A 47,166-nucleotide genomic window follows, 5' to 3' on the forward strand; every position below is an offset into this window, starting at 1 on the left:
GGCACCGGCACCCGGGGCCGCCGCTCACATCGGCACCGTGGCCGCCGCTCAGCCGCGGCGGCGGCGCGGCAGTTTGGGCAGATGCGCGAAGATGTCCGCGGCCTTGGTCGTCGCCTTGTTGGCCGCCTGGCCGAGGGAGCGGCTGAGGTTGGCGGGAACCGGAACCTCGAGGCTCCGCCCCGTCACCGCATGCGCGGGTTCCTGCGGGGCGACGACGGCGGCTGCCACCGCGGGCGACACCGGCCCCGCCTCGGCGGCGGGCAGGACATCGACCCCGAACCCGATGATCCAGTCGGCCACATGCTGCAGCGGCCCGGTCTGCAGCGAGTAGTAGCGCTTCTGGCCCTGGGCGCGCATGGACACGAGTCCGGCTTCGCGCAGCACCTTCAGGTGCTTGGAGACGGTCGGCTGGCTCACCTCCAGCTCTTCGACCAGTTCGCCAACCGCCTTGTCGCCGTCACGGAGCGACCCGAGTATGTCCCGGCGGGTACCTTCGGCAATCACTGCAAAGACATCATCGATGGCCATTGCATTACCCTAACCGCATATATGCTCCGGGGCACACCCCCGGCGTTGGTCCCGGCGCCGGGCAGGGCAGAATCTCGATACCGGGTTCGGTGGACGACTGCGTCTGGCGCGGCCGCCCGGCCAGGGTCTGCCGCCCCATCCGCTGGGGGCTTGGCGAACCCAGTAACGGCCTAGTCGAACCAGGGATCGAGCCCGTGGTAGGGGAAAATTTCCTTGCGGGTGGCCATCACGGTGCGGTCCACGCCGTCGTTGGGGTCATAGCCGACCTCCCACGAGCGCCACCACAGGTCGGCGTCGTCGCCCATGTACAGCGGTGCCTGCTGGCCGTACCGCACCTCGACGTAGTCATGCCAGGACTGCGGCACCTCGCTGTGCAACGGAATGGCCCGGCCGGAAACAATGGCGAGCATGTGCGTCCAGGACCGCGGCACCACATTGAAGACGTCGTAGCCGCCGCCGCCCGTAGCGATCCAGCGGTCGCCGCAGACCTCGCGCGCCAGGTCGGCCGTGTCCAGCATCATTTGCCGCTGGGCGTCCACGCTCAGCCGGAGGCTGCTCAGCAGGTCGCGGGCATGGTTGTCGCAGCCGTGCTGGCTGACGATCACTTCGGGGGCGAAGGCCCTGACCAGCTGCGGCACCACCGCGTGGAAGGCCCGCAGGAAGGCCGCGTCGCCGGAGCGGGGCGGCATGGCGACGTTGACGGAACTGCCCGGTGCCTCCGGGCCCCCGCTCTCGTTCGCGAAGCCCGTCCCCGGGAACAGGTGGGTGCCGGTTTCATGCAGGGAGATGGTCAGCACCCGCGGGTCGTTGTAGAAGATCGACTGGACGCCGTCGCCGTGGTGCGCGTCGACGTCGACGTACGCGACCCTCTGCACGCCGTTATCCAGCAGGTGCTGGATGGCCAGGGCGCAGTCGTTGTAGATGCAGAACCCGCTGGCCTTGCCGCGCGCGGCGTGATGCATGCCGCCGGCGAAGTTCACCGCATGCAGCGCCGAGCCGTCCAGGATCGCGGCCGCGGACTGCAGCGAGGCCCCGGCGATTCGGGCGCTGGCGGTGTGCATGCCTGGAAACACCGGATCGTCTTCGGTGCCCAGGCCGCGCTCGTCGTCGATGGCGTCCGGGTCTTCGCTGACCGCCTTCACCGCGGCCACGTAGGCCGGGTCGTGCACGGTCTGCAGCGCCGCGTCACCGGCGATTTCGGCTGCGGCCAACGTGACGTTCGGGCGGTGGAAGATGGCGAATTCGTCAGCCAGCCTGGCCGTCAGGTCCAGCCGGATCGGGGACATGGGATGATGCGCGCCGAAATTGTAGGCCAAGACGGATTCACTCCACACCGCCAGAGTGGGAACCGCGGGAACTGGGGTCGCTGACATCACAGACAGGCTACGCGAAAGCACCGGTGCACGCGCATTCTTCCCGCGCCCCGTGCGATCAATTGATGATTTACTACTGCAAGGAGCAAGTCAGCGATTTCGGAGCCGGACAGAAGCGATCGGGATGACCAGACAGCAGCCGTCATGGCTAGCCGGGCGGGAACACGAACGATTCTCGCTTTTGCGCACGCTCCGCGACTTCGTGGACAGCGTTGCCAACAGTTCCCCGGCACGGCTGGCGCTGATCGTCTACGTGGCGGTGATCCTGGTCTTCACCGGGCTGCTGTCCTTGCCCGCCGCGGCCCGGGACGGGGTCATCACGCCGCTGCACGACGCCTTCTTCACGGCAGTCTCGGCGGTCTGCGTCACGGGCTTGACCGTGGTGTCCACCGCCGGCCACTGGACCTTCCTCGGCCAGGCCGTGATCCTGCTGGGCATCTTCATCGGCGGCCTGGGCACGCTGACGCTGGCCTCGCTGCTGGCGCTCATGGTGAGCAAGCGGCTGGGCGTGCGCGGCAAGCTGATCGCCCAGTCCGCCATGAGCAACGCGGGCCGCCTGGGCGAGGTCGGCGCGCTGCTGCGGATCGTGATCACCACCTCGGTGATCATCGAGGTGGTGCTCGCCCTGGTGCTGATCCCCCGTTTCCTGATGCTCGGCGAATCCTTTCCCCAGGCCGCCTGGCACGGCATCTTCTATGCCATCTCGGCGTTCAACAATGCGGGGTTCACCCCGCACTCCGATGGCCTGGTCCCCTACGAGACCGATGAGTGGATCCTGCTGCCGCTGATGGTCGGCGGTTTCCTGGGCAGCCTCGGGTTCCCGGTGGTCATGGTGCTTCTGGAGCGCGGTTGGCGCTTCAGCAAATGGAACCTGCACACCAAGCTCACGGTCGAGGTGTCCCTGATCCTGCTGGTGGTAGGCGCCCTGGTCTGGGGCGCCATGGAGTGGAGTAACCCGGAGACCCTGGGCGGCATGAGCACCTGGGACAAGGTCCTGCACGCAACGTTCGCGTCCGTGATGACCCGCTCGCTCGGCTTCAACCTGGTGGACATGAACGACATCGAGCCGTCCACCATGCTCTTTTCCGATGCCCTGATGTTCGCCGGCGGCGGTTCCGCCTCGACCGCGGGCGGCATCAAGGTCACGACCATCGCGATCGTGTTCCTGGCCATCGCAGCCGAGGCCCGCGGCGACCGGGACGTGAAGGTCCATGGCCGGACCATCCCCGAAGGCGCCATGCGGGTGGCCATCTCGGTGATCGTCATGGGTGCCACGTTGGTGGCCTTCGCCGCCGGCCTGCTGCTGGCCCTCACCGGCGAAAGCCTGGACCGAGTGCTGTTCGAGGTCATTTCCGCGTTCGCCACCGTCGGGCTGAGCACCAACCTGAGCGCCGAGCTGCCGCCCGAGGGCAAATATGTGCTCTGCGCCCTGATGTTCGCCGGCCGCGTCGGCACCATTACGTTGGCCGCCGCCCTGGCGCTGCGCGAGCGCCGCCAGCTGTTCCACTACCCTGAAGAGAGGCCCATCATTGGCTGACAAGTCCGCATCGAACAGACGTCCCGCCCACAACGCCCCCGTGCTGGTGGTCGGTCTGGGCCGCTTCGGTTCCTCGACCGCGGAACAACTGGTCAAGCAGGGCCGCGAGGTGCTGGCGATCGAACGTGATCCGGCCCTGGTGCAGAAGTGGTCGGGGCAGTTGACCCACGTGGTGGAGGCCGACGCCACGAACATCGACGCGCTGCGCCAACTGGGCGCCCAGGAGTTCAGCTCCGCCGTCGTCGGTGTCGGCACCTCGATCGAGTCCTCGGTGCTGATCACCGTGAACCTGGTGGACCTGGGCATCGAGCACCTCTGGGTCAAGGCCATCACACCGTCGCACGGCAAGATCCTCTCGCGCATCGGCGCCAACCATGTCATCTACCCGGAGGCCGACGCCGGCCGCCGCGCCGCGCACCTGGTGGGCGGCCGGATGCTGGACTTCATCGAGTTCGACGACGGTTTCGCCATCGTCAAGATGTACCCGCCGAAGGAGACCCAGGGCTTCACGCTGGGTGAGTCGCAGGTGCGCTCCAGGTACGGCGTCACGGTGGTGGGCGTGAAGTCGCCCGGCGAAGACTTCACCTATGCGCGGCCCGAAACCAAGGTCTCCAGCCGCGACATGCTGATCGTCTCCGGGCACGTGGACCTGCTGGAGCGTTTCGCGGCCCGCCCGTAGGGGGGCCGCCCGTAGCGGGGCAGCCCGCAAGTCCAGCGGACCCAGGCCGCCTTAGGGCTCAGGCCAGCTCGCGCGACAGTTCGGCCGCCCGTTCGGCAGCGGCCGCGGCACCGCGCGCGATCACCTGCGGCAGCCCGTCGTCGTCGAAGGAGGCGATGGCGCGCTCCGTGGTGCCGTTCGGGCTGGTGACGGCACGGCGCATGACCGCCGGGTCGGCATTCGGCGCAGCGAGCATGATGCCCGCGCCGGCCACGGTCTCGCGGGCCAGCGTCATCGAAAGCTCCGGGTCCAGACCCAGCTCCACGCCGGCGGCGGCCATCGCCTCGGCCAGGTAGAAGGCATAGGCCGGGCCGGAACCGCTGACCGCGGACACCGCGTCCAGCTGGTGTTCCGGAACCACGACGACGGTGCCGGCGCCGGCGAATACTTCGCGGGCGGCCTCCAGTTGGGCATCGCTCACGTGGCTGCCGGCGGAGACGCCGACCGCCCCGCGGCGCACCTTGAGCGGCGTGTTGGGCATGCTGCGCACCAGCGGCTGGCCTTCCGGCAGGGCAGCTTCCATGGCGGCGACGGTGACTGCCGCGGCCACGGAAACCACCACGGTCCGCTCATCCAGAGCCGGCGCGATAGTCCGGCACAGGTCCGCGATGCCCGCCGGCTTCACCCCCAGCACGGCTACGTCGGCGCCCTGCACCGCATGGGCGTTGGCCCCCGGGTCGTCTTGTTCCGCCAGCACCGTCAGGCCGGGATAACGTCCGCGCAGTTCCGCGGCGCGTTCGCTGCGGCGCACCGTCGCCGTCACGTTTTCTGCCGGTGTTCCGGAGGCCAGCAGCCCGGCCAGGATGGCCTCGTTCATGGACCCACAGCCTAGGAAAGCGATGCGGCGTGCGGTTGGTGTGTCCGTGGCGTCAGCAGTCATGTCTGCCATTGAATCATGGGGCCGTCATCCGGCGCGTGCCGCCGTTCGGGCGCCCGCGCACACCGGCGGGGAAGAACTCACAGGTGCCGTTCAGGTGTTTAACGGCGTTGTCTCAAGGTCCCCGTCTAGTGTCTTAAACACCTCATCAAGGTGCGAGTGATGATGGACCGGATCTGCTGGTTCCGGTCCAGGCGCCGGCGAACAGCGGTTGACTCCCCCAACCGACCGCAACGTTCGCCGGCGTCGCCATTTAAGCCCTCCACCGTAGCCCCGCCGCGTGACGTGTCCGCGGTTTTGCGCTGCGGCTGCTAACTGCCCACCTTCTCGACGGCGGGGGCCGGCTCCAGCGCCTGCCGCACCAGCATGGTGCCCACGGGACTGACCGGGGCGTCGCTGTCGTAGAGCAGGTGATCGAAGCGTTTGAGGATCAGCCCCTCCCGCAGCGCCCACGGGCAGATCTGCAGCGTCTCGGTCTCGAACATCTCCATCGCCGCCTCGGCGACCATCGCCCCGGCGAGCAGTTGCGGCGCCCGCACCATCGAGACACCCGGCAGATTGACACGGTCGCTGACCGGCATGGCGGCCAGCCGCCGCGTCCACAGGGACAGGTCTGTGCGGTGCAGTTCCCGCCGCACGTACGGGCCGGCGGCCGAGGGTGCGGCCCCGGCGATCCGTGCCAGCGAGCGGAAGGTCTTGGAGGTTCCGACCACCATGTCCGGCCGGCCGTGGGCAGAAATTTCTTCGACCGCGGGAGCCAGCGTCTCGCGGATATACCCGTGCAGGTCCTTGATGCTCTTCACGCTCGGGGGGTCCTCGGGCAGCCACTCCCGGGTCAGCCGGCCCGCTCCCAGCGGCACCGATACGGCGTGTTCGGGCAGTTCGTCGTGGCCGATGGCCATCTCGAAGGAGCCGCCGCCGATGTCCAGGTCCAGGATGGTGCCCGACCCCCAGCCGTACCAGCGGCGGACGGCCACCAGGGTCATGCCGGCCTCCTCGGGGCCGGTCAGCTCCTGCAGCGTGACATTGGCTTCCGCCTTGACCCGGTCCAATACTGCCCTGCCGTTGGTCGCTTCGCGGATGGCGGAGGTGCAGAAGGCCAGCATGTCTTCGGCTCCGTGCAGCCCGGCGAACCGCCAGGCCTCTCGGATAAAGCCGATGAGTTCCTGCTGGCCCTCTTCGCTGATACTGCCGTCGGCATCCAGGTACGCCACCAACGACAGCGGCCGCTTGTGCGAGGCGAAAGGCACCGGCCGGGCACCCGGGCGGGCATCCACCAACAACAAATGCACCGTGTTGGAACCGATGTCGAGAACACCCAGACGCATGTTCATATTATGCAGGCCTGCGGCACGGGCACCGCAAACGGGCACCGGGTCCGGCCCCCACCGCGGCGGGCGGCGGCCGGGGCGGCCGCTACTTCTTGGCGGCGGCCTTGCGCCGTACCGGCTTCTTCGCCGCCGGTTTCGCCGGTCCCTTCGCGCGCTTCTCCGCCAGCAGTTCGATGGCCTGCTCGCGTGTCAGCTCTTCGATGCTGGTGGCGCGCGGCACCGTGATGTTCGTGACGCCGTCGGTGATGTAGGGGCCGAACCGGCCGTCCTTGACCACGATGTTCTTCTCCGACACCGGGTCCACGCCAAACTCGGCCAGCGGTGCGGCAGCGGTGCGGCCGCCCCGGGTCTTCGGCTGCGCGTAGATCTTCAGCGCCTGTTCCAGCGTGATGGTGAAGATTTCCTCCTCGGAGCCGATCGACCGCGAATCGCTGCCCTTCTTCAGGTACGGGCCGAAGCGTCCGTTCTGCACGGTGATTTCGGTGCCCTCGGCATCGGTGCCAAGCACCCGCGGCAGGCTCAGCAGCTTCAGCGCGTCCTCGAGGGTGACGGTGTCCACGCTCATCGACTTGAACAGGGAACCGGTGCGAGGCCTGACCTTGGCGGGCTTCTTCGGCGGCTTGGGCTTGCCGTTCTTGTAATACTCCACCGGCTGCGCGGCCAGTTCCTCGGCCGTCGGCTCATGGATCACCTCGGTGACGTAGGCGCCGTAACGGCCTTCCTTGGCCACGATCGTCCGGCCGGTCTCCGGGTCCTTTCCAAGCTCGCGCTCGCCAGGCCCCTGGGTTTCCATCAGCTCGAGGGCTTTCTCCGGGGTCAGCTCGTCCGGAGCCAGGTCGTCGGGGACATTGGCCCGCTCCGGCTCCTCGCCGTCGCCCTCGCCGTTGCGTTCCAGATACGGGCCGAACTTGCCCACCCGCAGGGTGATTCCCTCGGCAATCTCGATCGAATTGATCCGGCGCGGGTCGATCTCGCCCAGGTCGTTCACCACGGTGTTCAGGCCGGTTTCCTTGCGGTCCCCGTAGTAGAAGCCGGAGAGCCACTCGGTCCGGCTGGCCTCGCCGCGGGCAATGCGGTCCAGGTCCTCTTCGAGTTCCGCCGTGAAGTCATAGTCGACGTAGTCGCTGAAGTACTCCTCCAGCAGCCGTACCACGGAGAACGCGATCCAGCTCGGAACCAGGGCGGGGCCGCGGGTGCGGACGTAGCCGCGGTCCATGATGGTGGAGATGGTGGCGGCGTAGGTGGACGGACGGCCGATGCCGCGGTCTTCCAGCGTCTTGATCAGCGATGCTTCGGTGTAGCGCGGCGGTGCCGATGTCTCGTGCCCCACGGCGTCGACCGCCTGCGCGTCCAGCGCGTCGCCCTTGGCGAGGTTCGGCAGGCGCCCGCCGGTGGCATCGTCCTCGTCCTCGCGTCCGGCGTCCTTGCCCTCCTCATAGGCGGCCAGGAAACCGGGGAACGTGATGACGGTGCCGGATGCGGTGAACTCCGCGTCCCGCCCGTCCCCGGCCGTGGCGCCGAGCCGCACGGTCGACGTCGATCCCTTGGCGTCGGCCATCTGCGAGGCCACCGTGCGTTTCCAGACCAGCTCGTACAGCCGGTACTCGTCGCCGGAAAGCTGGCTGCGCACCTGGCCGGGCGTGCGGAAAGAATCACCGGCGGGCCGGATGGCTTCGTGGGCTTCCTGGGCGTTCTTGTCCTTGCCCTTGTAAACGCGGCGGGCATCCGGGACATACTCGGGCCCGTACAGCTCGGAGGCCTGACGCCGCGCGGCGTTCACGGCCTGATCGCTTAGCGCCGGCGAGTCGGTACGCATATAGGTGATGTAGCCGTTTTCGTACAGCTTCTGCGCCACCTGCATGGTCGAGCGCGCGGAGAACCGAAGCTTGCGGGCCGCCTCCTGCTGCAGGGTGGAGGTGGTGAACGGCGCCGCCGGCCGGCGGGTGTAGGGCTTGTTCTCTACCGCGCGGACGGAGAAGCTGGCGCTGCGCAGGGAGTCTGCCAGCGCGGTGGCGGCCGCCTCGTCCAAATGGACGGCGGAGCGGGCCTTGAGTTGGCCCAGATCGTTGAAGTCCTTGCCGGCGGCGACCCGGCTGCCGTCGACCGAGACCAGCTTCGCCTTGAACACCCCGCCCTTGGCCGCGTCCTCCGGCGCCACGGTTGCCACCAGGTCCCAGTAGGAGGCCGCCCGGAACGCCATCCGCTCGCGCTCGCGCTCGACGACCAGCCGGGTAGCCACGGACTGCACGCGTCCGGCGGAGAGCCCCGCCTTGACCTTGCGCCAGAGCACCGGCGAGAGTTCGTAGCCGAAAAGCCGGTCCACGATCCGGCGGGTCTCCTGGGCGTCGACCAGGTCGGTGTCCACCTCGCGGACCTCGGTCAGGGCGCGCTGCAGGGCTTCGCGGGTAATCTCGCTGAATGTCATGCGGTGCACGGGCACCTTGGGCTGCAGCACCTGCAGCAGATGCCACGCGATGGCTTCGCCCTCGCGGTCACCGTCAGTTGCCAGATAGAGTTCGTCGGCGTCCTTGAGCATCGACTTGAGCTCGGACACCTTTTTCTTCTTGTCCGGAGACACCACGTAATACGGCTCGAAATCGTTCTCGATATCCACCGCGAACTTGCCGACCGACGTCTTTTTCAGCTCGGCCGGCAGGTCGGAGGGCTGGGGCAGGTCACGGATGTGCCCCATGGAAGCCGTGACCTCAAAGCCCTCGCCGAGGTACCCGGCGATGGTTTTGCCCTTGGCCGGGGACTCGACGATGACGAGTTTCTTACCGGTTTTTTCGCGGGCCTTGGCTGGCACTGTGCTCCTACGTAAAGAAAGGGTGTTGATGCGCTTGTAAATACGTCCCCCAACCCGGCGGGGTGGAGGACCGTCAGCACTAGGTTAGCCGCAACAGTACCGCGAAACAGAAAACGCCAGCGCGTGCAGCCGGCTGCCTCCGCGGCAACGGACCGCTGCCGATGCCCGCGGCAAGGCCCTAATCGTTGTCGATGTCGCCGGGCAGGAAGGAGAAGACGTAGTACAGCTTTTCCGCCCCTTCTCCCCGGTTTTCGGGATTGGTGGTCGGGCTGTATTCCAGCAGGATCTCGCCGATCCGCCGGCCGAGGTCCTTCCGCTGTTCCTCGGTCAGGTAGAACCGCCCCGTGCTGAGCGCAGCCAGGTGCCCCTCCTGCCGCCAGGTGTCCGGGTTCGGCAATTGCTTGTCCCGTTTGACGTACTTGGACAGGCGTTCGCGCAGGTCGTTCAGTTCCACATCCACCACGCCCATGGTGGCGGCACGGCTGTCCGCCACGCTGGTCACGTCCAGGCGTCCGGCGGCGGCCTGCCAGTGCCGTTCCCGGCCGTCGCCCTGGTTCACGCACCGTTTGACGAATCCCCACTTTTCCAGCGCCCGCAGGTGGTAGCTCATGGCGCTGGGCGTCAGCCCGTGCCGCTGCGCCAACTCCGTGGCGGTGGCCGGCTGCTGCGTATCAAAGAGCTCTTCGATGACCTTCAACCGCACGTTATGGGCCAGCGCACGGATGGCGCGGGCATCGGAGATATTGACCCTGTCTCCGGCCGCCGGCTCGGCCGGAGTGGCCGCCGCTGCCGTGGCCGCCCGGCCGGTCGTCGTGCTTGAAGCCTTAGTCATGATCAGTAAGTGTAATGCCGGTCACCGCTCCCGGGCGGGGCTGCCGGCCAATCCCGGACTGCAATCCGGCAACAATTTCCTATTCGCCGGCAGGCGCCAGGAAGCCGTCTGCCACCAGGTTCCGCACTTCGGCGGACAGTTGCCCGGCGAAGTCCGGCTCCTCGCGGCCCAGCAGCGCCGCCAGCGCACCGATGAGCTGGTCCACGCCCAGCTCGCCGTCGCACGCGGAAACGAACCCGGCCAACTCGGTGCTCATCAAGTTGGTCCGGCGCAGCCCCGCGCCCTGGCGCAGCAAGATGACGCCGGGATGTTCGGCGCCCGGCCGCTGGTGCCGCTCTTCGGTCACGTCCTCGGCCGCCCGCAGGTGCTGGCGGCCAAAGTCCGCGGCGTGCTCGGCCAGCCAATCGGCCCGCTCGACCGCCGCGGCCAGGTGCGGGCCGATGGGCTGTTCGATCGGATAGGTGATCTCCTCGAACCTCCGCAGCAATCCTGCGCCTGCAGCGGCGGCCGCGGCTTCGGGCAGGGAGCGGCGCAGCCACACGAGCCCGAAGCCGAGGGCCTCCACGTCCCGGGACGCGAAATCGTCCAGATAGGCGGCGTACGCGGATTCGAACAGCTCGGGGTCGCGGTTCACCGAGGCGTCCCGCAGCCACGTCTGCGCATACTGCGCCGGGCTGAGCTGCTCGCGCTGGATGACCCAGGCGTCGGTGTCCGGCGCCAGCCACTGCTCCAACCGGGCGTGCCAGCTGCCCGCGCCCGCCGGAATTTCCCAGTTGCCCAGCATCTGTGCGACGCCGCCGTCGGCCAGCACCGAGGGCAGGGAGCGGAAGAGGGTGGCCACGATGTCGTCGCCGGGCAGTCCGCCGTCGCGGTACGTGAACTGCTCGTCGGCGCGTTCGGCCGGGCGACGCGGCGTGATCACGAACGGCGGGTTGGATACCACGAGGTCGAACCGTTCCCCCGCCACCGGCTCCAACAGGCTGCCCAGCCGCAGGCTGACCCGCTCCTCCAGGTGGTCCGGGTCCAGCCCGAGGGCGCCGGCGTTGAGGGCGAGGTTGAACCGGGTGAAGGCCAGCGCCCGCTCCGAGATGTCCGTCGCGGTGGCGTGGCGGGCGTGGCCCAGCAGGTGGAAGAGCTGGATCCCGCACCCGGTGCCAAGGTCCAGGGCCCGTTCCACCTCGGTGCGGACGGTCAGCTGGGCCAGCGTCAGCGAGGCCTGGCCGATGCCCAGGACGTGATCGTGCCGGAGGACGCCGGGCCGCTGGTGCGCCCCGAGGTCGCTGGCCACCCACAGCTCGGTCTCGCCGAAGGCGTACGGGCGGAGGTCTACGGCGGCACGCCACTCACCGCCGTCGCGCTCGGTCAGCCGGAGGGCGGCGAGCCCGTCCACCCCGGTGCGCGGGAACGCCCGCGCCAGCAGCCCGGGCGGCACGCTCCGACCCAACAGCCACAGGCGCACGACGGCGGCCAGGCGGCCCTGTGCCGGATCCTCCAGCAGGCGGGCGGTGGCCAGCACGGCCGGAACCAGCTGGTCGCGGTCCAAGGCCTCCCACGCCTCGGTTCCGAGCAGCGCCGCGACGCCGTCCACGCTGTAATCCAGGGTGGTCAGGTCGGCGGCCAGGTCCGCCAGCAGCCGCCGGTCGCTGCTGGCGGGCGCATGGGGAACGTCGGAGAAATCTGCACTATCCACGGCCCAAGTCTAGTAACCCGGACAGACACGCCCCGGACCTGCCGGCCAAGGTGCCCGCGGGCCTTCAGCGCTCACAGGTCACTGCTGCCCGTGCCTCCGGGGCGGTTCCCTGATGGTTAAATGACCTCATGCTCGTCACCACCACCTACCTTGAACAGACCGATCCGGCCCAGCTGGTGCCGGGCTCGCGCCCGCTGCCGGATGATGCCGCCGTGGTGCGGGTGCGGCAGATCAGCCCCGAGTTCAGCAAGTTCCTCTACCGCAGTGTGGGCAGCAGCTGGAACTGGGCCGACCGGCTGGTGCTCACGCGCAGCGAATGGGAACAGGCAGTGCGTGCCCCCGGGGCGGAAACCTGGGTGCTGTACACCGGCAACGCTCCGGCCGGCTACGTGGAACTGTTGGGCCGGCCCGGCGAGACCGGCACCGACGTCGAAATCATGTACTTCGGCCTGTTCCCCGAGGCGATCGGCCGCGGCTTCGGCGGTGCCCTGCTAACCGAAGGCATCCGGCAGGCCTGGCAGTTGCATGGCCGCTGGGACGGGTTTCCGCCGGTGCGGCGCGTCTGGGTGCATACCTGTTCGCTGGACGGGCCGGCGGCCGTGGCCAACTACCAGGCGCGGGGCATGAGCGTGTTCAAGACCGAGGTCGAGGACACCGAACCGCAGGATGCCACGGCGGGCCTGTGGCCCGAGACCGCGAACGCCTGACCCGCCGCGGAACCTGATGCCGTTGGGTAGCCCGCGACGTCCACAAAACAGCTCCGGGACGCTCCCCTGCCCGGGGACGGACGGCCCGGATGCCGCCGGGCCACACAACGGGAGCCGGCCGGCGGCAGTCAGCAGCGGCAGTCAGGCGGCGGCAGGCTCCGGGCAGCCGTCCGGGCAGCGCAGGGTCTGCGGCTCCGCTGCGCACGCGGAACAGTACAACGTCAGCTGGCGGCAGTCCGGATTGGAACAGTTCTCGAACTTGTTGGTCGGCGCCTGGCAGCGGACACATTCCCCGATGGTCTTGGCGTCCGGCGTGAACTCCAGGTGCATGCGCTGATCGAAGACGTAGAGCGAACCTTCCCACAGCCCGGCGTCGCCGAAGGTTTCGCCGTAACGGACGATTCCGCCGTCGAGCTGGTAGACCTCCTGAAAGCCACGGTTGACCATCAGGGACGACAGCACCTCGCAGCGGATGCCGCCGGTGCAGTACGTCACCACGGGCTTGTCCTTAAGATCGTCGTACTTGCCGGAGTCCAGTTCCTTGATGAAGTCGTGGGTGGTGGCCACGTCCGGCACGATGGCGTCTTTGAACTTGCCGATCTGCGCTTCGAAGGCGTTGCGGCCGTCGAAGAAAACCACGTCTTCGCCCGCCGCCTTTTTTGCGTCGATGAGCTGGTGTAGCTCCTCGGGGCGCAGGTGCGTCCCGCCGCCGACCACTCCGCCCTGGTCCACCGTGAGCTCTCCCGGGGCACCGAAGGATACGATCTCGTCCCGAACCTTGACGCTCAGCCGCGGGAAGTCTTCCGCCCCGCCCTCGGACCACTTCACGTCGAGGCCGCGGAAGGCGGGGTATTCGCGCGTGGTTTTCACGTACTGCTTCACCGCGTTCAGCTCTCCGCCGACGGTGCCGTTGATGCCGTCCTTGGAAATCAGGATCCGGCCGCGCAGGCCGAGTTTCTCGCACAGCGCGCGTTGCCAGAGCCGGACGGCGTCCGGGTCCGGCAACGGGGTGAAAGCGTAATAAAGCACAATCCGGTTCAAAGCCACGCATCAAGGTTACGCGGTGGCCGGTAATCTGGGATTGTGACAGGGTTGTCATCGATTAGGCATGCCGCCCGCGCCCGCTGTTCGGTACAGTCCTGCTATGGGTCACGAATATACGACTGACGTCCCCGACGACGTCCTTGCCGCCTGGGTCGCCGGCTGGTCGGCCTGCCGCGGCTACTCCGCCGAAGAGGTCGACGGACACCCGGCCGTGTTGCTGGCGGACAAGACCGGGGACTGGGAGTACTTCGCGTTCGAACCCGGCGACGAGGAATTCGCCGCCGTGGCCCGCGACACCACCAAGTCACCGGGACGGATCTTCACCGTGCTGACGCGCGACGCGCAGCGGATCCATCAGCTGGCGCCGCAGCATGGGCTGCGGGTGCACCACAACGCCCAGTCGCTGATGGTCACCGACATGTCCGGCCAGGACGCCGAGGACCCGTGGTACCGCGACCCCGATTACAAGACCGAGGTCGAGAAGCACGGGAACGTCCACAAGGTCCGGGTGGTGCATGAAGGAAACGAGGCCGCCCACGGCGTCGCCGCCGCCGTCGACAATTTCGCGGTCTTCGACCACATCGAAACGGACCTTAACTACCGTAGGCGCGGGCTGGCCACGCACGTGATGCGCGCGCTGATCGCCTCCGTGCTGGAGCACATGGTGGACACCGGGCTGCTGATCGCCTCGCACGACGGCCAGATGCTGTACCGGCACCTGGGCTGGGACACGGTCTGCGATGTGATGATCCTCAAGCCCGTGGCGGAGGGCTGATCGCCTGCTGCCTGGCACACCGGTGCCGCGTGCCCACCCATGCAGGCCGGCCCACCCGTGCTGCGGGTGCTGCCCGCCGCGCCCCGGTGTGGTGACACAATGTTCGGGTGGCCCTGCACGATTCCCTGATTCCGCTGCTCGGCTCCGGTCCGGAGCCTGAGCAACTGGTGCATGTCCGCGAGCTTCCGGCCCGGGAGGCCGTGGTCGAGCCGTGGCCGGAGTGGGTCCACGGTGACATCCGTGCCGCCTATGCCTCGCTCGGTGTGCACGAGCCGTGGCGCCATCAGGTGCGCGCCGCCGAGGGTGCCCATCAGGGCCGCCATACGATCATTGCCACGGGAACTGCCTCCGGAAAGTCGCTGGCCTACCAGGTGCCGGCCCTGGACGCCATCCACCGGACGGCCTTGGCAGACACCGTCAGCCTCGAGCCGAGCGGCGCCGTCGCCCTGTACCTGGCCCCGACCAAGGCGTTGGCGGCCGACCAGCTGGCGGCGATCAAGGCGCTGAAGCTGCCCACCGTGCGGGCGGAAACCTACGACGGCGACACCGATCCGGGTGCCCGCCGCTGGATCCGGGACCATGCCAACTTCGTGCTGGCCAACCCGGACATGCTGCACTTCGGGATCCTGCCCAACCATGCCTGGTGGGCACGGTTCTTCCGCCGGCTGCGGTTCGTGATCATTGACGAGGCGCACAGTTACCGCGGTGTCTTCGGCTCGAATGTTGCCAATCTCGTGCGGCGGTTGCGCCGCGTCTGCGCCAGTTACGGGGCGGACCCCGTATTCATCGGCGCTTCCGCCACCTCCGCGGACCCCGCAACCTCCTTCGGTCGGCTGATCGGCGCGGAAGCAGAGGCGGTGACCGAAGACTGCTCGCCGCACGGCTCCACGACCGTAGCGTTCTGGGAACCCCAGCTCACCGAGCTCAAAGGCGAGAACGGCGCCAAGGAACGGCGCACGGTGGTTGCCGAGACCTCCGATCTGCTGGCCAATCTCGTCGCGGCGCAGGTGCGTACCATCGCCTTCATCAAGTCCCGCCGGGGTGCCGAGACGATTTCGTCCATCACCAAACGGCTGTTGGACGACGTCCACCCCTCGCTGCCCGGGCGGGTGGCTGCCTACCGCTCCGGCTACCTGCCGGAGGAACGCCGCGAGCTGGAAGCCAAGCTCAGGTCGGGGCAGCTGCTGGGCGTCTCGAGCACCTCGGCGCTTGAGCTGGGCATCGACATCTCCGGACTGGACGCCGTCCTGGTCGCGGGGTGGCCGGGCACCCGCGCCTCCTTGTTCCAGCAGATCGGCCGCGCCGGCCGGTCCGGGCAAGACGCGCTGGCTGCCTTCGTGGCCAGCGACGATCCGCTGGACACGTACCTGGTCCACCACCCCGAGGCCGTCTTCGACGTCTCCGTGGAGGCGACCGTTTTCGACCCGTCGAACCCCTACGTCCTGGGACCACACCTGTGCGCCGCGGCCCAGGAGCTTCCGTTGACGCCCGCGGACATCGGGCTGTTCGGCGCCGCGGCTCCCGGCCTGCTCGACCAGTTGACGGCCGACGGCTATCTCCGGCGCCGGCCGGCCGGCTGGTACTGGACCCATCCGGAAAGCGCGGCGGCCATGGTGAACCTGCGGGCCGACGGCGGCGGGCCCATCAGCATTGTCGAAACGGAATCCGGGACACTGCTCGGGACCATGGACTCCCCGCAGTCGCACTATCAGGCACACAACGGCGCCGTGTACGTGCACCAGGGCACGACATACGTCGTGGATGAACTGAACGAGCAGGACCACTGCGCGATGGTGACCCGGGGAAATCCGGACTACTACACCCAGGCCCGCGACGTCACGCAGATCGAAGTGCTCGGCGCGCAGCGAACCGAGCAGTGGGGCGAAGTCCAGGCCTGTTTCGGCGACGTCAAGGTCACCACCAAAGTCGTCTCCTTCCAGCGCAAGGCCTTCATCTCCAACGAGATCCTGGGCGAAGAGCCGCTGGATCTTGGTGCCAGGGAACTGTTCACCAAGGCCGTCTGGTTCACCATCGGCGAGCAGCAACTAACGTCGGCGGGGTTGGTCGCGGCCCGTGTGCCCGGTGCCCTGCATGCGGCCGAACATGCCGGCATCGGGCTGCTCCCGCTGGTGGCCTCCAGCGACCGGTGGGACATCGGCGGTGTATCGACGGCACTGCATGCCGATACCGGCAAGCCGACCATCTTCGTCTACGACGGGCATCCCGGCGGCGCAGGCTTCGCCGAGCGGGGCTTTGAGGCAGCCAGGATCTGGCTGGCGGCCACCCGGGACGCCATCCGGTCCTGCGAGTGCGAAACGGGCTGCCCCTCCTGTGTGCAGTCCCCCAAATGCGGCAACAAGAACAATCCCTTGGACAAGTCGGGGGCGGTCACGCTGATCGAGGCTCTGCTTTCCCAAGCTGGCCCTGCCCCTGCCGACAGGCACCAGGCGGCCGTCGCCTAACCGAGGGGCACCGCCGCCCGCCTGACTCGGCATACACTGCACGCGCCAGGTGGGAAACAGTGCTTCGTCCGCGCTGCCGATGGTTATCGCCTTGGGGCTGCCCACCCCACGCTGTTGATGGCTTACCCGCCCGGTGGTGGCCCCGCACGTGCCCGGCCCTCGGCATGTGTCCACTGTCCGTCAAGCCACCCCAGCACGTCGGGCAGTCGGGTCCGGGTCCGGACGTCGACCACCACACCGCCGGGTCCGGAACGGCGGCACGCCAGCAGCTCGGCGTCCTGCTTGCGTGCCACGTCTGCGGCCAGGGTACATGGTTCGCCGGCCAGCAGGCCGCGGGCAGCATCGGCGCCGGCCAAGGCAGCCAGGTCGGCCGCCTTCCCCGCCCGCGCCGATGCCAAGCCCGCCTGCATCACCGTAACGAGCACCGCGAGCATCAGGCACAGCATGAGCACCAGCCCCACCGACAGCACCGTTCCGGCGCCGCGGTCCGTGCCGTGCGGTCCGGTGACGCCAGCGCCGGCGCCGTCGCCGTGGTCAGTGCTGTCCGGTCCGGCTGTTCCGAAACCGGCACCCGCACCGGGTGGTGCGGCACGGGGCGCCGGCCGTCGCTTAGCCGGCTCCATTTCCTGCGCCTGACGGAATCACCGGCCCGCCGGTCGGCTCGGCAGGCGCGGTTGCCCGGGCCTCCAGCGTCCAGCCGCCAACCCCGGGCCATGGACCGGATACGTGAGCAGAGACATGGACCGTAACCCAGCCGCCGCCGCTGCCGGACGCCAACGTAGCGCCGTCCCCGGCGATGGAGCGGACCGTGTGGGCGGCTGCTGTCTCCGGCTCGCCGCGGCCGAGCTGCCGGACCGCCGCCTGTGCGGCCTTCTCCACATTCAGCTGTGCTGCTCCGGCGGCCGCACCGGCCAGCAGGAAAGCCAGCACGACGACGACGGAGGGCAGGACAACGGCGAACTCCGCCGTGACACTGCCGCGCTCGCCGGCGCGCTGGGCGGCCGGGGCACGCCGGCCGGTGCTGGAGCGGGCGGGGCGGCACACAGACATCGGTCAGACCGCCCTCAGCGCCAGCTCCACCAAATCCGTGAGCATGCCGCGGACTTCGCCGCTTCGCAGGATCAGGACCAAGAGACCGGCGAACGCCACCGCGGCAAGCGTCGCGATGGCATACTCGGCGGTGGCCATTCCGGCTTCGGAGCCGATCAGGTGCCGCCAGTTTCTCCGGGCGAGCCTGTTCCGACCGCCTGCCGGGAAGTCAATGACATCCGCCTGACTGCCGGGGCCGTCTGGCGCCGCGGGCAGTAGTGCCGCCGCAGGCCGTTGTGCCGCGGCGTTCCCGGTCGGTTCCGCTGATGGGGATGGTTGCGTCACCGCGGTCGGCTGAGCCGGCGCGGGTGGTTGCGCCGCCGCGGACGGTTGCCTCGCCGTGGCCCCGGGTGGTTGCGCCGCCGCGATCTGTCGCGCCGTCTTGTCCCCGGGTAGTTGCACTGCAGGGTTCGGCGGCAGCGAACGTGGTGTGCGGTCCCGGATTTCGGCCAGTGACAACATGTTTTCCTCCTAAATGAGACCGCGGGATTGCGGTTATTCGAGCTTCCCCGACCGCGCCAGGAGCCCGGCACCGCCGGCTCGGTCCCGGTGCACACTCCGGGATAAAGCCTGCGCTGTGGAGGAGTGCTTACAGCTTGGGCACGAGGGCGACGAGCACCGGCACGACGCCCAGCGCAATGAAGGCCGGAAGGGCGCACAGCCCCAGCGGAAGTACAAGCCGGGTGCCGAGCGCGGCCGCACGCTGCTGGTCTTCCTGATGCCCGCGCCGCCGCAGCTGGTCGGCTTGGGCAAAGAGCACCGCCGCCGAGGGCGCACCCGTTGCGGCACCGAAGCGCAGGGAGTCACGCAACACGTGCAGTCCGGAACCGCTCTCTGCGAGCGCCCAGGCCTCCTGCCAGTCCACGCCCAGCAACAACGCCGAGGCGACCTGGTCCAAAGCCGTCTTCGTCGTTCCCTGGCTGGTGGCAGCGAGGGCAGCAACGGCGTGAGGCAAGGGAAGTCCCGCTGCCAGCATCGCGCCCAACAAGTCCAGGTGCAGGGCCGGATCGTCGGGCGCTTCGTCCCTGCCGCCACCTTTCCGGGTTCCGCCTGAAACCAGCGGCCGCTGCGCGGGGATGCGGCGGGCGCCGACCAGTCCCGGATACAGCAGCCAGGCAGCAGCAAAGAGCAGTACACCGGTCAGCACCGGAATCACAGGCCCTCCCTTCCGGCAGCATGGCGCACGAGCTGCCGGGACCAGAAACGTGCGCCGACCATGAGCGCCGTCCCGGTGACCAGGACCGGCCACCCCGTCGGTGACAGCAGCAGCGTGGCGACGGGGTCGGCACCCATCGCGGCGCCGAGCCCAAGTCCCAGCAGCGGCAGCCACCCGAGCAGGGCCGCGGTGGCCTTGGGTCCCGCCAGCGCGATTCTGCGCGCAGCCCTGGCATCAAGCCGATGCTGCAGGTGCCGCGCATAATTCTCCAGCAGCAGGGACAGTGGTGCCCCGGTCCTCTCGGAAACCTCCCAGCAGGAAGCCAAATCATGCCACATCCGTTGCGCGGCGGCGGCCTCGGGTCGTACCCGCCGGCCGTCGCCCGGCCCCTGCCTCCGCAGAACCGGTCCGATTCCCAGCCCCAAATCCGCGGCCTGTGCTGCCGCCTCAAGGGTCGGGAGCAACAGCCCCACTTCCCGCGCTGCCGCACCCGACGCCGGCCCTGTTCCGTCCCGCCGTCTTGAGCCGGGCGCGGACCGGTCTGGCAGTCCCGTTGCGGCGTAGAACGAGAGCATATCCGGCCAGAGCTGGGCCGGCGTGCGCCCGGAACTCAACAGCGCGGCCAGCTGCCGCACGAAGAGGGGCAGCAGGTCCAATTCGGCGCCGGCGGACCGGCGCCGCGTCCCGCTGCCGGCCAGGGTACGCCTTGGGCCGCGGCGCGCCTCCGCCGACCGGGATCCGCGACCCGGCCTCAGCAACAGGCAGGCGGCCGCACTCAACAGGAATACCGCGAGGCCGGTCACGGGAACAGCCGTTCGCTGAGTTCGTCTGATCCGGGCGAGTGCCTGATGCCGGCTCCGTCAGCGGCCAGCGCCGGAATGGTCTGCAAGCCACCCGAAGGATCGCGCCGCAGCAGGCAAATCTCCCGCACGCAGCGCCCTTCCCCGGTCCGGTGCATCGAGATCACCAGGTCCAGTGCGCTCGCCGCCTGAAGTACGACCGCTTCGGCGCTCATCCCGGCGAGCGCGCCCATGGCCGCCAGCCTGGCCGGGACGGCCGCGGCGGAGTTTGCGTGGATGGTGCCGCCGGCTCCGGCGTGGCCGGTGTTCATCGCCGCAAGGAACTCGCGGACCTCGGCTCCCCGGCACTCTCCGACCACCAGCCGGTCCGGCCGCATCCGCAGGGCCTGCCGAACCAGTTCCGCCATGCCGATCGACCCGGTGCCCTCGACGTTGCTGGTCCGGCTCTGCAGGCCCACCACATGCGGATGGTCCGGGGCCAGTTCGGCGGCATCCTCGACCAAGACCATCCGTTCCTGCGGGCCGGCGACCCCCAACATCGCCGAAAGCAAGGTCGTCTTGCCTGACCCGGTGGCTCCGCAGATCAGGAAGTTCAGGCGCTGCCCGACGACGGCTTCGAGATAGGGCTGCCACTGCGGCGCGGCGGTGAGCAGTTCCGCGAGCGTGAAGCGGCGCGGACGATGGAGCCGGATCGAGAGCAGCGTCCCGCCGGTCGAAACCGGTGGCAGCACGGCATGGACCCGGTAACCCGCAAGGCGCACATCCGCGCACGGGTTCCCATCGTCGAGCCTGCGCCCGCCGGCTGCGACCAGGCGTACGGCCAGCGCCCGGACCTCGGCGTCGCCGGCGAAAGCGACGGGGGCACGGAGCAGACCGCCGTCGCCGTCGGTCCAGACGTCCTGCGGACCATTCACCAGGATGTCCGTGGCTCCCGCATCCGCCAGCGGTTGCAGCGGCCCCAGTCCGCGCAAGTCTGCGGCCAGTGAGTCCACCGCCTGCAGCGTCCCGGCCGTTCCCAGCAAACGGCCGCTCGACTGAACGGCTGCTGCCAGTCGGGCTCCCGTCACCGGCGATGGATCGGAGAGCACCGCGCGGCGGAAGGGCTCCAAACCGATGGCGGAGACCGCTGCCGGGGCAGCCCGCCTGCGTCCCGCCCCGTTCATGACCCGCTGCCCTGCCCCGGTGCGGGGTTCAGGCGCGCCAGCAGGCCGGCGCACAACGCGCGGATCCGCCTGTTCGAGGCCAGATCCAGCAGGCGCCCTCCCCGCTGTGCCGCCGGGACCGCGCGCAGGTGCGGCACATAGCCGGCCAACGGCACCCCCAGCTCGTCGGCGATCAGCTGTTCGTCGGCTCCGGCCGGCAACGGTCCCCGCACAACCAAGTGCAGGTTTGTTCCGGCTTCGGCCGCTGCCGCCGCGGCCGCCGCGGCCCGCAGGGAGCGGCTGTCCGTCCGGGCCAGCAGCACAGTATCGTTGGCCGGAGGCCCGGTCTGGGGCGGTCTCCTCAGCCGTCCGGTGTCGACAACCACCAAGCCGAAAGCGCCTGACGCGGCCGCCATGATCTCCGCCGCCGCCCCGTCCTGCGGGGTGCCGTGCAGGACGGGGTCCCCTGTCCCCGGCCAAGACAGCAGGGAGAATCCGCCGGTCGCCGGCAAGGACGCCGCCAGTTGGACCGGGTTCACCGTTCCCTGCACCGCCGCCAGATCCGGCCAGGTCAGGCCCGGGACGTCGGCGGCACCCAGGGCCGCCGAGAGCCCTCCGCCGAGCGGGTCGTCGTCCACCAAGACCGTGGCCGTTCCCGAGCGGGCAGCCTCCGCGGCCAGCCAGGCGGCCAGGGCAGAGGCCCCTACTCCACCGCTGGCCCCGTGCACGGCAACCACCTTCCCGGCCGTTTCACGCCGCCAGGTCCGGCTCAGGTATTCCGCCAGCCACACCGCACCCTCGGGCAGCACCGCCACCCGCCCGGCCCCCGTGGAGGCCGCCAGATCCCAGAGGGCCGGTGCCTCGTCGATGAATCCGACCACGATGATGTCCCCGTTGGTCCGCTGCACCCGGTGATGCCCGGCGGTGCCCAGCAGCATCGGGGCGGCCCCACGAGCGGCATCATCCGGGGCCCCCTGCAATCCGTCGGGGCGTCCGTCGGGGCGAAGTGCCAGCCCGGCCGCCGCGGCGATCCTGGCCACTTCATCCCGCAGCCGGTCGGTGCCGCCGACGAGGACGACGTCCGTCGCTTCCGCGGGTTTCCAGCGGGACCGCTCCGCGGCGGTGTGGTGTCCTGGCATGCCCCGATCTTCGCTGAACTCCCGGCCCGCGCCCGCCACGACAACTCCGGATGTGGGCCGCAAGGGACGGCTTGGGGCGTGTGGAGGACCGGTCGGTGCAGAATTGAGGTGTGTACATGGTCCTGGCCTCCGCCGCGCGGAACATTTCCGTGCCGGAGGGCACAGAACCCGTCGCTTACCTGCAGCGCACCGACGCGCACGGCACCCCCTCCGGGCCGCCCGTCGTCGTGCCTCAGGGACGACTCGCCTCGACGGTTCGAAGCCTGGACGGCGAGGGACCCCGCTGGGTCTTCGAAGCCACGCGCGCCGCGTATCAGCCGCTGCTGGCCGCCGGCACGGGCGTGGACCGCAGCCACGATCTCACGCTCGCCCGCAACATCCTGGCCCTGTCGGTCCACGCCCCGGACACCGGGTATGTCCGCACGCTGCGGGAGGCGCCGGCCGCGCATCAGGACGAAGAGCTGCCGCGTCAGCTACCGCCGCCGCAGCAGTCCCCGGACCAGTTCACCCTCTTTGACGAACCACAGCCCGGCGGCACCGACCTGGAGGACCTCGTGGCCGAGCTGCAGGACCAGTTGGCGGCCGTGGCCGCGTCGGTCCACCGCGGCCGGCTGCAGCTGCTGCTGGCGGCCGAATCGGCAGGCGCCCTGATCGCCACCGAGATGGAGCACGCCGGCGTGCCGTGGCGCGAGGACGTGCACCTGGCCATCCTTACGGACCAACTGGGGGCACGCCCGCGGGAAGGCCAGCGGCCGGACAAGCTGGAGGAGCTCGCCGTCAGGCTCGGACAGGAGCTGGCCAATCCCACGTTCAACCCCGACTCCCAGCAGCAGCTCATCCGCGCCCTGCACCGGGCCGGCATCGAGGTCAAAACCACCAGCTCCTGGGAATTGAAGCAGCACACCCATCCGGCAATCGAGCCGCTGCTGCAATACCGCAAGCTCGCCCGCCTGTTCACTGCCAATGGCTGGGCCTGGTTGGACGCCTGGGTCCGGGACGGCCGCTTCCGGCCCGAGTACGTAGTGGGCGGCGTGGTCACCGGGCGATGGGCATCACGCGGCGGCGGGGCCCTGCAGATACCCGGGCAGATCCGGGACGCCGTCCGCCCTGACCCCGGCCACAAGCTCATCGTCGCGGACGCAGCGCAGCTGGAACCCCGGGTGCTGGCGGTGCTGGCGCAGGACGAGGCCCTGGCAGCGGCCGGCCGTGGCAAGGATCTCTACCAGGGCATTGCCGACGCCGGATTCGGCGGCGACCGTGCCAAGGCGAAGATCGCGATGCTCGGGGCCATGTACGGTGCGACCACCGGCGAGTCCGGCCGGCTGATGCCCCAGCTCACCCGGACGTATCCGCAGGCCATCGCGGTGGTCGAGCGCGCGGCCCGGGCCGGCGAGGCGGGGCAGGTGGTCAGCAGCTACCTGGGCCGCAGCTGCCCTCCGCCGTCGGAACGCTGGCTGGCCTCCCAACGCACCTCCACGGCCGAAGAGCAGCGACGGGCCGATACCTTGGCCCGCAGCCGCGGCCGCTTCACCCGCAACTTCGTGGTGCAGTCCACGGCCGCTGAATGGGCGCTGTGCTGGCTGGCGGAATTACGACGGCGGCTGCGCGCCTGCGCGGCGGAAGGAACCTTCGTGGGGGACATGGTGTTCTTCCTTCACGACGAGGTCATGCTGCACGTCCGCGAGGACCGTGCCCAACTGGCCTGCCGGCTGGTGGAGGAATCCGCAGCTGCCGCCACCCGCCTGGTCTTCGGCGCCATCCCTGTGGCCTTCCCGGTCAGTGTGGCGGTGGTCGATTCCTACGCCGACGCCAAGTAAGGCAGCGTGCCTCCCCCAGCAGGCCACCGGACCATGACCGTCAGCCGGCCGCAGGCCACAGGGCGCGGACCATGACCGTCAGCCCGGCCGGAGGGGCGCGGGCAGCCGTCAGCCGGTTACAGGGCGCGCGGGGCAGCCGTCAGCCGGCCGCAGGGCGCGGGGCGATCGGTGCCGGGATTTCGCGCGACCTGTCCCAGTCCAACGACCATCCCAGGTCGTCAAACAGGTGACTGAGCAGTATGGCGGTGAAGCCCCAGACCACCACTCCGTGGACCAGGAACGCGGGGCTGCGGAAAACCTGGCCGCCGCGGCGGAGCACCGACATCCGCCGGTTGGCAGGATCCAGCAGGTCGGCGACCGGCACACGGAAGACCTGCGCCGACTCGGCAAAGTCGACCACGTCGACCGGCGAGGGAGCGGCCCACCAGGCCAAGACCGGCGTCACCAAAAAGTTGCTGACCGACAGCGGGATGTCCGGCAGGACACCCAATACTTCGACGCCGGCCGCGTCCAGGCCTGTTTCCTCGACCGCTTCGCGGACCGCCGCGGCGGCGGGTCCGTCGTCGTCGGGGTCGATGCGGCCGCCCGGAAACGCCACCTGCCCGGGATGCGAGGAGAGGCCCGCGGCGCGTTCCACGAAGAGCAGGTCAAGATCATCCGGGACGGCCGAATCGTGGAAGTGGGCCGGTGCGTCGTCCAGGGCGCCGAAGAGCAGGAGCACCGCGGCCGGGCGCGCCGTCCCCTGGTCAAGCGCGACGTCGTACCAGCGCTCCCGTTCGCGGACGGAGAGCCGCTGGTCCATCGGCAGCTCCACCAGCCGCTGCAGGTCCTGCTTGGCGCTCATCGTCAGGCTCCCAGCGGAAAGCCCGCTGCGCGAAGCTCCCGCCTCGTCTCCCCGGCCATCATCCGGGCCAGCAGTTCTTCGCGTCCCGGCGCGAGTTCATACTTCAGCAGTTTCCGCGCCTTCTCCGGGTCCACCTCTCCCTCGCCGTAGGACGGGCACCATTGGGCGACGGGACAGGCGCCGCACGCCGGCTTCCGGGCGTGGCACACCCGGCGGCCGTGAAAAACAACACGGTGCGAGAGCATGGTCCAGTCCCTGGGCTCGAACAGCTCCGCAACATCAAATTCCACCTTGACCGCGTCGGTGGACCCGGTCCACCCAAAGCGGCGGGACAACCTGAGGAAATGCGTATCCACGGTGATCCCCGGGATCCCAAACGCATTGCCCAGCACCACATTCGCCGTCTTTCGGCCGACGCCGGCGAGCTTGACCAGGTCGTCCAGGTTTCCCGGCACCTCGCCGTCGAACTCGTCGACGATCTGGTTGGCCATCTTCAGCAGGCTCTGGGACTTGGCCCGGAAAAAGCCCGTGGGCTTGATCAGCTCCTGCAGTTCGGCCTCATCGGCTGCTGCGAGGGCGCGGGCATCCGGGTAGCGCTGGAAGAGCACCGGAGTGGTCATGTTGACCCGGACGTCGGTGGTCTGCGCGGAGAGGATGGTCGCCACGAGCAGCTCGAAGGGGTTGGAGAAATCCAGTTCCGCCACCGCATACGGGTAGTGTTCGGCGAGCTCCTTGTTGATCCGCCGGGCGCGGCGTTTGCGCGCCAGCAGGGACTCTTCGGTCTTGCGCCGGCGGGTGGCCGGCGCCCGATCAGGCACGCTCAATGTTCGTCAGGTCCCTCAACACGCCCACCCGGCCGTCCGTGTGCTGCACCAGGAATTCGTCGCCGCGGTCCTGCAGCGCCAGGATCCACGACCCGGGCTCCACCGTGAACATGACCTGGCCGGTGTTCTCGTCCAGCACCGGGCGGGTGCGCCCGACGGCGAACCAAAAGGCCTCGTATTCCCCTTCGGCTTCCTCGTCCTCGTAGTGTTCCCTGGTGGCGCTGATGGGAGCAGACGCCGAGGCAGCGTCGGCGCCGGCGCGGGCGGTTACCTTCTCCCCGACCGACGGCATGGCCGTGGTGGCTGCTGTCGTCGTCTGGTTGGCGGCAGCGGGTGTGGCGGCACTGGCTCCGGCCCCGGTGGGCTTGGCGGCTGCACCGCCGACGGCCGCACCGGCGGCCGGCTCGGCGGCTGCACCACCGACGGGCCCGCCGGCGGGAACGGCCGACTGGTCCTGCCGTTCGGCTGCGCCATGCTCGCCTGTGCCGCCGGCAAGATCCGCGGCCCCGGTGCGGCCCGTTGTGGCAGGCTCCCGGGATTGCCGGCCGCCGGCGGACGCGGCAGATCCGCCCACCACAGTTCCGGCGGAGTAGCCGACGTCCGTGGCCACGCCGCTCGCCGAGGACGCGGCGGCGCGCGCAGTTGCGGATCCGCTCGCATCGGCGGTCACGGGGATGCCGACGGCCTCACCGTCTGCCGCCCCCGGCGACAGGGAATCGTCCGGTTCAAGGTCCTCGGCCCGCTGCGTGCTGATCGGGCTGGCGTCGGTGTCCCGTCCCGACGCGATCGTCGCGGTGCCGGTGCCGGTGCCGTGTTCCGGCGAGTTCATGGCGTGGGCGGCCGCGGCGGCGCCTGCCACTCCGGCCGCTCCCTTACCCGAGGGTGCAGCGAACTGCCCGGTGGAAGGTTGTTGCGCTCCGGCGTAGTGTGCGCCGGACGGAGCAGGTGCTGCGGAACCGGCGGGGACCCCTGCGCCCCGCGCTTCCGCCGCATCGTCAATCCGGACGGCACCTGCCCTGGCCGTTCCCTGGCGGGCGGCTCCGCTGTGGCCGGCCGGTTGTCCGACCCCCGTCTGGTTCGCGCCGGGCTGGTTCGCGCCGGGCTGCCCGGTGGCGGGCTTGGGTTGCTTCGGCCGGGGTGCAGCCGGAACAGCGTCGCGCGCCACGGGGTGGGCGACGGCCTCGGGACGGCCGGCGAAATCGACGGCAAGCTGCGGAATCCAGCGCGCGCAAACGGTTCCCGCAAAGAGCACCACCGCGCCGATGAATCCGATGACTCCGCTAACGCTGAAGACGGTAACGATCGTCAGGAAGTAGAACGCCAGCGCCAGCGAAGCGACCACCGAGGCAAATTGGTCGACCGACAAAGAGCCCACCCGCAGCGGCGTCTGCGGGGCCAGCCGCCGCACGACAAACAGGACCAAGACCACCGCCGGAAGCAGGATGCCCAGCCCCAGTTGGAACAGGCCGCCTGAATTCCATAGGTTCACGCCGATGCCCTGGAGAACTTGCAGGGGCATCACCGACGAGAGGAAAAGCAGGACGATGCCGGCGCCCACCACCATGTCTCGCACGGTGAACGGGCCGGCCACCGCAGTTCCTGCCGTGCCGTGGGTCTGGGAGCTCTGGGACATCTTCGATCCTCCGGTCGTTTACGGTTGCAGCGCGGGCCGGGCCCGCCGTGGGTCTTTGCGGGTTGCACCGCGGGCTTGGGCCGCCGCGCAACCTTCTGGCGCTGGTCTCAGCGTAGTCAAGGAACCCACCCTTCACTAGCCGGATTCCCGCGGGCGACGGCGCCACCGGGTGCCGTTCACCGCAGATTCACCTCCATTTACATCGTGCAGTGTGACGCTCAACACCGCCGACGGCGCACAAAGGATTAGGCTGGCAAGCAGCAGGTGCGCCCGGCTGACAAGCCGGGGGCACGCCAATGACCCAGCACGACGAAGGGGCCCCCACATGTCTGAAGCCAACGGAACGCAGTCGACCGCCGCCACCGGCGACGCCCTGGAAAACCTGCTCCACGAGAAGCGTAGATTTGCGCCCAGCGCTGAATTCGCCGCCGCAGCCGTAGCCAAACAGGACGTTTACGCGGACGCAGAGGCGGACCGCCCGGCTTTTTGGGCCAAGCAGGCCCGCGAGGTCCTCTCGTGGGACACGGACTTCAGCCAGGCGCTGGACTGGTCGGACGCCCCGTTTGCCAAGTGGTTCGTCGGCGGCGAGCTGAACGCGGCCTACAACGCTTTGGACCGGCATGTGGAGAACGGGCTGGGCGACCGGGTGGCGATCCACTTCGAAGGCGAGCCCGGCGACACCCGCACGTACACCTACGCCCAGTTGACCGAGGAAGTGAAGAAGGCCGCCAACGCGTTCGAGTCCCTCGGCGTGGCGAAGGGCGACCGGGTCGCCGTCTACCTGCCGATGATCCCGGAGGCCGTGATCAGCATGCTGGCCTGCGCCCGGATCGGGGCGGTGCACTCGGTGGTGTTCGGCGGTTTCTCCGCCGACGCGCTGCGCTCCCGCGTCGATGACGCCGAGGCCAAGCTGGTGGTCACCGCCGACGGCACCTGGCGCCGCGGCAAGCCGTCCCCGCTGAAGCCCGCCGTGGACGAGGCGCTCTCCGCCCCCGGCCACACGGTAACCAACGTGGTGGTGGTCAAGCGCAACGGCGAACCCGTGGACTGGCACGAGGGTCGCGATGTGTGGTGGGCGGACACAGTGGAGACCGCCTCGGCCGAGCACACGCCCGTGCCGCACGACGCCGAGCACCCGCTGTTCATCCTCTACACCTCCGGCACGACCGGGAAGCCCAAGGGCATCCTGCACACCACCGGCGGCTACCTGACCCAGTGCGCCTACACGCACAAGGTGGTGTTCGACCTGAAGCCGGAGACGGACGTGTTCTGGTGCACCGCGGACATCGGCTGGGTCACCGGCCACTCCTACGTCACCTACGCCCCGCTGATCAACGGCGCCACCCAGGTGATGTACGAGGGCACCCCCGATTCCCCGCACCAGGGCCGCTGGTGGGAGATCGTGGAAAAGTACAAGGTCTCCATCCTCTACACCGCCCCGACGGCGATCCGCACCATGATGAAGTGGGGCGAGGAGATCCCGGCCAAGTACGACCTGTCCTCCATCCGGGTGCTCGGTTCGGTCGGCGAACCCATCAACCCGGAGGCCTGGATGTGGTACCGCCGGGTCATCGGCGGCGACAAGGCACCGATTGTGGACACTTGGTGGCAGACCGAAACCGGTGCGCACATGATCGCCCCGCTGCCCGGAATCACCGCCGCCAAGCCCGGTTCCGCGCAGGTCGCGATCCCCGGCATCGCCGTCGACGTCGTGGACGAACTTGGCGACTCCGTCCCGGACGGCCACGGCGGCTACCTGGTGATCCGCGAGCCCTGGCCGGCCATGCTGCGCGGCATCTGGGGCGACCCGGAACGGTTCAAGGAAACCTACTGGTCCCGCTTCGAGAACATGTACTTCGCCGGCGACGGCGCCAAGAAGGACGAGGACGGCGACATCTGGCTGCTCGGCCGGGTCGACGACGTCATGAACGTCTCCGGCCACCGCCTCTCCACCACCGAAATCGAGTCGGCGCTGGTCTCCCATCCCGCCGTCGCCGAGGCCGCCGTCGTCGGCGCCAAGGACGAAACAACCGGCGAGGCTGTCGTGGCGTTCGTCATCCTGAGAGGAGGCGCGGCGGAAGACCCGGACATCGTCGCCACCCTCCGCGCCCACGTCGGCAAGGAAATCGGACCCATCGCCAAGCCGCGCACCATCCTGGTGGTGCCGGAACTTCCCAAGACCCGCTCCGGTAAGATCATGCGCCGCCTGCTCAAGGACGTGGCCGAAGGACGCGAGGTCGGCGACGCCACCACCCTGGCGGACAACACCGTCATGCAGCAGATCGCGACCTCGCTGAAGGCCTGACGCCCGGACAGTCGGCTGAATGCCGTGGCCCTCCCGCCCCTGGCGGCGGGCGGGCCACGGCATCACACCGCGAGGCCAGGACGCCCCGCTGGAACAGGTCAGCTCCCCCGAGACGCGATTGAGGCATAGTAAAAGGCATGACTGCAGATATCCCCGGCACCCGCCGCGTCCTGATCCTCAACGGCCCCAACCTGAACCTGCTGGGCACGCGGGAACCGGACGTCTACGGCACCGCCACGCTGGCCGACGTCGAGCGGCTCGCCACCGACGCCGCGGCCGCCCGCGGCTGGACCGCCGAGTGCGTGCAGTCCAATCATGAAGGGGAGCTGATCGACGCGGTCCACGCCGCCCGAGGCACGGCCGATGCGATCGTCATCAATCCCGGCGGCTACAGCCACACGTCCGTGGCACTGCGCGACGCCCTCTCCGGCGTGGCCCTCCCGGTGGTCGAAGTTCACATCAGCAACATCCACCGGCGAGAAGAGTTCCGCCACCACTCCTACATCTCCGGCATCGCGGACGCCGTCATCGCTGGCGCGGGCATCACCGGCTACCGGCTGGCGGTCGAATACCTCGCCGAGGCCCTGTAGCGGAGCGGCCGCGGCGACGATGGGTGGACAGCGAGGGGACACCGCCGGCTGGTACCGGAACTTCGGCGTGCACGAGGCCGCAGGCCAGTCCCCGGTGTACGTCGAATGGGCCCTGGGCATCAGCGACGATCCCGAGGTCCTGGCGCTGATCGACGCCCTGCCCGCGTCGAAGCGCCAGCCCAACCTGATCCTGGCGGCCTCCCGCTCCCTTGGCGCCGGCGCGACGGAGTACGCGGGCTTCCGCGACTTCCTGCTGTCGCGGTGGGACGCGGTCCGGGAGGTGGCACTGGCGCGCACCACGCAGACGAATGAACCCGGCCGCTGCGCCGTTTTCCTGCCGTCCCTGGCGGCCATCGCCGCCTCCGAAGCCAAGCCGCTGGCGCTGATCGAGGTGGGCGCCTCGGCGGGGCTGTTGCTCTATCCCGACCTGTACCGCTACCAGTACGACGGCGGTGCGGTCCTCGCGCCGCGGTCCTCGCCTGCCGCCCGGGCCGGGGCGGAAACGGCGCCCTCCGGGGCTGCGGCGGAATCGGCGTCCGCGGGGGCCGGGGCGGAAGCCGCGCCCGCCGGCGGTGAAGCTCAGCCGCCGCTGCTGGAATGCTCCACCTCCGGCCGGCCGCCGCTGCCCGAGTCGCTGCCCGAAGTCCGCTGGCGCGCCGGAATCGACCTGAATCCGCTGGACCTTAACGATGCCGACGACGTCGCCTGGCTCGAGGCCCTGATCTGGCCGGGGCAGGAGTTCCGCATCCGTCGGCTGCACCAGGCCATCGAGGTTGCCCGCCGCACACCGGCCCGGCTGGTGGCCGGCGACCTGACCCAGCAGCTGCCGGCACTGGTGGCCCGGGCGCCCGGGGATGCCGCCGTCGTCGTCTTCCATTCGGCAGTGCTGGCCTACCTGCCCGAGCCGGACCGTCGGCGGTTCCGCACCCTGGTGGAGGGGCTCATCCGTGAGCGGGGCGTGCACTGGCTCGCGCACGAAGGTCCCGGCGTGATGCCGCTGCCGGATGGTGACTCCGGCATTCCCGGCCTGGACGACCGGACCCGCCGGGGCCGCTTCCTGCTCTCGCACAACGGGCGCCCGGTGGCGGTCAGCGGCCCGCACGGCCAGTTTCTGGACTGGCTACCGCAGGAGAGCCGCTAGCGGGTCACGCATTGGCCGGCGGAGATCGTCTCCTGATAGCCGAGGGCTGCGTCGACGACCGGCTGGACCTCCGCCAGGGTCAGGGCGTAGCCCACCGGCACGTCCTCCGTGGACTTGGCGAAGACCACGCCGGCCACGTTTCCGTCCGCATCAAGCAAAGGTCCGCCGGAATTGCCCTGCTGCACGTTCGCCGCCAGTGTGTAGACCTCGAGCGACGACGGGTCCGCACCGTAAATGTTCTGGACCAGCACCTGCGAACGGCCCTGCACGGTGGCCGGCTTGCTCTGGAAGGGACCGCCGGCCGGGTAGCCCTGGAACGCCGCCAGGTCGCCTTCGGACAGTTCGCCCGCCAGCGGCAGCGGCCGCACGTCCAACCCGTCCACGGTCAGGACGGCCAGGTCGCGCACCGGGTCGAAGAACACGACCCGTCCGGGCAGCACCCGGCCGTCGGGGATCTCCACCACCGGTTCGTTGACGCCGGCCACCACGTGGGCGTTGGTCAGCACGCGGTCCGGGGCCACCGCAAAGCCGGACCCGGTCTGGTTCTGCCCGCATTGGAAGGCCGTCCCCGCGATCCGCAGCACGGAGGCCGCCGCCTCGTTCAGGGCCGCGGTATCGGTGCTGGCATCGGGAACCGGCGCCGACTCCTGCGGCACCTGCGGGTCGAGGACCAGCGGGATGCCGTCCGCAACAACGATCGAGCGCACCTGCGCCGCCCACGCCTTCACCGGATCCGGGGTGAGGTTTTCGATCGACGCGATCACCTTGGACGCGGCTATCTGCTGCGAGATGAACGGCACGCCCATGGTGCCCAGGCTGAACGCCAGCATGGAGATCACCAGCGCGGTCACGGCGAGATTCATCAAGCCGCCCAGCAGCCGGTCCAGCGGCCGCAGCGGCGGGAAGTCCATCCGGCGCCGGATGGCCGCGCCGATACCCGTTCCCAGGGCGTGCCCGAGCACCACGAGCAACATGGCCACGGCAATGGCTGCGGTCAGCCGCCAGGCGCTGTCGGGGACCCATTCACTGACCAGGGGGATGGCGAAGAAAGCTGCCACCGCTCCCAGGGCGATGCCGGCGATGCCGCCGAGGGTGAGCAGGAACCCCTTGCGCAGACCTGAGACCAGGTACGCCAAGAGGATCAGCAGCAGGACAACGTCCAGGATGGTCAGGCCGAAAATCACTCATTCTCCGTTGCGGTGGGATGTGCATCAGTCTAGGCGGTCCGCCCGCGGGAATTATTAACCGCCGTTACGGGTTGTCACCTCCGGCAGCCCGTGCCGGTGCTCGATGCCGCGCTTTCCTCCTCTGGGAGCGAAAAGCCTTGTGGAAGATGTCACACGGGCTTTACATACGGCAAAATGGAGAACAGTGCCCCCACGGGAGAGCAGCTTGAACCCCAGCCGAACAGTACTAACTTGGAGAATTCATGGACGTAGAGATCCTTCGCCGCGCACCTCTTTTTGCCACTCTTGACGACGACGTTTTCGCCGCGCTGACCGACGAGCTGACCGAGGTCGACTTGTCCCGCGGCGCATCGGTGTTCCGCGAAGGTGACCAGGGCGACCAGCTCTACTTCATCGTCTCCGGCAAGATCAAGCTGGGCCGCACCGCTGCCGACGGCCGCGAGAACCTGGTGGCCATCCTCGGCCCGGGCGAGCTCTTCGGTGAGATGGCCCTCTTCGACCCGAGCCCGCGCAGCACCTCGGCGACCGCCGTCTCCGAGACCCGCCTCGCCGGGCTGAAGAACGAGAATCTGCGCGGTTTGCTGGAGACCCGCCCCGAGGTGTCGGCGCAGCTGCTGCAGGCTTTGGCCCGCCGCCTCCGCCGCACCAATGACTCGCTGGCCGACCTGGTCTTCTCCGACGTTCCGGGCCGCGTAGCCAAGGCCCTGCTGGACCTGGCCGACCGCTTCGGCCGCCCCGCCACGGACGGCATCCTGGTGGCACACGAACTGACGCAGGAAGAGCTGGCCCAGCTGGTCGGCGCCTCCCGCGAAACCGTCAACAAGGCGCTGGCCGAGTTCGTCCAGCGCGGCTGGCTGCGCCTGGAAGCGCGCGCGGTAGTCATCCTGGACATCCAGCGGCTGCGCCAGCGTTCGCGCTGATTTTCGACACAAAAGTACGACGGCGGGGGCTCACCGATGGTGGGCCCCCGCCGTCGTCGTGGCTTGAAATGGTGGGTGCCGTTGGCCGTCCGGCACGGGCCCATCGGGGCTGGGTCCGTGTTGGCGGAGCGGCTCAGCGTCCCCGCGGGGCGGCACCGCCTTCGGTGGCCGCGTTGGCCGCGACCTCCAGCATGGGCACACCGTCAACCTGGATCAGTTCCGGGTGGTAGAGCCGCTGCGGGCGCTTGTGCGAGAGGTAGGCGATGCAGCCGCGGGCGCCGGCGATCTTTTCCACGATGATTTCCACCGCGGGCGAGGTCACCTCGCTGAACGTCAACCCGCGGGTGTCGGGCTGGTCCACCAGATCGCCCAGCGTCGTGGTCGTCCGCCCCGCCACCAGCTCCTGCGCCGGCAGCCAGGAGGCCCACACGCCCTTGCTTTCCAGCAGGGACGGCCGCTGGTTGGCTGGCTGGGCCGCAGCGAAGTAGCGCGTGTCGAAGCGGCGATGGGCAAAATCGGGGCTGAGCCAGTGGGCCACGGGTTTGAGCAAGTCGGTGCGGACGCCGAGTCCGCGCTTGCCGAGCGCTTCGCCGAAGGACACCTCCTGGGCGGCGACGGCCTCGCGGGTCCGCATCCAGTCGGCGCCGGAGGTGGACTCCGGCAGGGTGGATTCATCCGGACCGGCCAGCAACACGCCGGTTTCCTCGAACAGCTCGCGGATGGCACCCACGACGTGGGCGTGGGCCAGGCGGTGGTCGTCCAGCCCGAGCATCTCGGCCCATTTGCTCGGCGAGGGGCCGTACCAGGTCACCGGGTCGCCGTCGCTCTCCTCCACGCTGCCGCCGGGAAAGGCCACCGTGCCCAGCGGAGAGGAGCCCGACCGGTAGCCGAGGTACGTTTCCGTGCCGGCCGCGCCGTCCCGAACGAGGACGACCGAGGAGGCCATCCGGGGCTTGCGCGGCGTACGTTCCCCGTGGTGGAACCAGCTGTGGGCCGCGCCCAGCTGGTCCGGTACCACGGGGAAGAGCCGCTGCTCCTCGCGCAGCGGACTAGCTGAATTCGGCAATCAGTTCTACCTCGACCGGCGAATCCAGCGGCAGCACGGCCACGCCGACGGCGGACCGGGCATGCGCGCCAGCCTCGCCGAGGACCTGCCCCAGCAGCTCGGAGGCGCCGTTGATCACACCCGGCTGGCCGGTGAATGCCGGATCGGAGGCCACGAAACCGACGACCTTGACCACCCGGGTGATCCGGTCCAGGTCACCGATGACGCTCTTGACCGCTGCCAGGGCATTCACGGCGGCCGTCGCGGCGAGGTTTTTCGCCTCGTCGGCACTGACCAGGCCGGCACCGTCGCCCACCTTGCCGGCGGCCGGAAGTTCGCCGTTGACGAACGGCAGTTGCCCGGAGGTGTACACATAATTACCGGAGACGACCGCCGGGACGTAGGCGGCCACCGGAGCTGCCACGTCCGGCAGGGACAGTCCCAAGCCGGCCAGCCGCTCTTCGACGGTGGACTTCCGGGCTTCAGTGGTTTCCGTCATGGCTACTGCTTCTCCCGCTTCAAATAGGCAACCGGATTGGTTCCGTTCGGGCCGGGGAACACCTGGACGAGCTCCCAGCCGTCCTCCCCCCACTGGTCAAGAATCTGCTTGGTCGCGTGGATAATGAGCGGAATTGTCGCGTATTCCCATTTGGTCATAACTCAAAGGGTAGCGCTTGCTTGTAAACTGAACCCCATGGCCGCTCGCAAATCCCCCTTCTTCGACACTGCGACCACCCTAGGCAAAGTTGTTGGCTTCCTGGGTATCAGTGCGCTCTGCGGCGTGCTCGCAGCCGGTCTGCTGGTTCCGGCCGCAGCCGTGGCCGGTGTCGGGGCAACCTCATCGATCGAATACTTCGACCAATTGCCGGACGAACTGCAGACGCAGCCGCTGTCCCAGCCGTCGCGGATCCTCTCCGCCGACGGCAAGCTGATTGCCACGTTCTACGCCGAAAACCGCGTCCCGGTGACTTTGGACAAGGTCTCCCAGCACATGCAGGACGCCATCATCTCCATCGAGGACGTTCGTTTCTACGAACATAACGGTGTGGACCCCCAAGGCATCATGCGCGCCGCGGTGACGAACATGGCCGGCGGGGACCTGCAGGGCGCGTCGACGCTGACCATGCAGTATGTGAACAACGTGCTGATCGACGCCGGCGCTTCCGCGGGCAAGGGGGCCGAAGAGCTGACCATCAGCGGCACCAAGGACATCGGCGACAAGCTGCGCGAGGCGAAGCTGGCCATCGCCGTCGAAAAGGAATTCAGCAAGGAAGAGATCCTGCAGGGCTACCTGAACATCGTGTTGTTCAGCGGCCAGGTGTACGGCATTGAAGCCGCTGCGAAGACCTTTTTCGGCATTCCGGCCGCCAAGCTGAACATCCAGCAGTCGGCCATGCTGGCCGGCATGGTGCAGTCGCCCAACTACTTCAATCCGGTGAACAACCCGGAAGCCACGGTGGAACGCCGCAATACGGTGCTGGCGGCCATGCGTAACGCGGGAAAGATTACCCAGGCGGAGTACGACGAAGCCGTTGCCAGCGATCTGGGCTTGAATCTCAAGCCGGTACGTTCCGGCTGTGTCGCGGCAAACTTCGCCGACTACTTCTGCAGCTACGTGCAGCACGCCATCATGCAGTCCGACGCGTTCGGTGCGGACTCCACCGAACGGGCGAAGCTTTTGGCCCGTGGCGGCCTCACCATCAAGACGACGCTCGACTCCCGCCTCCAGAAGGAAGGCCAGAAGCAGATCGAGCAGGAAGTCCCGGTGGGCGACGAGTCCGGCGTCGGCTCGTCCATGGTCTCGATTGAACCGGGCACCGGCAACATCCTGATGATGGCCCAGAACACCAACTACAGCCCCGAAGACGGCGCGGCCAATACGGAGCTGAACTACAACGTCGACGCCGATATGGGCGGCGGCAACGGCTGGCAGCCTGGCTCCACGATGAAGCCCTACACCATGGTCGCCTGGCTCGAAGCGGGCAAGGCGCTCAACGCGTCGGTCGACGCGCGCCGGACGGAGTACCCGGCGCAGTACAACTGGAACGCGAGCTGCCTGCCCCCGGACGCGTGGTTCAGTGAGTGGGACTTCCAGAATGCGCTGCCAGGTTTCGAGCGGACCATGACCGCCAGCCAGGGCCTGACGTGGTCGATCAACTCCGCTACCGCAGCCATGGCCGCGCAGCTGGACCTCTGCGACATCCGGGATGCGGCAACGCGCCTCGGCGTCCGGACGGCGACGGACAAGGAACCGATCAGCATTGAGCACCCGTCCTTCATCATCGGCACGACCAACGTGTCCCCGATGACGATGGCGGCTTCGTTCGCGGCGTTCGCCAGCGGCGGCGTGTACTGCAAGCCGATCGCGCTGACCTCCGTGACGGATGCCCAGGGCAACAAGTACGAGGTGCCGAAGAAGTCCTGCGAACGGGCGATCTCGGAGGAAGTAGCTGCTGCCGTCAGCGTCCCGCTGGAGAACCTGGTCAACCTGCAGCTGGGAGGAATCCATCCGATTGGTGTTCCCGCCGCTGTCAAGACCGGCACGACCGACAAGTCTGAGTACACCTGGACGGTGGGTTACACCAAGGGCATTTCCACTGCTTCCTGGGTGGGCAACCCTCATGCCTACAAATCGATCAACAACATCCCCATCAACGGCGTGACGCGTGACTACGTGGACGGTGCGACCATTGCCGGCGGGCAGTGGACCGATTACATGGAGAAGGTCGCCGGCCTGTACAAGACGGGCGAGTTCGGCTCCGCGCCGAGCAGCATGATGTATCCGCCCCGACCGGTCCAGACCCCGGCACCCGCCGAATCGAACAACAACTCGAATTCCAGCAACAGCAGCGACGACGGGGATTCGGGCGGCGGCTCCGGTGACTCCGGCGGTTCCGGTGACTCCGGCGATTCCGGCGATTCCGGCGATTCCGGCAACGGAAACGGCGGAGGCAACGGCAACGGCGGGGGTAACGGAAACGGCGGAGGCAACGGCGGAGGAGGCAACGGCGGAGGAGGCAACGACTAACCGTGGACACTGACTTGTTGCGGGCACGGCTCCGGACCGCAGGCACGCTGGCCCTGGGGGCCACGGCCGCGGGCGGGGCCGCGCTCGTCTACGGCTCCGTTATCGAGCGGAACCTCTTCAAGGTCCGCGAAGAAACGCTGCCCATCCTGCCCGCCGGACGAGGCCCCCTGAGGATCCTGCACCTGTCCGACATCCACATGACTCCCGGGCAGACGCTGAAGCAGAGGTGGCTGCGGCAGCTGGCGTCGCTGGAACCGGACCTGGTGGTCAACACCGGCGATAACCTCAGCCATCACCAGGCCGTGCAGCCCCTGCTGGACTCGCTGGCACCGCTCATGGATATTCCGGGCGTGTTCGTCCCGGGCTCCAACGATTACTACTCCCCGGTGATGAAGAACCCGTTCTCCTACCTCACCGGCCCCTCCTCTCAGCCCAAGGACTACGCGGAGCGTGAACTGCCTTGGCGGGAGATGCATGCGGCTTTCGGCACCGCAGGCTGGATCGACTTGACCAACCGGCACCAGTCCGTGGTGGTGGACCGGGTTCGGCTGGACTTCACGGGGGTTGACGATCCGCACCTGCAGCGCGACCGTTATTCGGGTTTCCCCAACGGTTCGACATCCGCCGATGAGGCCGCATTCCTGCGGATCGCGGTGGCTCACGCTCCATACCAGCGGGTGCTGGACCGGTTCACAGCCGACGACGCCGACCTGATGCTGGCCGGACATACCCATGGTGGCCAGGTCCGCCTCCCCGGCTACGGGGCCTTGACCAGCAACTGCGATCTGCCTACGTGGCGCGCCCGGGGGCTGACGTACTGGGAGCACGAGGGGCGTAGTGTCCCGTTAAACGTGTCGGCCGGGTTGGGAACGTCGCGTCTGGCGCCGGTGCGCTTCGCCTGCCGCCCGGAGGCTGTGTTGCTGACACTGACGCCGGCTGCTCCGGCCGGCGAAGTCCCTGCCGAAGGCCGCCGCACCGGGCCCGGCCCCGGGCTCAGCTGAGCACCGAGGCACGCTCTGCGGCTGGTCTTACACCAGCTCTGACCTTCTTCTGTGCAGCCCGCTGATGCACCTGCAGGGTGCGCCCCGCGTGCCCGCCCGCTGAAACAATCTCAGCTGTGCCCTGTGCTCATGCCTGTGGAGACTGCCTTGGCTGTGCCCTGCGCGTCCGCCTGCTGAGACTTCCCCACCTGCACCCTGCGCTCATGCCTGTGGAGACTGCCTTGGCTGTGCCCTGCGCGCCCGCCCGCTAAGACTTCCTCAGCTGTGCCCTGCGCGCCCGCCCGCTGAGACTTCCCCACCGGTGCCCTGCGCACCCGCCCGCTAAGACTTCCTCAGCTGCGCCCTGCGCGCCCGCCCGCGCCGAATCGCTAGGTCAGGCTAGGAGTGGTTGGGGTGGGATGTGGGTTTGCCAGTAGGAGTTGCGCAGCGGTTTGCGGCGCGGGTCGATGTAGTCCGGCGGGGTGAACCAGGGGATGCCGTCGACGACGTTGATCTCCCAGTTCCCTTGCTCGATCAGGTCGTGGTGGAGCAGGCAGAGGCACACCCCGTTGTTCACGTCGGTGCGGCCGCCGGCCCACCAGGGGATGATGTGGTGCGCCTCCGTCCAGAACGCGGGCATGCTGCACCCGGGGAAGGCGCAGCCCTTGTCCCGGGCGACCAGGGCCCGGCGGATCGCGCGGTTGAAGAACCGTTGGGACCGGCCCAGGTCCAGGATCTCGCCTTCGGAGCCCAGGACGGCCGGGATGATTTCGGCGTCGCAGGCCATCCGGCGGACCGTGGTGGCCGAGACCGGGCCGGTGAAGACCGCGCTGCCGCCGCCGGAGAGCAGCCCGGCCAGCTGCTCGTATCCGGTGGTGACGATCATCTGGGTGCGGTGCCCGCCCGAGTCCGGAAGCCTGCCGGTGTTCAGCGCGATCCGGCAGGCCCCGACCAGGCCCGCGAGCAGCTTCTGCGCCCGGGTGGCGTCATCCATCGCCTCCACCACGGCCGGATCCACGCCGGCGGGGCCTTCACCCGGCAGACCGGGTTCAGAACCCGACGACGTGTCGTCCCGCGGGTCGGAGATTCCGCCGTCGGCAGCCTCAGCAGCGCCGTCAGCCTCAGCGGTGCCTGCCGCACTCTCCACACGGGGCCCGGCTGCATCAGCGTTATCGGTGCCCGCCTTTGTGGTTGCTGCATCAGTGTTGGCGCTGCCCGTTGCGTCTGCTCCGCCTGTGCCTGCGGTGGTGCCGCCGTTGGCGGCAGGGGCGTTGGCGGCGGTTTCGATGGCGTCGGGGCGGATCCTTGGGTTCGCGGCGCTGTTCATCACGGTGGCGAGAGCCTCGTACTGGGCGTCGGTGGTGTTGATGACGAACTGGTGCAGCCCGCGCCGCCGGCCCCGGTAGAACATGCCCTGCCGGGCCCGCAGTTCCTCCTCGGACGGTTCGGCACCGTCCTGGTCGACCGCGGTTTCCCACGTCCTGGCCACCATCACCAGGGTGTCCGCATCCGCGTCCAGGGCCTGCCGGACCAGCGACGCTTCCATCGCCTGCAACGCCTCCAGGCTACCGGCGTGGCGGGCGCGGTGCAGGGAATCAACTACCAAGGCCGCGGACTGGCCGCTGACCTCCCCGCCGGCCATGGCCTTGGCCAAGACCGGCAGCGCCGGCGCACCAGGTTCCCCGTCCAACCGCACCGGCGCGGTGATCGCCTTGCCCACCCGCAGCCGGCGCCGCGCCTCGACTATCCCGATCCCCAACCGCGAGCGCAGATACTCCGCCGTGTTCGCGAACTCCGTCTTGCGGCGGCGCCGCACCTGAGCTGCCCCGGACCTGTCCGGGGTAGCGGTGGCCGCGCTCCCGGTGTTGATCGCTGCCGCCGGGTCCGCCCACTCCCCCGCCCCCGCGGTGCCCGACGCGGCGGCACCGGCCTCTGCGCCGGGTCTTGACGCCGGCGCGGTTTCCCCGGTGGCGGCGATGTCCGCCCGCTCCACCGCGTGGGCGCCGACCGCCTGCAGGAACTCCACCAGCTTCGAAACGCCCTCGACCGCCGCCACCGTATTGGCCAGGTCCCTGTTGCACAGGGAAGAGAACTCAACGGGGAAGCGATCGGCGACATCTTGCAGCAGGACACACGCCTGGTCCAGAGATGCTTCCATCTCCCCGGTGCGGTCCAACGGTGCAAGAGCCATACCACAATTTTATTCGTACACAGATTCGATAGCCATCAAAAGGGCCCTGTGTGTAGGAGTAGTGCCCTAGGGCAATGCATTCCAAGCGGAAGCACAATGCTGGGCGAAGCACGGCGCCAAGCCGAAGCACTGCGCCGCGATGCTACGTCGAAGCGGCCGACTCCGCATGCGCCTCGCGCCATCTGGACCAGCCGTACAGACTCAAAATTCCCAGCAGGACGGTGAACACGATGCCGTCCAGTGCAAACAGGACCTGCGGGTTTGCGTTCACTGCCCCTCTTGCCAGGCCCATCAGCGAGAGGGCGACGCCGATCCACCAGGCTTCGATGACACCGCGCGCCAGACCGAGGTACAACAGCGGAGTCAGCAGGCTAACGACCGCTGCCTCAGCAATGGCCGCCGGGTCGGCCATGTGCATCAGCATCATGGGCAGCACGTCGACACCGAAGAACAGCACGACAAGCACCATCAGGCAGGCCGCGGCCAGCCAGTCGGGCCGCTGGACCGGATGGACAAGAAACCCGCCGGCCGCTGACCGCCGGCGCCACCGCCACCATCCGTAGGCCGCCACCGCGGGCAGCACCAGGACGGCAAGGCTAAAAGCGCCCGTCACTCCCATCAACACCAGGGACAGGACCGGTTCCACCAGCAGCACCAGCCAGCCGGCCGGCTTCCGAAGCACCAAGAGCAGGACGCCGGCCACCTGCAGCAGCGGAAAGAGCATTGATGTCCACAGGAACGACCCGAAGCCGTGCACGACGTCTGCCAGATCCATGCCCGCCCCCGTTGGTGAATTGTTCCGCACAGCCTAGCAAGCATCGGTTTCCCCACGGGTCGGCTCGGGGGGTGCCAACAGTGACCAGCGCCTCAACGCGGTCGCTAGGATAGTTGCTGCAGTACACGAAGCCCTCCGAACCACTGCAACGAATCGACCACATGACTGAGTTATCCCTTTGGCGCTCGATCGCCCGGCTCAAACACTATGTCCGGCCCATCCTCCCCCGGCTGATCCTGGGATTCTTCAGCGCCCTCGGCGCCAGCCTGGTGGCACTGGCCATTCCCCAGGTCTTGCGTGGCCTGGTCGACACCATCCATACCGGCGGCCGCCCCTCGGAAGTCTGGGGCCCCGCCGTCGTCATTGCGGTGCTGGGCGTGGCCGAGGCCGGGCTGGTGTACCTGCGGCGCGTGTTCGCGATCGCGCCCGCCACGGACGTGGAGATGGGCATGCGCACCAGCTTCTACCGGCACGTGCAGCATCTGCCGGCCGCCTTCCATGACCGCTGGGGCTCGGGCCAGCTGCTTTCCCGCTCCATGGCCGACCTGGGACTGATCCGGCGTTGGCTGGCGTTCGGCTCCCTCATGCTGGTGGTCTCCTTCGTGACGGTGGTCGCGGGGCTGGCGCTGATGTTCGCGCTGAACCAGTTGCTGGGACTGATCTTCCTGGCCGCCGCCGTGCCCCTCGTCTGGCAGGGGTTCCGGTTCCGTACCGCATTCGGCGCTTCCTCCCGGCTGAGCCAGGACCAGGCGGGCGACCTCGCCACCACCGTGGAGGAATCGGTGCACGGGATCCGGGTGCTCAAGGCCTTCGGCCGCGGCAAGTACGCGCTGGAGAACTTCCACGGCCAGGCCGAAGAACTGCGCCAGACCGAACTGGCCAAGGCCCGCACGCTGTCCAAGTTCCTCGCCACCGTCGTGTCGCTGCCCGATCTGGTGCTGGGCGCCGCGTTGGTCATCGGCATCATGCAGGTCTCCGGCGGGCACATGACCGTCGGCGACCTGGTCGCCTTCTTTGCCACCGCCGCCGTGGTGGCCGGTCCGGTGGAAGCGATCGGTTCCCTGATGGGCATGACGCTGACGGCGAAGACCGCACTGGACCGGCACTTCGACGTGATGGATACGGAGAACACCATCATCGACCCGGACGTTCCCGCACCGGCCGGCCCCGTGCGCGGGGAACTGCGCCTGTCCAACGTAGTCTTCCGCTATCCCGACGCCGCCGCGGACGCGGCCCCGGTTCTCGACGGCGTGGACCTGCACGTGCGCGCGGGTGAAACCCTGGCGCTGGTAGGGGTCACCGGCTCGGGCAAGAGCACCCTGCTGCAGCTGATTCCCCGGCTGTATGAGGTCACCTCCGGCGCCGTGTTCCTGGACGGTACGGATATCCGTCATCTCCCGCTGGCCGAGCTGCGCGCCCGCGTGTCGGTGGCCTTCGAGGACTCCACGCTGTTCTCCACCTCGGTCCGCGACAACGTGCTGCTCGGTGCCCGCCCGGGCCGCGAAGATCCCGAAATCCTCCTCTCCCGGGCGCTCGAGGTGGCGCAGGCCGGGTTCGCCTATGACCTGCCGCAGGGCGTGGACACGCGGATCGGCGAGGAAGGACTAAGCCTGTCCGGCGGGCAGCGGCAGCGGATCGCCCTGGCCCGGGCCATCGCCGCGCAACCGGCCGTGCTGGTGCTGGACGACCCGCTCTCGGCCCTGGACGTGCGGACCGAAGAAGCGGTTACGCAGCGGCTGCGGGAAGAACTGCGCGGCACCACCACCGTGATCGTGGCCCACCGGCCCTCCACCGTGGCGCTGGCCGACCGGGTAGCGCTGCTGCAGGACGGACGGATTACTGCGGTCGGCAGCCACTCGGAGCTGCTGCGCAGCAGCACACACTACCGGTACGTGATCGCCTCGCTGGCGGCCGAGCCCATGGTCGAAGACGTCCTGGACGCAAAGGAAGCCCGATGAGTTCCATGACCGGAGTCGCCGGCGAAGACAACATCAACCTGGACCAAACCGACCGCAGAGCCGTCAGGCGGCGCTCCCTGCGGCTGCTGGGCGAACTGGTGTCCCCGCACAAGCGGCTGTTCGCGCTCTCCATCGTGCTGGTGGTGGCCAGCAACGCCGCCCGGGCCGCCGGTCCGGTGCTGGTGGCCTTCGGCATCAACAATGCGCTGCCGGCCTTCACCGGCGGCGACACCATGCCCCTGGTGCTGGTCGGCGCCGCCTACGCCGCCGTCGCGATCGCCGGCGGATCCCTGCTGGCGGCCTACATCTACGTCACCGCCCGTCTCAGCCAGGCCATGCTGCTGGCCCTGCGGGTCCGGGTCTTCCGGCACACCCAACGGTTGAGCCTGGAGTTTCACGAAACCTACACCTCCGGCCGGATCATCTCCCGGCAGACGTCGGACCTGGAGGCGCTGCGGGAACTGCTGGACAACGGCGTCACCCAGCTGACCTCCGGCGTGATGTTCATGCTCTTCACCGCCATCAGCATCGCCGGACTGGACTGGAAGAGCGGGCTGATCATCCTGGTCGCCGCCATACCCATCGCCTTCGTTACCCGGTGGTACCAAAAGGGCTCCGAGCTGGCCAACCGCGCCTCCCGGGTGGTGTCGGCCCGGCTGATCGTGCACTTTGTGGAAACCATGACCGGCATCCGAGCCGTCAAGGCCTTCCGCCGCGAGCACGACAACTCCGACCGCTACAACAAGCTGGCCGCCGACTACCGCGGCGCGACCCTGCGGAACATCAGGTACTTCGGCGTGCTCCAGCCGGTGCTGAACGGCGTCGGCAACCTGACCGTGGCCGTGGTGCTGTTGATCGGCGGCTTCCGGGTGCTCGACGGCGATCTTGCCATTGGCACCCTGGTCGCGGTGCTGCTGGCCACCAAACAGGTCTTCCGCCCCACCGAACAGATCGCCATGTTCTACAGCTCCTTCCAGTCGGCGGCCTCCGCGCTGGAGAAGGTCTCCGGGCTGCTGGAGGAAGAACCGACCATCGTTCCCCCGGCCCGGCCGGTCCCGCTCAAGGACGCCCGCGGCGCGATCCGGTTCCGTGATGCCGTCTTCGGCTACGGCGACGGCCGGGTGGTGCTGCCCAGGCTGGACCTGGACATTCCCGCCGGCCAGACGGTCGCCGTCGTCGGGCAAACCGGGGCCGGCAAGTCCACCGTGGCCAAACTGATCGCCCGCTTCTATGACCTGACCTCCGGGTCGCTCACCCTGGACGGGATCGAGCTGCGGCAGCTGTCCAACGAAGACCTGCGCCGCGCCGTCGTGATGGTCACGCAGGAAGCGTTCCTGTTCAGCGGCAGCGTCGCGGAGAACATCGCTCTGGGCAACCCGGAGGCCAGCCGAGCGCAGATCGAGGACGCCGGCCGCGCCGTCGGCGCCCACGAGTTCATCCTGTCTCTGCCCGAGGGCTACGACACCGACGTGAACAAGCGCGGCGGCCGCGTCTCTGCCGGCCAGCGGCAGCTCATCTCCTTCGCGCGCGCGTTCCTGGCCGACCCGGCGGTGCTGATCCTGGACGAAGCCACCGCGTCGCTGGACATTCCCAGCGAGCGCCAGGTCCAGGAGGGCCTGCAGACGCTGCTGGGCAACCGCACGGCGCTGATCATCGCGCACCGGCTTTCCACCGTCGAGATCGCCGACCGGGTGCTGGTCATCCACGAGGGCCGGGTGGTCGAGGATGGGCCGCCGGCGGAACTGATCGCCGGCGACGGCCGCTTCGCCCAACTGCACGCCGCGTGGAAGGACTCGCTGGTCTGACCGGGGCCGGGCCGCGTCCGGTCTGACCAAGGCCTGCCCGGGCCCTCGCCGATTTCTCCTTTGGGGGCTGTCTCCGCTATTCTTGAACAGTTGCTTTCGCGGCCGTCACGACGACGGCGGGGGCAACGGTATCGGGGTGTGGCGCAGCTTGGTAGCGCGCGTCGTTCGGGACGACGAGGTCGCAGGTTCAAATCCTGTCACCCCGACGAATCACCGGGAACTCCCGCCGCTCTTCGGAGCGGCGGGAGTTCTTGCTTTTCCGCTCCCGGAACCGGTTTGTACCGGACGAAAGTTGTGAACCCGGCCCAAAAGCGGGAAGTATGGACCCATGGGGTCTCTGCAGCGCTCGGCGCTCATCGTAGGGGCCGGAATCGGCGGGCTCGCCACTGCGCGGGCCTTGCAACGAACCGGCTGGAAAGTCCACGTGGTCGAACGCGCCGGAACGCTGCAGCAGCTGGGCACCGGGCTGACGATCTGGGCCAACGGGACACGCGCCCTGCAGCGGCTCGGCGTGCTGGACGCCTTTGAAGAGGCCTCCCTCCCGGTCGGCGGCAGCTCGCACGACCAGTTCGGCAACGTGCTGTCCACGTTCAGCAGCGACGACCTCCGGCAGCGCTACGGCCACCCGCTGCGTTCCATCCACCGCTCGGACCTCACCACGCTGCTGAACGACTCGCTCTACGTCAACACGGTGCATCTGGGTTTGCAGGCGGTGAAGTTCCGGCGCGATCAGCACGGCGGGACGGTCACGCTGAACAACGGCGGCTCCCTGCACGCGGACCTGGTGGTCGGCGCCGACGGCCTGCGCTCGCTGGTCCGCCACGACCTAATCGGCGACGGCGCCCCGCGGGCCTCCGGCATCACCGCCATGCGCGCGGTCTGCCCGATCGGCGACCTCGATCCGGGCTGGCTGCCCTGGGGCGAGTCCTGGGGCAACGGGGAGGTCTTCGGCATGATCCCGCTGCCGGGCGGCCTCATTTACTGGTACGCCACCATGCCCAACCACGTGCTGGCGCAGGACGACGAGGTCCTCTGGCGCACCCTGGCCCTGCAGCGCTTCGAGGGCTGGCACCCGGCCGTCCGGGCGGTCATCGGCGCCACCAAGAGCCAGGACATCATGGCGCACGAACTGTTCGACCGGAAACCCGCCGCCGTCTGGTCCGGCAGCCACGCCACCCTCGTGGGCGACGCCGCGCACCCCATGCTGCCGTTCCTCGGCCAAGGCGCAAGCCAGGCCCTCGAGGACGCGGTCGCGCTGGCCGGCGCGCTGAACGCCGACTGGAACATCACCACGGCCCTGCGCAACTACGAACGGGCGCGGGGCCCGCGCACCGCCAAGGTGGTCGAGCGCTCGCGCAAGATGGCAGCCATGGCACGGCAGCAGAAGCCGTGGAAGCAGAAGCTCCAGCGGACGGTAATGAGCAAGGCGCCGCAGGCCCTGGTCTTCAAGCAGTTGGACGACGTCGTCGGCCGCGTCGACAAGTGACCCGGGGGCCCCGCGGCACCCTCTCCCATTGACTCTGCCCGCGCCCCGTATTGGAATGGAAGATAACTCCGTCAGCAGGGGTGCCGATGTTCCTCGCAGAGTTCGCGCAGCTGGCCGTCGCCACGGCCGTGCTGGCTGCCGTGGTTTTCCTGACCTCCTACGCGGTGGAACGCGGCCTGCGCCGCCGCCCCGATCCGGACACCGCGTTCTGGTACTGCTTTTCCGGGCTGTGCTGCGCCCTGGCCGTGGTGCTCGCCGCCGCGGTCGTCTTCCCGTCCGCCGTGCCGCTCTGGCTGCTGCTCGCTGCCGGCTGCGCCGCGCCCGCCGTCTGGCGGATCAGCCGTACGGCCGCCGCCGCCATCCGCTACCAGGACAGCCGGGACTGGCATGAAGCCGCGGCCCGGCACGACGGCCTCCGGTCCCGCTGGCTGGCCTATGAACTGGATCCGGCGCTGGCCATCGATTACCCGGACATGTCCGACGTCTCGCGCCCGGCGACCGCTGCCATGCTCCGGGCCCTTAAACGTGCGGACGCGCTGCGTTCCCTTGGTCCGGGCGACGACGGCGGTGCGGGCGGCTATCCCGCGGCCGTCGCCGAAGCCGCGGCCCGGCTGGCGGCCGCCGAGCGCGC

At 69.0% G+C, this 47,166-nt stretch carries 40 protein-coding genes and 1 tRNA gene; 17 read left to right on the forward strand and 24 right to left on the reverse strand.

All coding sequences use genetic code 11. The features are described 5' to 3' along the window. Positions 1–48: 48 nt before the first annotated feature. Together AC5RUH_RS11395 and AC5RUH_RS11400 are read right to left on the reverse strand one after the other, a co-directional pair. Entirely contained in the window at positions 49–528 is a 480-nt protein-coding gene (locus AC5RUH_RS11395) for an ArsR/SmtB family transcription factor (RefSeq protein WP_494012833.1), read from the reverse strand. A gap of 170 nt (positions 529–698) precedes the next feature. Next, the gene (locus tag AC5RUH_RS11400; protein ID WP_494025358.1) at positions 699–1,901 is read right to left on the reverse strand and encodes an acetoin utilization protein AcuC; all 1,203 of its coding nucleotides are present in this window, start codon (positions 1,899–1,901) and stop codon (positions 699–701) included. A 124-nt stretch (positions 1,902–2,025) separates the two neighbouring features. Here AC5RUH_RS11400 and AC5RUH_RS11405 point away from each other — a divergent pair, with 124 nt between their 5' ends. Then, the gene (locus tag AC5RUH_RS11405; protein ID WP_494000638.1) at positions 2,026–3,438 is read left to right on the forward strand and encodes a TrkH family potassium uptake protein; all 1,413 of its coding nucleotides are present in this window, start codon (positions 2,026–2,028) and stop codon (positions 3,436–3,438) included. A gap of 40 nt (positions 3,439–3,478) precedes the next feature. Further along, the gene (locus AC5RUH_RS11410) at positions 3,479–4,117 is read left to right on the forward strand and encodes a potassium channel family protein (protein WP_494001300.1); all 639 of its coding nucleotides are present in this window, start codon (positions 3,479–3,481) and stop codon (positions 4,115–4,117) included. A 58-nt stretch (positions 4,118–4,175) separates the two neighbouring features. Here the strand turns inward: AC5RUH_RS11410 and proC are convergent, their stop codons facing one another. From proC to AC5RUH_RS11435, 5 genes are all read right to left on the reverse strand, one after another. Continuing rightward, the gene (proC, locus tag AC5RUH_RS11415; RefSeq protein ID WP_494128613.1) at positions 4,176–5,036 is read right to left on the reverse strand and encodes a pyrroline-5-carboxylate reductase; all 861 of its coding nucleotides are present in this window, start codon (positions 5,034–5,036) and stop codon (positions 4,176–4,178) included. Between the two features lie 308 nt (positions 5,037–5,344). Beyond that, positions 5,345–6,361 carry a Ppx/GppA phosphatase family protein gene (locus AC5RUH_RS11420; RefSeq protein WP_494012836.1) on the reverse strand — a complete coding sequence of 339 codons (1,017 nt, stop codon included), beginning with the start codon at positions 6,359–6,361 and terminating at the stop codon, positions 5,345–5,347. An 88-nt stretch (positions 6,362–6,449) separates the two neighbouring features. Then, complete coding sequence (gene topA, locus AC5RUH_RS11425; RefSeq protein WP_494128614.1) at positions 6,450–9,170, reverse strand: type I DNA topoisomerase; 2,721 nt, start codon at positions 9,168–9,170, stop codon at positions 6,450–6,452. A 178-nt stretch (positions 9,171–9,348) separates the two neighbouring features. Further along, positions 9,349–10,002 (reverse strand): ArsR/SmtB family transcription factor, encoded by a 654-nt coding sequence (locus AC5RUH_RS11430; RefSeq protein ID WP_494000642.1) that lies wholly within the window; start codon positions 10,000–10,002, stop codon positions 9,349–9,351. 79 nt (positions 10,003–10,081) lie between these two features. Next, positions 10,082–11,692, reverse strand: a complete 1,611-nt coding sequence (locus AC5RUH_RS11435) for a DUF7059 domain-containing protein (protein ID WP_494128615.1) — start codon at positions 11,690–11,692, stop codon at positions 10,082–10,084. A gap of 128 nt (positions 11,693–11,820) precedes the next feature. Between AC5RUH_RS11435 and AC5RUH_RS11440 the strand changes: the two genes are divergently transcribed. After that, positions 11,821–12,399 carry a GNAT family N-acetyltransferase gene (locus tag AC5RUH_RS11440; protein ID WP_494000644.1) on the forward strand — a complete coding sequence of 193 codons (579 nt, stop codon included), beginning with the start codon at positions 11,821–11,823 and terminating at the stop codon, positions 12,397–12,399. A 141-nt stretch (positions 12,400–12,540) separates the two neighbouring features. Here the strand turns inward: AC5RUH_RS11440 and trhO are convergent, their stop codons facing one another. Beyond that, positions 12,541–13,446 carry an oxygen-dependent tRNA uridine(34) hydroxylase TrhO gene (gene trhO / locus AC5RUH_RS11445; RefSeq protein ID WP_494022387.1) on the reverse strand — a complete coding sequence of 302 codons (906 nt, stop codon included), beginning with the start codon at positions 13,444–13,446 and terminating at the stop codon, positions 12,541–12,543. Between the two features lie 97 nt (positions 13,447–13,543). Between trhO and AC5RUH_RS11450 the strand changes: the two genes are divergently transcribed. Beyond that, positions 13,544–14,218, forward strand: coding sequence for a GNAT family N-acetyltransferase (locus tag AC5RUH_RS11450; RefSeq protein ID WP_494000646.1), 675 nt, complete (start codon positions 13,544–13,546; stop codon positions 14,216–14,218). 107 nt (positions 14,219–14,325) lie between these two features. Beyond that, complete coding sequence (locus tag AC5RUH_RS11455; protein WP_494101094.1) at positions 14,326–16,680, forward strand: DEAD/DEAH box helicase; 2,355 nt, start codon at positions 14,326–14,328, stop codon at positions 16,678–16,680. Between the two features lie 122 nt (positions 16,681–16,802). Here AC5RUH_RS11455 and AC5RUH_RS11460 read toward each other — a convergent pair whose 3' ends face one another. The 7 genes from AC5RUH_RS11460 to ssd all read right to left on the reverse strand — a co-directional run bounded on the left by AC5RUH_RS11460 (position 16,803) and on the right by ssd (position 22,006). Then, positions 16,803–17,303, reverse strand: coding sequence for an Rv3654c family TadE-like protein (locus AC5RUH_RS11460; protein ID WP_494128616.1), 501 nt, complete (start codon positions 17,301–17,303; stop codon positions 16,803–16,805). Then, positions 17,290–17,730 carry a TadE family type IV pilus minor pilin gene (locus AC5RUH_RS11465; protein ID WP_494128617.1) on the reverse strand — a complete coding sequence of 147 codons (441 nt, stop codon included), beginning with the start codon at positions 17,728–17,730 and terminating at the stop codon, positions 17,290–17,292. The genes AC5RUH_RS11460 and AC5RUH_RS11465 overlap by 14 nt, the downstream gene beginning before the upstream one ends. A gap of 3 nt (positions 17,731–17,733) precedes the next feature. Further along, complete coding sequence (locus AC5RUH_RS11470) at positions 17,734–18,231, reverse strand: DUF4244 domain-containing protein (protein WP_494128618.1); 498 nt, start codon at positions 18,229–18,231, stop codon at positions 17,734–17,736. Positions 18,232–18,358: 127 nt separating this feature from the next. Continuing rightward, positions 18,359–18,925, reverse strand: coding sequence for a type II secretion system F family protein (locus AC5RUH_RS11475; RefSeq protein ID WP_494128619.1), 567 nt, complete (start codon positions 18,923–18,925; stop codon positions 18,359–18,361). Continuing rightward, on the reverse strand, positions 18,922–19,389 hold the full coding sequence (locus tag AC5RUH_RS11480; RefSeq protein WP_494128620.1) for a type II secretion system F family protein: 468 nt from the start codon (positions 19,387–19,389) through the stop codon (positions 18,922–18,924). The genes AC5RUH_RS11475 and AC5RUH_RS11480 overlap by 4 nt, the downstream gene beginning before the upstream one ends. A gap of 335 nt (positions 19,390–19,724) precedes the next feature. Continuing rightward, positions 19,725–20,888, reverse strand: a complete 1,164-nt coding sequence (locus AC5RUH_RS11485) for a TadA family conjugal transfer-associated ATPase (protein ID WP_494128621.1) — start codon at positions 20,886–20,888, stop codon at positions 19,725–19,727. Further along, positions 20,885–22,006, reverse strand: coding sequence for a septum site-determining protein Ssd (gene ssd / locus AC5RUH_RS11490; protein ID WP_494128622.1), 1,122 nt, complete (start codon positions 22,004–22,006; stop codon positions 20,885–20,887). Before ssd ends, AC5RUH_RS11485 begins: the two co-directional genes overlap by 4 nt. A gap of 116 nt (positions 22,007–22,122) precedes the next feature. Here ssd and AC5RUH_RS11495 point away from each other — a divergent pair, with 116 nt between their 5' ends. Then, a complete protein-coding gene (locus AC5RUH_RS11495) occupies positions 22,123–23,823 on the forward strand; it encodes a bifunctional 3'-5' exonuclease/DNA polymerase (protein WP_494128633.1) in 1,701 nt (566 codons plus the stop codon). Between the two features lie 139 nt (positions 23,824–23,962). On the opposite strand, the gene AC5RUH_RS11500 is transcribed toward AC5RUH_RS11495, so the two are convergent. Genes AC5RUH_RS11500 through AC5RUH_RS11510 form a run of 3 tightly spaced genes read right to left on the reverse strand, consistent with a single transcriptional unit; the run spans position 23,963 to position 27,124 of the window. Continuing rightward, a complete protein-coding gene (locus AC5RUH_RS11500; protein ID WP_494025346.1) occupies positions 23,963–24,667 on the reverse strand; it encodes an NUDIX hydrolase in 705 nt (234 codons plus the stop codon). A gap of 2 nt (positions 24,668–24,669) precedes the next feature. After that, complete coding sequence (nth, locus tag AC5RUH_RS11505; protein ID WP_494128623.1) at positions 24,670–25,485, reverse strand: endonuclease III; 816 nt, start codon at positions 25,483–25,485, stop codon at positions 24,670–24,672. Further along, the gene (locus AC5RUH_RS11510) at positions 25,478–27,124 is read right to left on the reverse strand and encodes a hypothetical protein (protein ID WP_494128624.1); all 1,647 of its coding nucleotides are present in this window, start codon (positions 27,122–27,124) and stop codon (positions 25,478–25,480) included. Before AC5RUH_RS11510 ends, nth begins: the two co-directional genes overlap by 8 nt. Before the next feature lie 325 nt (positions 27,125–27,449). Between AC5RUH_RS11510 and acs the strand changes: the two genes are divergently transcribed. The 3 genes from acs (at position 27,450) to AC5RUH_RS11525 (ending at position 31,160) form a co-directional block, all read left to right on the forward strand. Then, complete coding sequence (gene acs / locus AC5RUH_RS11515) at positions 27,450–29,429, forward strand: acetate--CoA ligase (protein WP_494128625.1); 1,980 nt, start codon at positions 27,450–27,452, stop codon at positions 29,427–29,429. A gap of 137 nt (positions 29,430–29,566) precedes the next feature. Then, positions 29,567–30,019 (forward strand): type II 3-dehydroquinate dehydratase, encoded by a 453-nt coding sequence (gene aroQ / locus AC5RUH_RS11520; protein ID WP_494012851.1) that lies wholly within the window; start codon positions 29,567–29,569, stop codon positions 30,017–30,019. Positions 30,020–30,038: 19 nt separating this feature from the next. Continuing rightward, positions 30,039–31,160: a DUF2332 domain-containing protein gene (locus AC5RUH_RS11525; RefSeq protein ID WP_494076379.1), complete on the forward strand. Its 1,122-nt coding sequence runs from the start codon at positions 30,039–30,041 to the stop codon at positions 31,158–31,160. On the opposite strand, the gene AC5RUH_RS11530 is transcribed toward AC5RUH_RS11525, so the two are convergent. Continuing rightward, a complete protein-coding gene (locus AC5RUH_RS11530; protein ID WP_494128634.1) occupies positions 31,157–32,341 on the reverse strand; it encodes a MarP family serine protease in 1,185 nt (394 codons plus the stop codon). The genes AC5RUH_RS11525 and AC5RUH_RS11530 overlap by 4 nt on opposite strands. 248 nt (positions 32,342–32,589) lie before the next feature. Between AC5RUH_RS11530 and AC5RUH_RS11535 the strand changes: the two genes are divergently transcribed. Then, positions 32,590–33,267: a Crp/Fnr family transcriptional regulator gene (locus AC5RUH_RS11535; protein WP_493966729.1), complete on the forward strand. Its 678-nt coding sequence runs from the start codon at positions 32,590–32,592 to the stop codon at positions 33,265–33,267. A 133-nt stretch (positions 33,268–33,400) separates the two neighbouring features. Here the strand turns inward: AC5RUH_RS11535 and AC5RUH_RS11540 are convergent, their stop codons facing one another. Genes AC5RUH_RS11540 through sp36 form a run of 3 tightly spaced genes read right to left on the reverse strand, consistent with a single transcriptional unit; the run spans position 33,401 to position 34,969 of the window. After that, positions 33,401–34,333 (reverse strand): NUDIX hydrolase, encoded by a 933-nt coding sequence (locus AC5RUH_RS11540; protein WP_494000661.1) that lies wholly within the window; start codon positions 34,331–34,333, stop codon positions 33,401–33,403. Continuing rightward, positions 34,317–34,811: a RidA family protein gene (locus AC5RUH_RS11545; protein WP_494012854.1), complete on the reverse strand. Its 495-nt coding sequence runs from the start codon at positions 34,809–34,811 to the stop codon at positions 34,317–34,319. Before AC5RUH_RS11545 ends, AC5RUH_RS11540 begins: the two co-directional genes overlap by 17 nt. 2 nt (positions 34,812–34,813) lie before the next feature. Continuing rightward, on the reverse strand, positions 34,814–34,969 hold the full coding sequence (sp36, locus tag AC5RUH_RS11550) for a Sp36 family protein (RefSeq protein WP_493978079.1): 156 nt from the start codon (positions 34,967–34,969) through the stop codon (positions 34,814–34,816). Positions 34,970–35,006: 37 nt separating this feature from the next. Here sp36 and AC5RUH_RS11555 point away from each other — a divergent pair, with 37 nt between their 5' ends. Both AC5RUH_RS11555 and AC5RUH_RS11560 read left to right on the forward strand, forming a co-directional pair. After that, complete coding sequence (locus AC5RUH_RS11555) at positions 35,007–37,340, forward strand: transglycosylase domain-containing protein (protein ID WP_494128626.1); 2,334 nt, start codon at positions 35,007–35,009, stop codon at positions 37,338–37,340. Positions 37,341–37,342: 2 nt separating this feature from the next. Continuing rightward, positions 37,343–38,341 (forward strand): metallophosphoesterase, encoded by a 999-nt coding sequence (locus AC5RUH_RS11560; RefSeq protein ID WP_494128627.1) that lies wholly within the window; start codon positions 37,343–37,345, stop codon positions 38,339–38,341. Positions 38,342–38,714: 373 nt separating this feature from the next. On the opposite strand, the gene AC5RUH_RS11565 is transcribed toward AC5RUH_RS11560, so the two are convergent. Both AC5RUH_RS11565 and AC5RUH_RS11570 read right to left on the reverse strand, forming a co-directional pair. Further along, positions 38,715–40,511 carry an HNH endonuclease signature motif containing protein gene (locus AC5RUH_RS11565; protein ID WP_494128628.1) on the reverse strand — a complete coding sequence of 599 codons (1,797 nt, stop codon included), beginning with the start codon at positions 40,509–40,511 and terminating at the stop codon, positions 38,715–38,717. 142 nt (positions 40,512–40,653) lie between these two features. Next, positions 40,654–41,286 (reverse strand): nicotinamide mononucleotide transporter, encoded by a 633-nt coding sequence (locus tag AC5RUH_RS11570; protein WP_494128629.1) that lies wholly within the window; start codon positions 41,284–41,286, stop codon positions 40,654–40,656. A gap of 161 nt (positions 41,287–41,447) precedes the next feature. Here AC5RUH_RS11570 and AC5RUH_RS11575 point away from each other — a divergent pair, with 161 nt between their 5' ends. From AC5RUH_RS11575 to AC5RUH_RS11595, 5 genes are all read left to right on the forward strand, one after another. Then, entirely contained in the window at positions 41,448–43,244 is a 1,797-nt protein-coding gene (locus tag AC5RUH_RS11575) for an ABC transporter ATP-binding protein (RefSeq protein WP_494128630.1), read from the forward strand. Beyond that, the gene (locus AC5RUH_RS11580) at positions 43,241–45,049 is read left to right on the forward strand and encodes an ABC transporter ATP-binding protein (RefSeq protein ID WP_494128631.1); all 1,809 of its coding nucleotides are present in this window, start codon (positions 43,241–43,243) and stop codon (positions 45,047–45,049) included. The genes AC5RUH_RS11575 and AC5RUH_RS11580 overlap by 4 nt, the downstream gene beginning before the upstream one ends. Before the next feature lie 132 nt (positions 45,050–45,181). Then, positions 45,182–45,255 (forward strand) — tRNA-Pro (locus AC5RUH_RS11585). 122 nt (positions 45,256–45,377) lie between these two features. Next, positions 45,378–46,535: an FAD-dependent oxidoreductase gene (locus AC5RUH_RS11590; protein WP_494000669.1), complete on the forward strand. Its 1,158-nt coding sequence runs from the start codon at positions 45,378–45,380 to the stop codon at positions 46,533–46,535. A gap of 86 nt (positions 46,536–46,621) precedes the next feature. Further along, on the forward strand, positions 46,622–47,166 hold a 545-nt coding region (locus AC5RUH_RS11595; protein WP_494128632.1), incomplete at its 3' end, for a hypothetical protein.

This window comes from Arthrobacter sp. Y3223166 (genome assembly GCF_059090935.1).

Excerpts from the sequence above, each read along its gene's own strand:
- AC5RUH_RS11395 (WP_494012833.1), bottom strand. The coding sequence starts at position 528 with ATGGCCATCGATGATGTCTTTGCAGTGATTGCCGAAGGTACCCGCCGG.
- AC5RUH_RS11400 (WP_494025358.1), bottom strand. The coding sequence starts at position 1,901 with ATGTCAGCGACCCCAGTTCCCGCGGTTCCCACTCTGGCGGTGTGGAGT.
- AC5RUH_RS11405 (WP_494000638.1), top strand. The coding sequence starts at position 2,026 with ATGACCAGACAGCAGCCGTCATGGCTAGCCGGGCGGGAACACGAACGA.
- proC (WP_494128613.1), bottom strand. The coding sequence starts at position 5,036 with ATGACTGCTGACGCCACGGACACACCAACCGCACGCCGCATCGCTTTC.
- AC5RUH_RS11420 (WP_494012836.1), bottom strand. The coding sequence starts at position 6,361 with ATGCGTCTGGGTGTTCTCGACATCGGTTCCAACACGGTGCATTTGTTG.
- AC5RUH_RS11430 (WP_494000642.1), bottom strand. The coding sequence starts at position 10,002 with ATGACTAAGGCTTCAAGCACGACGACCGGCCGGGCGGCCACGGCAGCG.
- AC5RUH_RS11440 (WP_494000644.1), top strand. The coding sequence starts at position 11,821 with ATGCTCGTCACCACCACCTACCTTGAACAGACCGATCCGGCCCAGCTG.
- AC5RUH_RS11450 (WP_494000646.1), top strand. The coding sequence starts at position 13,544 with ATGGGTCACGAATATACGACTGACGTCCCCGACGACGTCCTTGCCGCC.
- AC5RUH_RS11460 (WP_494128616.1), bottom strand. The coding sequence starts at position 17,303 with ATGGAGCCGGCTAAGCGACGGCCGGCGCCCCGTGCCGCACCACCCGGT.
- AC5RUH_RS11465 (WP_494128617.1), bottom strand. The coding sequence starts at position 17,730 with ATGTCTGTGTGCCGCCCCGCCCGCTCCAGCACCGGCCGGCGTGCCCCG.
- AC5RUH_RS11470 (WP_494128618.1), bottom strand. The coding sequence starts at position 18,231 with ATGTTGTCACTGGCCGAAATCCGGGACCGCACACCACGTTCGCTGCCG.
- AC5RUH_RS11485 (WP_494128621.1), bottom strand. The coding sequence starts at position 20,888 with ATGAACGGGGCGGGACGCAGGCGGGCTGCCCCGGCAGCGGTCTCCGCC.
- ssd (WP_494128622.1), bottom strand. The coding sequence starts at position 22,006 with ATGCCAGGACACCACACCGCCGCGGAGCGGTCCCGCTGGAAACCCGCG.
- AC5RUH_RS11495 (WP_494128633.1), top strand. The coding sequence starts at position 22,123 with ATGGTCCTGGCCTCCGCCGCGCGGAACATTTCCGTGCCGGAGGGCACA.
- AC5RUH_RS11500 (WP_494025346.1), bottom strand. The coding sequence starts at position 24,667 with ATGAGCGCCAAGCAGGACCTGCAGCGGCTGGTGGAGCTGCCGATGGAC.
- AC5RUH_RS11510 (WP_494128624.1), bottom strand. The coding sequence starts at position 27,124 with ATGTCCCAGAGCTCCCAGACCCACGGCACGGCAGGAACTGCGGTGGCC.
- acs (WP_494128625.1), top strand. The coding sequence starts at position 27,450 with ATGTCTGAAGCCAACGGAACGCAGTCGACCGCCGCCACCGGCGACGCC.
- aroQ (WP_494012851.1), top strand. The coding sequence starts at position 29,567 with ATGACTGCAGATATCCCCGGCACCCGCCGCGTCCTGATCCTCAACGGC.
- AC5RUH_RS11525 (WP_494076379.1), top strand. The coding sequence starts at position 30,039 with ATGGGTGGACAGCGAGGGGACACCGCCGGCTGGTACCGGAACTTCGGC.
- AC5RUH_RS11535 (WP_493966729.1), top strand. The coding sequence starts at position 32,590 with ATGGACGTAGAGATCCTTCGCCGCGCACCTCTTTTTGCCACTCTTGAC.
- AC5RUH_RS11545 (WP_494012854.1), bottom strand. The coding sequence starts at position 34,811 with ATGACGGAAACCACTGAAGCCCGGAAGTCCACCGTCGAAGAGCGGCTG.
- sp36 (WP_493978079.1), bottom strand. The coding sequence starts at position 34,969 with ATGACCAAATGGGAATACGCGACAATTCCGCTCATTATCCACGCGACC.
- AC5RUH_RS11555 (WP_494128626.1), top strand. The coding sequence starts at position 35,007 with ATGGCCGCTCGCAAATCCCCCTTCTTCGACACTGCGACCACCCTAGGC.
- AC5RUH_RS11565 (WP_494128628.1), bottom strand. The coding sequence starts at position 40,511 with ATGGCTCTTGCACCGTTGGACCGCACCGGGGAGATGGAAGCATCTCTG.
- AC5RUH_RS11570 (WP_494128629.1), bottom strand. The coding sequence starts at position 41,286 with ATGGATCTGGCAGACGTCGTGCACGGCTTCGGGTCGTTCCTGTGGACA.
- AC5RUH_RS11575 (WP_494128630.1), top strand. The coding sequence starts at position 41,448 with ATGACTGAGTTATCCCTTTGGCGCTCGATCGCCCGGCTCAAACACTAT.
- AC5RUH_RS11580 (WP_494128631.1), top strand. The coding sequence starts at position 43,241 with ATGAGTTCCATGACCGGAGTCGCCGGCGAAGACAACATCAACCTGGAC.
- AC5RUH_RS11590 (WP_494000669.1), top strand. The coding sequence starts at position 45,378 with ATGGGGTCTCTGCAGCGCTCGGCGCTCATCGTAGGGGCCGGAATCGGC.